This window comes from Micromonospora sp. NPDC004540, from assembly GCF_040610095.1.
Lineage (GTDB): Bacteria > Actinomycetota > Actinomycetes > Mycobacteriales > Micromonosporaceae > Micromonospora.
The window spans coordinates 1-51,276 of record NZ_JBEXLR010000038.1 but is presented as its reverse complement, the minus strand read 5'-3'; the positions used below and the strand labels follow the sequence as shown (position 1 = coordinate 51,276).

Below are 51,276 nucleotides of genomic sequence, written 5' to 3'. Positions count from 1 at the left end.
GCGCCGGACCCGGCACAGCTGATCCACCAACCGGCTGGGTGACGCCGACGGCGTCACCCAGCCGGTGACGGCTCCAGTTCGCTGCGCGGCTGGAGCCGTCGTTCGTTTCCACCGCACCACCCACCCCTCGTCGAACTGAGAGCAGGTTCCTCGTGAGTCGGATCCGGCGTTCGTCCTTCCCGGCGGCTCGACGGGGGGTGACGTCGTCCGGGGTCGCGCGCCCCGCGGGCGGAGCGGCCCGGGCGGTCACCCGCACGCTCAGCGACGACCCGCTGGGCGGCACCGTCCGCCGTACCGTGCTCCCCAGCGGCCTGCGCGTGCTCACCGAGGCGATCCCGGCGATGCGCAGCGTCTCGTTCGGCATCTGGGTGGCGGTCGGGTCGCGCGACGAGACCGGGCCGCAGGCCGGTGCCGCGCACTTCCTGGAGCACCTGCTCTTCAAGGGCACCAACAAGCGCGGCGCGCTGGAGATCTCCTCGGAGATCGAGGCGGTGGGCGGCGAGACCAACGCCTTCACCACCAAGGAATACACCTGCTACTACGCGCGGGTGCTGGACGAGGACCTGCCGCTGGCCATCGACGTCATGTGCGACCTCGTCGCCGACTCGGTGCTGGCCGCCGCCGACGTGGAGACCGAGCGCGGGGTCATCCTCGAAGAGATCGCCATGCACGACGACGAGCCCGGCGACGAGGTGCACGACCTCTTCGCCCGCGCCGTCTACGGCGACCATCCCCTCGGCCGGCTGATCTCCGGCACCGAGGAGACGGTCACCCCGATGACCCGGCGGCAGATCCAGAGCTTCTACCGCCGCCGCTACACGGCGCCGCAGATCGTCATCGCCGCCGCCGGCAACCTCGACCACGCCGCCGTGGTCAAGCTGGTCCGGCAGGCGCTGCGCGGCACCCCGCTGGACACCGACCCGGCCGTGCCGGCCCCGCACCGGCCGGCCACCCCGGCGGTACGCACCAGGCCGGCCGCCACCCTGGTCGAGCCGAAGGAGACCGAGCAGGCGCACGTCATCCTCGGCTGCCCCGGCATCGACCGCACCGACGAGCGGCGCTTCGCCCTCGGCGTGCTCAACAACGTGCTCGGCGGAGGCATGTCCAGCCGGCTGTTCCAGGAGATCCGCGAGCAGCGCGGCCTGGCCTACTCGGTCTACTCCTACGCCAGCCAGTACGCCGACAGCGGCCTGTTCGCCGTCTACGCCGGCTGCGCGCCCGGCAAGGTCGACGAGGTGCTTGACCTGACCCGCGCCGAGCTGGCCCGGGTGGCCGCCACGGGGATCACCGAGGCCGAGCTGGCCCGGGGCAAGGGGATGAGCAAGGGCTCCTTCGTGCTCGGCTTGGAGGACACCGGCTCCCGGATGAGCCGGCTGGCCAAGGGCGAGCTGCTCTACGGCAACCTCATGCCGGTGGACGAGCTGCTGGCCCGGGTCGACGCGGTGACCCTGGACGACGTCAACGGCCTCGCCGCCGAGCTGCTCGGCCGGCCGATGTCCCTCGCCGTCGTGGGCCCGTTCGACGAGTCCGCCTTCGCCGCGAGCTGACCGTCCCGCCCGCCGGTCCGTGGGGGTGCCGCGTCCCGATTGGGATAGGTTGTGCCCCGTGACTGACGAGCAGGAGAAGAACCCGGCCGAGGCGATCCGGGTCGGCGTGCTGGGCGCCCGCGGCCGGATGGGCATGGAGGTCTGCAAGGCCGTCGACGCGGCCGGCGATCTCGACCTGGTGGCGACGGTCGACCAGGGCGACGGCCTCTCCGCCGTCTCCGCCGCCGAGGTGGTCGTCGACTTCACCATCCCCGACGTCGTCATGGACAACCTGCGCTGGTGCATCGACCAGGGCATCCACGCGGTCGTCGGCACCACCGGCTTCACCGAGCAGCGCCTCGACCAGGTGCGTGGCTGGCTGGCCGGCAGGCCCGGCGTCGGCGTGGTGATCGCCCCCAACTTCGGCATCGGCGCGGTGCTGATGATGCAGTTCGCCGCCCGCGCGGCCCGGCACTTCGAGTCGGTCGAGGTCATCGAGCAGCACCACCCGCGCAAGCTCGACGCGCCCAGCGGCACCGCCACCCACACGGCCCGGCTCGTCGCGCAGGCCCGTGCCGAGGCCGGCCTCGGCCCCACGCCGGACGCCACCAGGGACGAGGTGCCCGGCGCCCGCGGCGCCGACATCGACGGGGTACGCGTACACGCGGTCCGCGCCACCGGCCTGGTCGCCCACCAGGAGGTGCTCTTCGGCACCACCGGCGAGACGCTGACCATCCGGCACGACTCGTACGACCGGGCGTCGTTCATGCCCGGCGTGCTGCTGGCGGTGCGCGAGGTGCGCCGCCGGCCGGGCCTCACCGTCGGCCTGGACGCCCTGCTCGACTGACTCCCGCCCCGACGGCCGTACCTGACGGCGGCCGGCGGCGCGCAGGTGCGCAACGGCGATCAAGCGGCGCGGTGTTCGGCGGGTGCAGGCTGTGCACATGACCCAGACGGACGGACTCACCGGCCTCCTCGACTGGCTCCAGGTCGCGCTGGACGATCCGGAGGCCAGCCCGGCCGGTCTGGCCGCCCGGGCCCACCTGTCCCGGTTCCACTTCGACCGGCTCGTCGCCGCGGCAACCGGGGAACCGCCGGGCGCGCTGCGCCGCCGGCTGCTCCTGGAACGCGCGGCGCACCGGCTCCTCACCAGCGACCGGACCGTCCTCGACATCGCCGTCGAGGCCGGATACGGCTCGCACGAGGCGTTCACCCGCGCCTTCCAGCGGTCGTACGGCGTCGCCCCGACCGCGGTCCGGCGGAGCCCGCCGCTGACCTTCCGCGAACTGGAGCTGCCCTGCCCCAGCGGCGTCCACTTCCAACCGCCCGGTGGCCTGCGGCTGCCGGCCGCACGTCAGGAGACTCCGATGAACGTTCTCCAACATCTGGTCGACCACCACGTCGAGACCCTCACCGCGATCATCGACCGCGCGGGCACCCTCGACGAGCAGGTGCTCGACCGGCCCGTCACCGTGTCCGTCGAGACCATCGACGACCAGCCGACGCTCCGCTCGTTGATCAACGCCATGGTCACCCAGGAGGAGCACTGGCTCTCGGCGCTGCGCGGCGGCGAGTGGCCCGACGAGAGCGACCGGTCGGTGTCCGGGCTGGCCGCCCGGCACGCGGTGGCCGGCCGCGACTGGCGGGCCTTCGTGGCCCGGACGCTGGCCGCCGGCACCCTGGCGGACACCTTCGTCGACACCACCTGCACGCCGCCGACCACCCACACCCTGGGCGGCACCATCGGCCACGTGATCACCTTCGCCGCCGTGCGCCGCACCCTGGCCATCGGCGCCCTGCACAGCGCCGGGATCACCGACCTCGGCGCCGGCGACCCGCGGCCCTACCTGGACGCCGCTGCGACCACCTCCGCCGGCTGACGACCACGGCCGGCGCTGATCCACTCCAGCTCGCGGACGTGGCGGTGTCCGGCTCCTGCCGATGCCGCCACGTCGGGGAGCTGGAGCCGATCATGGTGATGTCGGCCGCGGCCGGCCGCGGTGTCGGCCACCCGGCGGGTCGCCGCCGGTGGCGTGGCGACCCGCCGGGGTCTCGGCGGCAGGTGTGTGGTCGCGGCTCCGGCTCCGGCTCCGGCGAAAGCGATGGCCGGGTGGGCGGGCCGGCCCTAGGCTGACCGCCATGATCGATTCCGGGCAGCGTGACCGCGCCGGCCGCCGGGTGACCCTGCGGCCGGTGGACGACGACAACTGGCGGGCGGTGGCCGACGTCGCGCCCCGCGACGACCAGCGCGCCTTCGTGCCGGCGCTGGCTGCCCGCTACCTGGTGCTGACCATGCGCTCGGACGTCTGGACCTCGCTCGCCGTCTGCGCGGACGAGACGGTGGTCGGGCACGTCATGTGGGGCGTGGACGACGACGGCTCCCGCTGGATCGGCGGCATGGTGATCGACGCCGCCGAACAGGACCGCGGCATCGGCCGTGCCGCCGTCCGGACCCTCACCGACTGGCTGGCCGAGGCAGGACAACCCATCCGACTCAGCTACCGCCCCGACAACACCCCCGCCGCCACCCTCTACGGCTCCCTGGGCTTCCACCCCACCGGCGTGATGGAAGACGACGAACTGATCGCCGAACTAACCCCCACCCCGCCCCGTTGACCATGAGGTTGGCGGCAGTCGAGGAGATCAACTTCGCCGCCAACCTCATGATCGACGCGGGAGGGGGGGGTCAGGTGGGGGAGTGGGTGGGGGTGGTCGGGCGGCGGGGGGTCGGAATGGTCAGGGTCGTGGGGAGGCCGGTGAGGGTCGGGTGGCCGGTGTTGTCGACCGTCACCGTGACCGGGGTGCCGGCGATTCGCAGGCCCTCTGCCGTGAGGGCGCCCAGCTCCGGGCCGGCCAGGGGGCGGAGGTCGACCCGGCCGGCGGGCACGTCGGGGTAGACGCCGAGGCCGGCCTGGAGGAGCAGCACGGCGGCCGCGGCTGACCAGGCCTGCGGGTGGCACGCCGCCGGGTACGGCACCGGCCGGCCGAGCACTGCCCGGTCGTCCCCGCCGAACAGCTCGGGGAGGCGGTAGTCGAACGCCTCGGCGGCCGCCAGCAGGCCGTCGGCCAGCCGGAGCGCCGCCTCGCGGTGACCGGCCCGGGCCAGCCCGCCGAGCACGATGGCGGTGTCGTGCGCCCAGATCGACCCGCAGTGGTAGGACAGCGGGCTGAATCCGGTGTCGTCGGTGGACATGGTGCGCAGCCCGAAGCCGCCCGCCAGGGCCTCGGTCGAGAGCAATGCGGCGACCTGCGCCGACTCGGCGTCCGAGAGCAGGCCGGTGCCGAGCAGGTGGCCGATGTTGCTGGTCAACGAGTCCACGGGACGCTTGTCCCCGTCGAGCGCCAGGGCCGGCTGGGGGCCGTGGCGGCCGTCGACCCAGAACGCGGCGCGGAACCGCTCGGCGAGCCGGTCGGCGTACCCGCGCCAGCGGTCGGCGCCGGGGCGGCCGAAGGCGTCGAGCAGGTCGGCCCCGTTCACCGCGGCCTGGTACGCGTACCCCTGCACCTCGGCCAGCACGATGGGCGGCTCGGCCAGCCGGCCGTCCCGGAAGCGCACCGCGTCGCCGGAGTCCTTCCAGCCCTGGTTGGCGAGGCCGTGGCCGGTGGTGTCGACGTACTCGACGAAGCCGTCGCCGTCGGCGTCGGCGTGCTCGCCGAGCCACCCGAGCGCCGCCTCGAGGTGGGGCAGCAGCGGCTCGATCTGGTCGGCGGCGAGCCCCCAGCGCCAGGCGTCGTGCAGCAGCCCGACCCAGAGCATGGTGGCGTCGACCGTGCCGTAGTAGGCGGGCGGCAGCCGCAGCCCCTCGTCCAGGGTGAACTCGTGCCGGCGCAGCTCGTGCAGGATCTTGCCGGGCGCCTCGCCGGTGGCCGGGTCGACCCGGGCGCCCTGCCGGCGGGCCAGCACCCGCAGCGTGCCGGCGGCCAGGTCGGTGCCGAGCGGCAGCATCATCCGGGCGGCCCAGAGGCTGTCCCGACCGAAGAGGGTGAGGAACCAGGGCACGCCGGCGCCGAGGAAGACGTCCTCCGGGTGGGCCGGCTCGGCCAGCCGCAGCCCGCGCAGGTCGGCCAGGGAGCGGTCGAGGAGCCGGACGAGGCGGCGGTCGTCGGCGCGTACCACCGGCTGGGGCCAGCCGGGGCCGGGCGGGGCGGCGGTCACCACGGCCTTCGGGTCGGTGACGGCGAGCCGCCAGCGCAGCGTGGCGGCCTCGCCGGGGGCGAGCGTGACCGGCCAGCTCAGCCGGGGCGCCGTGGCGCGGTCGCCGGTGGCGTCCACGGTGGCCGCCTCGCCGGTCACGGTCACGGTGAGCCCCTCGGCGGCCCACTGGACCCGGCCCGGCTCGCCGGCCTTCGCCTCGAGCGGCGCGCCGCTCCCGCCGGACTTGACCAGTTCGATCGGGGCGAGGTCGCAGCCGAGGTCGACGCTGACCGTGGTGTGGACCGGGCCGGCGGCGGTGGACGAGACGACCAGTTCCTCGGTGAGGCCGTGCGGGCCGGCCTGCCGGGTGCGGTCGACCCGCACGGTCGGGTCGGGGGTGGGGTCGCCGAGCCAGCGGGCCAGGGCGACGAAGCGGGCGCCGTGCGGCCCGGCCGAGCCGCGGGCCAGCGCCTCGGGCTCCCGGTCGTCGAGGCGCAGTTCGGCGCGGGAGAGCACCCGGGCGTCGGCGTGGAAGACGCCCTGGACGCCGTGCGCCCGGATCTGGCCCGCCGCGTCGCCCAGCGCGCTGGTGGGGGCGTGCACCACGCCGACCAGGTCGTGCAGCAGCGGTTGCAGGTGGCGTTCGGACAAGGGGAACCCCCGGTGCTGATCGATGGGCCGGCGCCGTCTTGACAGATGGCTCCGGCCGGTGCAAAGTGCGAAACATTCCAGAAACTTTGAACGATCTAATCCTGCCGCATCGGAGTTGGATCGTTCAAGGCGGCGAGAGGGATTTCGTGGCTGAAAAGGTGACCATCGCGACGGTGGCCCGGCATGCCCAGGTGAGCCGGCAGACGGTCTCCAACGTGCTCAACGCGCCGCACATCGTCCGCGAGGAGACCCGGCGGCGGGTGCAGGAGGCGATCACCGCCCTCGGCTACCGCGCCAACCAGGCCGCACGGCAGATGCGGACCGGGCGGTCCCGGCTCATCGCGGTCCGCATCGAGCCCACCCGGGACGGGATCAACGGCTCGGTGCTCGACCGGTTCCTGCACGGCCTCACCGAGACCGCCGAGGCCGCCGGCTACCGGGTCATGCTCTACACGGCCCGCGACGACGACCAGGAGATCACCAGCTACGACGACCTGCTCGGCGCCTACGACCTGGACGCGTTCGTGCTCACCGGCACCAAGCACGGCGACCCGCGCACCGCGTGGCTGGCCGAGCGCGAGGTGCCCTTCGTGACCTTCGGTCGCCCCTGGGACGCCCTCGACGGGCACCCCTGGGTCGACGTGGACGGCGCCGCCGGCACCGCGCAGGTCACCCGGCACCTGCTCGACACCGGCCACCGCCGGATCGCCTTCCTCGGCTGGCCGACCGGCTCCGGCGTCGGCGACGACCGGTGCGCCGGCTGGCGTACCACGATGACGGCGGCTGGCCACGACGTGGCCGGCCTGCGCCGGGCGACCGAGGACGGCATCGCCGAGGGTGCGCGGGAGTTGCGCGACCTGCTCGCCGGCGACGCGCCGCCGACCGCCGTGGTCTGCGCCAGCGACTCGCTCGCCCTCGGCGCGCTCCAGGCCGCACGCGACGCGGCGGCGCCCGTCGCCGTCGTCGGCTTCGACGACACCCCGGTGGCCGCCGCGGTCGGGCTGAGCAGCGTCAGCCAGCCGCTCGCCGCGGCCGCCGCCCGCTGCGTCGACCTGCTCACCGGCCTGCTCGACGGCCAGCCCACCGACCCCCACGTGCTGCTCACACCCACGCTGGTGCTCCGGCACACGGCGTGACCACATCCCCCATCAGGAGAGTCAGATGACACCTCGCACCCTCACCCGGGCGGCGGTGGCCGGCTTCGCCGCCGTCGCCCTGTTCGGCTCCGCCGCGTGCGGCAGCGGCTTCGACGACTCCGCGAGCGACACCAAGCAGTCCAGCGGCCCGGCCAGCCTGCAGATCCTGATCGGCTCGTCCGGCGAGGCCGAGACCAAGGCGGTGCAGGACGCGGCCGCCAAGTGGGCCTCGACCAGCGGCAACACGGCCACCGTCACCCCGGCCCAGGACCTCACCCAGCAGCTCGGCCAGGCCCTCGCCGGCGGCACCCCGCCGGACGTCTTCTACGTCGACGCGAGCCGCTTCGCCGACTACGCCAGCGTCGGCGCGCTGGAGCCGTACGGGGACAAGGTCAGCAACAAGGACGACTTCTACGAGAGCCTGCGCACCACCTTCACCTACGACGGCAAGCTCTACTGCGCGCCGAAGGACTTCTCCACCCTCGCGCTGGAGATCAACACCGACCTCTGGGCGAAGGCCGGCCTGACCGACGCCGACGTGCCGACCACCTGGGACCAGCTCACCGCCGTCAGCCAGAAGATCAAGGCGAAGAAGATGGTGGCGCTCGCCCTCGGCGACACCCGGGACCGGATCGGCGCCTTCATGGTGCAGAACGGCGGCTGGCTCATGAGCAAGGACGGCAAGCAGCCCACCGCCGACACCCCGGAGAACCTCCAGGCCCTCCAGTACGTGAAGTCGCTGCTCACCAACGGCTACGCGAAGTTCCCGAAGCAGCTCGACTCCGGCTGGTCCGGGGAGGCGTTCGGCAAGGGCAAGGCCGTCATGACCATCGAGGGCAACTGGATCAAGGGCGCCCTGCAGAACGACTTCCCGAACGTGAAGTACAAGGTCGTGCCGCTCCCGGCCGGCCCGAAGGGGCAGGGCACCCTCTCCTTCACCCAGTGCTGGGGCATCGCCGCCAAGTCGAAGTACAAGGACCAGGCGATCAAGTTCGTCGAGGCGATGACGGCGGGCGACCAGCAGGTGACCTTCGCCAAGGCGTTCGGCGTGATGCCGTCCCGGCAGTCCGTCCGCGACCAGTACACCGGCGCCTTCCCGGCGGACAAGCCGTTCATCGAGGGCGCCGCGTACGCGCAGGGCCCGGTGAACGCCCCGAAGATGGACAGCGTCCTGCGCGACCTGGAGGCCGGCCTGCAGGGGCTGAGCACCGGTGACCCGAAGACGGTCCTGGCCAACTTCGACAAGAACGCCAAGGCGGCGCTCGGCGGCTGAGCGGTGGCGGAGGGGCCCGGACCGGGCCCCTCCGCGCCGGCTCACACGGACAAGGAGGGAGGGGAGAGATGGCAACCGAAGCGCTGCGCGCCCCGGCGACCACGCCGGTGAAGCCGCCACGCCGCCGCGGCGGCGGCGTCCGCGGCAACGAGAACATCGCCGGCTGGCTCTTCGTCGCGCCCGTGATCGTGATCCTCGGGCTCTTCCTGCTGCTGCCGATCCTGATGGCGCTCTGGGTGAGCCTCACCGACTGGAACGGCCAGGGCAGCCCGTTCACCGGCGACGTGCCGTTCGTGGGCGGCGAGAACTACACCCGGCTGTTCACCGAGGACGGGCTGGACCGCCGGGACTTCATGACCAGCATCCGCAACAACATGTACTACGTGGGCATCGTCGTGCCGGTGCAGACCGCGCTCGCCCTCGGCCTCGCCCTGGTGGTCAACAACCGGATGCTCAAGGGGAAGGGCTTCTTCCGCAGCGCCTTCTACTTCCCGTCGGTCACCAGCTCCGTGGCGATCAGCGTGGTGTTCCTGTTCCTGTTCGCCAACTCCGGTGCGGTCAACAAGCTCCTCGGCCTCCTCGGCGTCAACGGGCCGGAGTGGTTCGCCGACTCCCGCGGCGTGCTGCACCTGCTGCTCGGCTCGGTCGGGGTGGACACCCCGCCCGGCGCGCTCACCTCCGGTGGGCCGTTCGGCCTCACCTGGTGGGACTGGTTCGCCGGCCCGAGCGTGGCCCTGGTGTCGATCATCTGCCTGGTCATCTGGACCACCTCGGGCACCTTCATGCTGATGTTCCTGGCCGCGTTGCAGAACGTCCCGGTGGCGCTGGACGAGGCCAGCACCCTCGACGGCGCGACCCGCTGGCAGCGGTTCCGCCACGTCACCCTGCCGCTGATCAAGCCGACCACCTTCCTGGTGCTCACCCTCGGCCTGATCGGCTCCTGGCAGGTCTTCGACCAGGTGTACGTGATGAGCCAGGGCGACCCGGCCAAGACCACGCTCACCCCGGCGTACCTGTCGTACCGGACCGCGTTCCGGGACTTCGACTACGGCTCCGGCGCGGCCATCTCGTTCGTGCTGTTCCTGATCATCATCCTGCTGACCCTGCTCCAACGCCGGGTGATGGCCGACCGGGACGAGCCCCGGCGGGCCCGGTGGTGGCGGCGACGCGTACCGGAGGGGTCCTGACATGGCCGTGCTCACCGACCGGCCGGCGGCGCCCGTCGCGCGCCGCGCCGACCGCGGGCCGCGCGCCCAGGTCAACCGCATCCTCGGGTACGCGGTCCTGATCGCCTTCGGGCTGGTCTTCCTCTACCCGTTCGTCATCCAGCTCGGCAACTCGTTCAAGACCGAGCCGGACGCGGCGGCGAACCCACTGTCGCCGGTGCCCGACCCGCTGACCCTGGCCGGCTTCGAGCGGATCTTCGCGGGCACCAACTTCCCGCTCTGGCTCGGCAACTCGCTGCTGGTCACCGTGCTGGTCACCCTGGGCCGGGTCTTCTTCGACTCGCTCGCCGGCTACGCGCTGGCGCGGCTGCGCTTCCGGGGCCGGGCCGGGCTGTTCGCCGCGATCATCGCGGTGATGGCGGTGCCCGGCGTGGTGCTGCTCATCCCGAAGTTCCTGGTGCTCAAGCAGATCGGCCTCTACGACAGCTACGCGGGCCTGGTGGTGCCGCTGCTCGCCGACGCCGCCGGGGTCTTCATCATGAAGCAGTTCTTCGAGTCGGTGCCGGTCAGCGTCGAAGAGGCGGCCCGGATCGACGGCGCGGGCGTGTTCCGCACCTTCTGGTCGGTGGTGCTGCCGATGGCGCGGCCGGCCCTGATCACGCTGACCATCCTGTCGTTCCAGGGCTCCTGGAACGAGTTCCCGCACAGCCTGGTCTCGGTGCAGAACCCGGACCTGTTCACCCTGCCCCGGGGGCTGGCCGACCTGGTCAGCGGGTCGCTCGGCAAGGGCACCCAGTATCCGCTCAAGCTGGGCGCGGCGCTGCTCGCCACCATTCCGGTGGCGGTGCTGTTCGTGATCTTCCAGCGCTACTTCGTCCGCGGCGCGAACGAGGGCGCCGACAAGGGCTGACCGGCGGCCGGCGGTCCCGCCCCGTGCCGGGACCGCCGACCCCGGCTCAGCTCTCCTGGAGCACCGACAGCACGTTGCCGGCCGGGTCGGTGAACCAGGCGATCGACGGGCCGTTGCCCCGCATGACCCCCTTGTCGTCCTGCGGCATGCCCTCGTAGCGCTCGAGCCGCACCCCGCGCGAGACCAGCTCGTCCACCGCGCGGTCGATGTCCGGGACGGGGAAGTTGAGCACCGTGTAGGTGGCCGGGTGGTGGTCGGGCTTCGGGTAGACCAGCACCGGCCGGTCCCCGGCCAGGTGCAGGGTCAGCAGGCCGCCCATCGCGTCGTCCCGGGACACCCGCAACCCGAGGACGTCGGTGTAGAACCGCTCCGCGCGGTCCGCGTCGTCCACCGAGAACCCGCTGAACGCCTTCGTGTCCCTGAACATGACCCGCTCCTCACTCCGCCGGTGCGCCGCCTCCGTCGTGCCTACCAGGGGTGGACGGCGCGCGGGGCGGAAACTCATCGGCGGGTCACGGATCGAGCCGGGTCGGCAGCCCGAAGCGCGGGAAGAGTCGGGGCTCCAGGAAGTGGGTGAGCCGGGCGATCCGCCCCTCGGCGCACTCCAGCAGGGTGATCGAGAAGGCCCGGTGGCCGCCGGCCGGGTCGACCCGGTATTGAGCCACCGCCCGGGCGCCGTTCGCGGCCACCCGCACCAGCCGGGAGCCCCGGCAGCCGGCACCCGGCCCGCCCAGCCAGCGGCCGATGTCGACCGCGCCGCGCAGCCACATCCGGTAGGGCGGCATGCTCTGCACGGCGTCCGCGCGCAGCAGCGCCACCAGGGCGTCGACGTCGTAGCGGTGGAAGGCGTCCACGTAGCGGTCGAGCAGGTCGCGGTCGACCGGGTCGAGATCCGGCCCGACGCGCCGCTCGGCGCGCACCCCCGCCAGGGTGGCCCGGGCCCGCTGGAGCGCGCTGTTGACCGCCGGCACGGTGGCGTCGAGCAGGTCGGCGACCTCGTCGGCGCGCCAGCGCAGCACGTCCCGCAGGATCAGCACGGCGCGCTGCCGGGGCGGCAGGTGCTGGAGCGCGGCCACGAACGCCAGCCGCACCGACTCCCGGGCCACCGCCAGCTCCGCCGGGTCGGCCGGGAGCACCGCCGCGTCGGGCACCGGCTCGACCCAGTCGCCGGCCGGGTTGCCGAGCGACGCGGCCACCGGCGCGGCCGGGCCCCCCAGGTCGACCGGCAGGGCCCGCCGGCCGCGCCCGCGCAGCAGGTCGAGGCAGACGTTGGTGGTGATCCGGTAGAGCCAGGTGCGCAGGCTGGACCGGCCGTCGAAGCCGTCCCGGCCGCGCCAGGCCCGCAGCAGGGTCTCCTGCACCGCGTCCTCGGCGTCGAACACCGAGCCGAGCATCCGGTAGGCGTAGCCGGTCAACTCGACCCGGAACGGCTCCAGGTCGCTGGACGCGGGCGCCGGTGCGGTCGTCATTCCGCCACGGTAGGCGCTACCCCCGACAGCGACTACTCAGGAAGCGGCCGGCTCGGCGGGGACGCCGACGTGCAGGCGGACCTGGGGGACCAGCATGTCCTCCACGTCCAGCGCGCGGGCCGCGCCGTCCGGCTCCCAGCCGGTCGAGGTGAGGAACTTCCGGGTCGCCGCGTCCGCGTCGAACGCCCAGGCCACCGCCCGGGTGAAGCCGTCTTCCCGCCAGTGGTCGACCATGGCGGCGAGCAGCCGGCTGCCGTGCCCGCGCCGACCCCAGCGCGGCTCGACCAGCAGGTCGGTCACCGCCGCCACGCCGTCGGCGAGCGCCTCGGCCGGCTCGCCCGGCGCGAGCGCCTCGGCGTCGGCCGGACCCGAGGCGGCGAACCCCACCAGATACGATTGCTCGGCCTGTTCGACGGCGACCAGCACGCGGTGCGCGCCCGAGGGCGGCTCCTGCACCGCGGCGCTCCACCGCCGGGCGAGGTACGCCTCGTCCAGGTTGTCGAGCACGTGCCTGGGCAGGATCCGGCGGTACGCGACCCGCCAGGTGGCGAGCTGGAGGCGTGCGATCTCGCCGGCGTCCTCCGGACGCGCGGGGCGGACGTACCCGAGAGCCATGGCACGTGAGCCTACGCAGGGCGAGGAGGGCGACGGTGGCGCAGGGTGCCAGGCGGACGATCGCGCAGGTCGTCGCCGTGGTGGCGCTCGCCGTCGCGGTGACGGCCTTCCTCTCGGTGGCGGCCGTGCGGCACGGCTTCTTCGACCTCAAGGTCTACTACGGCGCGCTGACCTTCTGGGTGCACGACGGCGGGGAGATCTACGACTTCCTCAAGGCCGGCACCCAGTACGGCTTCACCTACCCGCCGTTCGCCGCGCTGGTCATGCTGCCGATGGCGTACCTGCCGTGGCCGGCGGCGATCACGGTGAGCGTGGCCGCCACCGTGGTGGTCAGCGCGGTGGTCATCTGGTGGCTGCTCGACCCGGTCGCCCGCCGCGCCGGCTGGACCCGCTGGTTCGTCCTCGCCGTGGCGCTCTGCCTGGCCGCCGCCTACGAGCCGATGCGTGAGACGGTGAACTTCGGCCAGGTCAACATGCTGCTGCTGTTCCTGGTGGCGGTCGACCTGCTCCGGCTGCTGCCGGCGCACAGCCGGTGGGCCGGGGTGGGCATCGGGCTGGCCACCGCGATCAAGCTGACCCCGGGCATCTTCATCGTCTACCTGCTGGTCACCGGCCGCTGGCGGGCCGCGTTCACCGCCATCGGCGCGGCGGCCGCGGCGACCCTGGCGGCCGCCGCGCTCTTCCCGGACGCATCCCGGGAGTTCTGGACCGAGGCGCTGTGGAACACCGACCGGGTCGGCGAGTTGGCCTTCGTCTCCAACCAGTCGCTGCGCGGGGTGGTGGCCCGGCTCGACCCGGAACACCCGAGCAGCGTCGCCTGGCTGGCGCTGGTCCTCGCCACCCTGGTGGTCTGGGGCTGGCGCTCCCGGGCCGCGGTGGCCGCCGGCGACGAGGCCACCGGCCTCGCCCTCACCGGCGCCACCATGTGCCTGGTCAGCCCGGTGACCTGGGTGCACCACCTGGTCTGGCTGCTCCCGGGCCTCATCCTGCTGGTCGACAACGGCATGGCGGCGCCCGCCCGCAGCCGCCGGCGCCGCCTGCTGCTGGCCGCCGCGCTCGTCGGGTACGCCTTCCTGACCAGCCGGATCGTCTGGGCCTGGGAGAAGGACTTCACCGGCGTGGACGGCGTCCTGGGCAGCAACACCTACGTCTGGATCAGCCTGGCGCTGCTGCTCGCGCTGCCGATCCGCCACTGGGCCACGCCGACCGCCGGCGGCCCCGCCGAGCGGGGCGGGCCGGCCGGGTCAGCCGTCGAGCCGGGCGGTGTAGCGCAGTTCGAGGAGCCGGACCGGGTCCCGCCCGCCGTGCAGCGGGACCGGGTAGGTGGACTCCTCCCCGTCCGGTGACAGCCCGGCCCGCTCGTAGAAGCGGCGGGCCCGGGCGTTGTCGGCGAGCACCCAGAGCCGATACTCCGTCCACGCCCGCTCGGCCAGCCCGGCCCGGGCCGCCGCGTGCAGCGCCCGCCCGGTCCCGGTGCTCCAGTACGCCGGCTCCAGGTAGAGCGCCAGGACCTCGCCGTACCGCGGGTCCAGATCGCCCCGGTCCTGGTTGTTCCGGTACGGCCCGAACGTGGTGAACCCGACGACCACCCCGTCGACCTCGGCGACCAGCGTGGTGAACGGGTGCTCCGGGTCGGCCGTGCCGAGGTCCCGGCGGCGCTGCGCCCAGGCGGCCGGGTTCAGCCGGTTCAGCACCTCGTCCGGCATGATCCCGGCGTACCCGGCCTGCCAGCCGCGGATGTGCACCCGGGCGATCGCCTCGGCGTCGTCCGGTTCCTCCCGGCGGATGGTGCGCACCCGTCCGTTCTATGCCGAGCCGGGCGGTCGGTCCAGCCGCCGCACCCGTGTCAGACCGGTGGAATAGGGTCCCCGACGATGGCCGCACCGGAATCGCTCTCCCTCGCCCAGGCCCGGCGGATCGCCCTGGCCGCCCAGGGCTTCGCCGACCCGGCGCCCACCGGGGTGCCCACCCGCCGGCACCTGCGCCGGGTGCTCGACCGGGTCGGGCTGATCCAGATGGACTCGGTCAACGTCCTGCAACGCGCGCACTACCTGCCGCTCTACAGCCGGCTCGGGCCCTACCCGACCGGCCTGCTCGACACCGCCGCCTACCGGCGCCCCCGGGAGCTGTTCGAATACTGGGCGCACGAGGCGTCGCTGGTCCCGGTGGGGCTGCACCCGGCGCTGCGCTGGCGGATGGCCAAGGCCCACGACGAGGCCTGGGGCGGCATGCGCCGGATCGCCCAGGAGCAGCCCGAGCTGGTCGCCTGGGTGCGCGACGAGGTGGCCGCCCGGGGCCCGCTCACCGCCGCCGAGATCGAGCACGACGCGCCCCGGGAGACCGGCAACTGGGGATGGAACTGGTCCACGGTCAAGCGGGCGCTGGAGTTCCTGTTCTGGGCCGGCGAGGTGACCGCCGCCGACCGCACCACCTCGTTCGCCCGCCGCTACGACCTGCCCGAGCGGGTGCTGCCGGCCGCCGTGCTGGACGCGCCCACCCCGAGCGTCGCCGATGCTCACCGCGCGCTGGTGGCGCTCGCCGCCCGGTCGCTGGGCGTGGCCGCCGAGCCGGAGCTGCGCGACTACTTCCGCCTTCCGGTGGCCGGCGCCCGGCAGGCGATCGCCGAGCTGGTCGAGGCCGGCGAGCTGGCCCCGGTCACCGTGTCGGGCTGGCGGCAGCCGGCCTACCTGCACGCCCAGGCGCGGCTGCCCCGCTGGGTGCGCGCCAACACGCTGGTCAGCCCGTTCGATCCGCTGGTCTGGGAGCGGGCCCGCGCCGAGCGGCTCTTCGACTTCACCTACCGGATCGAGATCTACGTGCCCGCGCCGCAGCGGGTCCACGGCTACTACGTGCTCCCCTTCCTCCAGGGTGAGCGGTTCACCGCCCGGGTCGACCTCAAGGCCGACCGGAAGGCGGGGGCCCTGCTGGTGCCGGCGGCCTGGGTCGAGCCGGGCGCCGACCCGGGGGAGACCGCGGTGGCGCTCGCCGCCGAGCTCTACCGGCTCGCCGGCTGGCTCGGCCTGGACGCGGTCGCCCCGCCCGCCGCCGGCGACCTGGCCGCCCCGCTGGCCGCCGCCCTGGTGGGCGTGGCCGGTGTACGGTGAGCGCGTGACGAGCGTTGACCGGCCGGCCGCCGCGCCCGACCCGCACCCGGCCCCGCCCGCCGGTCCCCCCGGACCGGCCCCGGCCGGGCCGCCCACCACCGTCACCGGGCCGCACGCCGTCGCCACCGGGCCGCATGCGGAGCACGCCGGGCACGCCGCAGGGCCGCACGCCCATGACGGGGCGCACGCCGCGGGGCCGGAGGCCTGGCCCGCCGGGGTGGCCTACCCGGCGGTCGAGCCGGACCGGTTCACCCGCCTGGTGCTGCGGCTGCACGCCCGCGCCCCGCGCTGGGCGGTGCCCCTCGCGGCGCTCGGCTGCGTGGGCCTCGGCATGGCGTACGCCCTGCTCAGCGACCCCACCCAGAGCGACCCGGACGCCCGGCCGACCTGCCTGCTCAAGCTCACCACCGGGCTGGACTGCCCGGGCTGCGGCGGCACCCGTGCCCTCTGGTACGTGCTGCACGCCGACCTTCCCGCCGCCGCCCGGCACCACTTCCTCTTCGTCTTCTCGCTGCCCTTCCTGGCCTGGCTCTTCGTGAGCTGGGCGGGGAACCGGGCGTTCGGCTGGCGGCTCCCGGAGCTGCGGATCAGCCCCAGGGTGATCGGCGGCTTCCTGGCCCTCTGGCTCGCCTTCTCGGTGGCCCGCAACCTGCCCTGGGCCCCCTTCACCTCGCTCTACGTCTGACCGGCCCCAGGCCTGGTGCGCTGGTTCACGTCCGCGCGCCCAAGTTTCGCGGGAGGCCCACGGGCCACTACAGTCGCAGGAATGCCGGAGATGGTGCAGCCCCAGGTCAAGCTGATCGCGTGGACCCAGTTCCAGGCCCCGGACGACGTGCCGTGGTCGACCGACGCGGAGGGTGGTCAGGCGCTCGCCGAGTTCGCCGGCCGGGCCTGCTACCAGAGCTGGAAGAAGCCGAACCCGGCCACCGCGACCAACGCCGGCTACCTGGCGCACATCCTGGACGTGGGGCACCTCTCGGTGCTGGAGCACGGCTCGGTGAGCTTCTACTTCAGCGGGGTGTCGCGGTCCTTCACCCACGAGCTGATCCGGCACCGGCACTTCTCCTACTCCCAGCTCTCCCAGCGTTACGTCCCCGAGCGTGACGCCGCCATGGTGGAGCCGGCGGTGATCGCCGAGGACCCGGAGCTGCACAAGAAGTTCGTCGAGGCCAGCGAGGCGGCGGTGCGGGCGTACACCGAGTTGCTGGAGGGGCTGGAGGCCCGCTTCACCGACGAGCCCAACCCGACGTTGCGTCGCAAGCAGGCCCGGCAGGCGGCCCGCGCGGTGCTGCCCAACGCCACCGAGACCCGGATCGTGGTGACCGGCAACTACCGGGCCTGGCGGCACTTCATCAAGATGCGCGCCACCGAGCACGCCGACGTGGAGATCCGCGAGCTGGCCGTGGAGTGCCTGCGGCAGCTCCAGGGGGTCGCGCCGAACGTCTTCGCCGACTTCGTGATCTCCACGCTCCCCGACGGCACCGAGGTGGCGGCCTCTCCGCACGCCGAGTGAGTCGTCGCCCTTCGCCACCGGGGCCCCGGTGGTCGTCCGCTAGGTTGTGAACATGACGCACGACCTCCCTGCCGCCCCGGAACGGGGCGCGTCGCGCCCGTTCGGGCGACTGATCACGGCCATGGTGACCCCGTTCACCGCCGACGGGTCGCTCGACCTCGACGGCGCCGTACGGCTCGCCAGCCACCTCGTCGACGAGCAGGGCAACGACGCGCTGGTGCTCAACGGCACCACGGGCGAGTCGCCGACCACCACCGACGCGGAGCAGGAGGCCCTGATCCGCGTCGTCGCGGAGGCGGTCGGCGACCGCGCCCGGATCGTCGCCGGGGTGGGCACCAACGACACCCGGCACACCATCGAGCTGGCCGCGCAGGCGGAGAAGGCCGGCGCGCACGGCCTGCTGGTGGTGACGCCGTACTACAACAAGCCGCCGCAGGCGGGGCTGCTGCGCCACTTCACCGCCGTGGCCGACGCCAGCGGGCTGCCGATCATGCTGTACGACATCCCGCACCGGGCCGGCACGGAGATCGCCACCGACACCCTGGTGAAGCTGGCCGAGCACGGCCGAATCGTCGCGGTCAAGGACGCCAAGGGCGATCTCACCGCCACCTCCTGGGTGCTGGCCCGCAGCGACCTGGCCTTCTACAGCGGCGAGGACGCGCTGACCCTGCCCGCCCTCGCGGTCGGCGCGGTCGGCGTGGTCGGCACCTCCACGCACTTCACCGGCGTGCAGACCAAGCAGATGATCGAGGCGTACGAGGCGGGCGACACCAACACCGCGCTCGCCCTGCACCGGCGACTGCTGCCGCTGTACACCGGAATCTTCCGTACCCAGGGCGTGATCCTGGTGAAGGCGGGCCTGGCGGCCAAGGGCCTGCCGGCCGGCCCGGTGCGCCCCCCGCTGGTGGACGCCACCGGCGACGAACTGGCCCAGCTGCGCGCCGACTGCGCCGCGGCGGGCCTGTCCCTACCCGAATGATCGAACGACACGACGGACGCCGCGCGACGGCGTCGCAGAATGAGGTGACGCGTGACCGAGGCGCACATCGAGGGTGAGCTGCCCCCGCCGCTGCCGGAGGGCGGCCTGCGGATCATCCCGCTCGGCGGACTCGGCGCCATCGGCCGGAACATGACGGTCTTCGAGTACGACGGCAAGCTGCTGATCGTCGACTGCGGGGTGCTCTTCCCCGACGTCGAGCAGCCGGGCGTGGATCTGATCCTGCCCGACTTCGGCCCGATCCTGGACCGGCTCGGCGACGTGCAGGCGATCGTGCTCACCCACGGCCACGAGGACCACATCGGCGCGGTGCCGTACCTGCTCGCCCACAAGCCGGACATCCCGCTGGTCGGCTCGCAGTTCACCCTGGCCCTGGTCGAGGCGAAGCTGGCCGAGCGGCGGATCCAGCCGTACACGCTGACCGTCGCCGAGGGGCGGCGCGAGCGGCTCGGCCCGTTCGAGTGCGAGTTCTTCGCGGTGAACCACTCGATCCCCGACGCGCTCGCGGTGGCCATCCGCACCGGCGCGGGCCTGGTGCTGCACACCGGCGACTTCAAGATGGACCAGCTTCCGCTGGACGGCCGGATCACCGACCTGGCCGGCTTCGCCCGGCTCGGCGCCGAGGGCGTGGACCTGCTGCTCTCCGACTCGACCAACGCGGAGATCCCCGGCTTCGTCACCCCGGAGCGGGAGATCGGGCCGGTGCTCGACTCGATCTTCGCCAAGGCGCGCGGCCGGATCATCGTCGCCTCGTTCGCCTCGCACGTGCACCGGGTGCAGCAGGTCTTCGACTCGGCGATCGAGCACGGCCGCAAGGTGGCGCTGATCGGCCGGTCCATGGTGCGCAACATGGGCATCGCCCGCGACCTGGGCCTGCTCAACATCCCGCCGGGCCTGGTGGTCGGGCTTGAGGAGGCCACCACGCTGCCGCCCGAGCAGATCGTGCTGATGTCCACCGGCTCGCAGGGCGAACCGATGAGCGCCCTGGGCCGGATGGCCAGCGGCGACCACCGGCACATCACCATCGCCCCCGGCGACACCGTCGTGCTCGCGTCCTCGCTGGTGCCGGGCAACGAGACCTCGGTCTACCGGGTGATCAACCGGCTGGCCCGGGCCGGCGCGACCGTGATCCACAAGGACGTGGCCAAGGTGCACGTCTCCGGTCACGCACCCGCCGGCGAGCTGCTCTACCTGCTCAACGTCACCCGCCCGAGCAACCTCATGCCGGTGCACGGCGAGTGGCGGCACCTGCGGGCGCACGCCCGGCTCGGCATCGAGTCCGGCGTCGCGCCGGACCGGGTGGTGCTCTGCGAGGACGGCGACGTGGTCGACCTGGTCGACGGGCGCGCCAGCCTGGTCGGCCACGTGAAGAGCCGCTACGTCTACGTCGACGGCCTCGCTGTCGGCGACGTCAGCGAGTCACTGCTCACCGAGCGCCGGATCCTCGGCGACGGCGGCTTCATCGCCACCACCGTGGTGGTCGACTCGGTCACCGGCAAGGTGGTCGGCGGGCCGACCGTCTCGGCGAAGGGCTTCTCCGAAGACCCGGAGGCGTTCAACCCGGTGATCCCGCTGGTCACCGAGGCGCTGAACCGGGCCGCCGCGGACGGCATCACCGACCCGCACCAGCTCCAGCAGATCGTCCGGCGCACCGTCGGGCGCTGGGTCAACGACGCGTACCGCCGCCGGCCGATGATCGTGCCGACGGTCGTCGAGGTCTGACCGCCGGAAGCGCCGCACGCCGGTCCACCGTCCACGGTGGGCCGGCGTCGCCGTTCCCGGGTACGCCCCGGAGCGGCCCCGCCACGCTCCGCCGATCCTGACCCGTCGCGTTCAACCGATCGGCGTCCGTCTTCGTACTCCGCTCCGGCAGGCGTACCCCGCGCCGGCCGGGAGGAGCGTGGCGGATGGACCGCAGACGGATGACAGCCATCGGCGTACTGGTGGCGGCGGCGGGCACGGCGGCGGCGGTGACCCTGCCGTCGTTCGCCGGCGAGAACCCGACGGCCCGGCGGACCGCCCCGGTGGCGTCCGACGGCGTCGCGCCCGAGGTGCTGGACGCGCTGAGCCGCGACCTCTCGCTCACCCGCGACCAGGCGGCCCGGCGGCTGAAGACCGAGCGGTGGGCGTCGGGCACGGTCACGAAACTCCGTGGCGAGCTGGGCGCCGACTACGGCGGCAGCTGGCTCGCCGCCGACGGCACGACGCTCAACGTGGCGGTGGCCGATCCCGCGCGGGCGGCCCGGGTGACCGCCGCCGGCGCGGTGCCGAAGCCGGTCGACCGCGGGGTCGCCGAACTGGATTCGGTGAAGACCCGCCTCGACGCGGCCGGCGGCGACGCCAGCCCGGACGTCGCCGGCTGGTACGTCGACGTGCCCAGCAACTCGGTCGTGGTGGTCGCCCGGCCCGGAGCCGAGGCGGCCGGCCGCCGGTTCGCCGAGGCCAGCGGGGTGCCCGCGGGCTCGGTGCGGGTGCGGACCGCCGACGAGGCGCCCCGCCCGCTGTTCGACGTGCGGGGTGGCGACGCGTACTTCATCAACGACGCCGGCCGCTGCTCGGTCGGCTTCTCGGTGGTCGGTGGCTTCGTCACGGCCGGCCACTGCGGCCGGCCGGGGGACCGGACCACCGGCGCGAACCGGGTCGCCCAGGGCACGTTCGCCGCCTCGTCGTTCCCCGGCGACGACTGGGCCGTCGTCGAGGTCAACGGCCAGTGGACGCCGCAGGGGGTGGTGAACGACTTCAACGGCGGCACGGTGCCGGTGAACGGCTCCACCGAGGCCCCGGTCGGCGCCTCGGTGTGCCGCTCGGGCTCGACCACCGGCACCCGCTGCGGGGTGATCCAGGCCAGGAACGCCACGGTGAACTATCCGGAGGGGACGGTCACCGGCCTGACCCGCACGAACGTCTGCGCCGAGCCGGGCGACTCGGGCGGCGCGTGGCTCTCCGGCGACCAGGCGCAGGGGGTCACCTCCGGCGGTTCCGGCGACTGCACCCGGGGCGGGGTGACCTTCTTCCAGCCGGTCAACGAGATCCTCCAGCGCAACAACCTGACCCTGGTCACCGCGAACGACCAGGCCGCGCCCTCCGCGCCGCCGGCCGGGGGCGGGTCCACCGCGCCGCCGGCCAGCACCGCGCCGGCCACCCCGCCGGCCGGCGACGAGACCGCCTGCACCGGCCAGGTGAGCCGGACCGGCCGGATCGCCGCCGGGCGGGCACAGGTCCAGCCGGACGGCCGCTTCTTCCGGGTGTCCGGCGGCGCCCAGGAGGCGTGCGTCGCCGCACCGGCGGACGCCCGAGTGGTGCTGGAGCTGCAGCGCTTCACCGGCACCGCGTTCCGCACCGTGGCCCGCGCCGACAGCGACGGCGGGCTGGCCCGGCTGACCGCCGACACCCCGGCCGGCGCCTACCGCTACCGGGTGGTCGGGCTGGCCGGCGCCGGCGAGTACACCCTGGCGTTCTCCGCCCGCTGAGCCGCCGCCGGGTCGACCCCGGCGGCACCGGACCGCGGCCCCCGTCCACCACCGCCCGGTGGCCGGGGGCCGCGCCACGTCGGGCTCAGGGCAGCGCGGCGACCGCCTCGGCGAACGCGGCCCCGGTGCTGACCGCCGCGGTGACCAGCACGACGAGCTGCGCCGGCGCCACCCCGTACGCCAGGTCGGTGGTGATGTCGGCGGCCAGCAGCAGCGTCCCGTCGCCCGGGTCGTGCACGTACGCCGCCGGCAGCAGCCGGTCGTGGTTCCAGGCGTTGCAGAACGCGTACGCCTCGGCGCGGCGGTCGGCCGGCAGCCGGCGCAGGGCCACGGCCCGGGCGTGCAGCACCTCGCCCTGCTCACCGAGCCGGCGGAACTGGACCACGGCCTCGCCCCAGCGGCCCGCCACGGTGCCGTCCGGCTCCAGCAGGTACGCGTCGCCGCGCGCGTCGAGGGCGGCGGTGAGCAGCCGCAGGCTCAGCGGGGCGACCTCCTCCTCGCCGGGCGGCCCGGGCTCGGCCGGGGAGTCGCCGGGCTCCGCGTCGTCTTCGTCCGGCAGCGGCACCGGCTCGGCGAGCGGCCGCTCGGCCAGCCAGGAGGCGATCCGGCCGGACTGGTGGCCGGTGCCGTTGCGGGCGTCGAAGCTGCCGGCCAGTGCGGTGGCGAGGGCCTGGAGCTGGCCGCCGAGCGTCGCCACGTCCACCTCGGCGGCCGGCCGGGCCCCGTGCCCGGGGCGGTGGATCCGCCGTCCGCCGAGACCGGCCTCGACGGCCAGCCCGCAGAGCAGCGCCCCGGCCGCGGCGAACTCCATCGCGGACAGGTCGTCGGCCGGGTGGTCCAGCCGCGGCAGCTGCTCGGCCAGCACGTCCAGCCCGTGGGCCAGGTGCCCGCCCAGCGCGCAGAACCGCAGGTGCGCGGCGAGCTGCGGGAACGCCGCCCGCTCCCGGCGGTGCCGGCGGTACGCCCGCACGTGCGCCCGGGCGGCGCGCGCCGCCTCGCCGGTGCGCAGCCAGGGCAGCAGCCCCGCGGCGAGGGCCCGCTCCGGCTGGTCGGTGCAGCCCGGCTCACCGTCGAGCGCCGGCCCCAGTTCGGCCAGCGCGGCCGCCGGCTCGCCCCAGCCGGCCAGCAGCTCGGCCCGGCGGGCCGGGGCACAGCCGGCGCAGCCGGCCACCGGGTCGGACGGGTCGCCGGCGGACCAGCGGTCGTACTCGCGGCGGGCGGTCGGCTCGTCGCCGAGGTGGTCGGCGAGCCGGCAGCGCAGCTCGGCCACCGGCCCGGCCGCCGGGCCCAGCCGGTCGGCGAGGTCGTCCAACAGGGAGCGGGCCTGGTCCAGGGCCACCCGGGGGGTGCCGAAGAGCGCCTCCACGGCCTGCCGCTGGTGCCGCCGGAGCCGCTCGGCCCCGCCGGCCCCGTCGAGCAGCCCCGGCTGCCGGTCCACGGTGGCCACACACCGGCGTACCGGCTCCACCATCCGCCACCGCTCGCCCAGGTGCAGGTACGCCTCGATCAGCGCCAACCGCGCCGCCAGCCCGGTACGCGGGTCGCCGGTGGCGTCGGCCCGGGCGGCGATCCGTTCCAGCTCGGCGCAGCGGGCCTCGCCGTCGGGCAGGTCCCGGGCGTCGGCGAGCGCGTCGGCCAGCCCCCGGTCCCGGAAGGCGGTCACTGAACCGTCCCGCCGGGCAGGTCCGCCACGGCGGCGGCGAGCTGGCAGCCGGTGGTGACACCGCAGTCGACGAGCTGGTCGAGCTGGTGCGGGGTGACCCCGCGTTCCAGGTCGGTGGTCACCTCGCCGCACACCTGGGCCAGCCCGTCGTCGGCGACGTGCACGAACGCCTTGGGCCAGAGCCGGTCGTGGTTCCAGGTGTTGCAGAAGGCGTGCAGGTCGGGCACCTGCTCGATGTCGAACCGGTGTGCCGCGACGGTGCGTACCTGGAGCAGCTCCCCGGCGGCGCCCCGGCGGAAGAACCAGATGAGGCTCTCGCCCCAGCGGCCCACCAGGTCGCCGTCGGCGTCCGCGGCGATCGCGTACCCCCGGTTGGCCAGCACGGCGGCGATCAGCTCGCCGGTCAGCGGTCGCAGCGCCTGCGGGTGTCCGGCCAGGGGGCCGTCCGGACCGTCCTCGATCTCCGGCGACGCCATCAGGGCATCCCTTCTGAGGCGAATAACACAACGGGCGGCGGATCCGTGCCGCGACGCGCGGACACGACCCGGAAAAGCGGCGATCTGCCGGGTCCCGCCGTTACGGTGACTGTATGGCGGGCCGTACCTCTCAGGCGAGCCGGCGGCGCGGCGCGTCGCCGCGCGGGACCACGAACAGCCGTGCCCGCCAGCCGGCCAAGAAGACCACCCGGGCCAAGGCCCGGCGGCGCCCCGCGCCCGGGCCGAGCCCGGCGGCGTTCGCCGGTCGCGCGCTGGGTGCCCTGTGGATGGGGCTGGCGCACGGCGTGGGCTGGGCGTTCCGGGCCGCCGGCCGGCAGGCCGCGACCACCCGTGAGCTGGACCCGGAGCACCGTCGCGACGGCGCCGGGCTGCTCCTGTTCGGCCTGGCCATCCTCAGCGCGGTGGGCATCTGGTCCGGTGGCGCGGGGCCGGTGGGCCGGCACCTCGCGGACACCGCGCGTCTCTTCGTCGGCGCCATCGCCATCGTGCTGCCGGTGCTGCTGATGGTGGGCGCCTGGCGGCTGATGCGCACCCCGGCCGATCCCGCGCACCGCGGCCGCGGCCTGGTCGGCTGGGGCTCCATGCTGCTCGCCACGGCGGCCATGCTGCACATCGGACAGGACCCGGTCGACGAGGTCCAGCGCGACTACGCGGGTGGCCTGCTCGGCGCCGGTGTGGGCGACCTGCTCAAGTCCGCGGTCACCGCCTGGGTGGCCCTGCCGCTGCTGCTCCTGCTGCTGGTCTTCGGCCTGCTGGTGGTCACCGCGACCCCGATCAACAAGATCCCGGAGCGGCTCGGGCTGCGCGCGGCCCCGGTCCCGCCGCCCGACGCCGAGGAGGCCGAGGCCGAGGCGGCGGCGAAGCCCGCCCGCAAGCGGGCCGCCAAGCGCCTCCCGCCGCCGGTGGACCCGCTCGACCCGGACGACGACCTGGACGGCGTCGACCTCCAGGACACCCTGGTGCTGCCGCGCAAGAGGGTGCCGGCCAGCCGCAAGCCGGTCGAGCCGCCGGAGCACTCGCCGCTGCCCACCCGGGCCGAGCAGCTCGCGCTCACCGGGTTGGCCGGCGACTACACCCTGCCACCGGCCAACATGCTGGGCAGCGGGGCCGCGCCGAAGACCCGGAGCAAGGCCAACGACGAGGTGATCGCCGCGCTGACCGGCGTCTTCGAGCAGTTCGACGTGGACGCCGCGGTCACCGGCTTCACCCGGGGCCCGACGGTCACCCGCTACGAGGTCGAACTGGGGCCGGGCGTCAAGGTCGAGCGGATCACCCAGCTCTCCCGCAACATCGCCTACGCCGTGAAGTCGCCGGACGTGCGGATCCTCAGCCCGATCCCGGGCAAGAGCGCCGTCGGCGTGGAGATCCCGAACACCGACCCGGAGAACGTGTCCCTCGGCGACGTGCTCCGCTCGCGGGCCGCCACCAGCGACCACCACCCGATGGTGGTGGCGCTCGGCAAGGACATCGAGGGCGGCTACGTGGTGGCCAACCTGGCCAAGATGCCGCACATCCTGATCGCCGGCGCCACCGGCGCGGGCAAGTCGTCCTGCCTGAACTCGCTGCTGGTGTCGATCCTCACCCGGGCCACCCCGGACGAGGTGCGGCTGCTGCTCATCGACCCGAAGCGGGTCGAGATGACCGGCTACGAGGGCATCCCGCACCTGGTCACCCCGATCGTGACCAACCCCAAGAAGGCGGCCGACTCGCTGGAGTGGGTCGTCCGCGAGATGGACATGCGCTACGACGACCTCGCCGCCAACGGGGTTCGGCACATCGACGACTTCAACCGCAAGGTGCGCAACGGCGAGATCAAGGCCCCGCCGGGCAGCGAGCGCGAGATGCGGCCCTATCCCTACCTGCTGGTCATCGTGGACGAGCTGGCCGACCTCATGATGGTCGCGCCGCGCGACGTGGAGGACTCGGTCGTCCGGATCACCCAGCTCGCCCGGGCCGCCGGCATCCACCTGGTGCTGGCCACCCAGCGTCCCTCGGTGGACGTGGTCACCGGCCTGATCAAGGCGAACGTGCCGTCCCGGCTCGCCTTCGCCACCTCCTCGCTGGCCGACTCCCGGGTCATCCTCGACCAGCCCGGCGCGGAGAAGCTGCTCGGCCGCGGCGACGGGCTGTTCCTGCCGATGGGCGCGTCGAAGCCGGTCCGGATCCAGGGCGCCTGGGTGACCGAGCGCGAGATCCACGACGTGGTCAAGTTCTGCAAGGACCAGCGCGAGCCGGACTTCCGCCCGGACGTGCTGACCGTCGCGCAGGACAGCAAGAAGAAGATCGACGAGGACATCGGCGACGACCTGGACCTGCTCGTGCAGGCGGTGGAGCTGGTGGTCACCTCGCAGTTCGGCTCGACCTCGATGCTCCAGCGCAAGCTGCGGGTCGGCTTCGCCAAGGCGGGCCGGCTCATGGACCTCATGGAGACCCGGGGCGTGGTCGGCCCGTCCGAGGGGTCCAAGGCGCGCGACGTGCTGGTCAAGCCGGACGAGCTGGAGGAGGTCCTGGTCGGCCTCCGCGGCGCCGAGGACTGACCACCCGACAACGTCGAGGGCCCGCCGGTGCGTCCGGCGGGCCCTCGCACGTACGGGGGTCAGGAGTTGTAGATGGCGTAGCTGATGATCATGCCGATGACGGCGCCGACGACGCTGGCGGCGGCGGCGTACCAGCCGAGCGGCTTGTCGCCGAGCACCGCGCCGACGATGCCGAGCACCAGGCCGACCAGGCCGAACAGCGGCGGCAGGAAGAAGATCGCGATGACCGCGAAGACGAACGCGAGAATCGTGCAGACGCGCGCCGCGCTGCTGCGCGGGCGGGCGGTGGCGTGGATGTCGGCCATGATGTCCTCCGTAACGGTTCTCCTCGGGTGGGGCGAGGGAGAACTACCCGGATCGGCCCGCCGTCCAAACCGGACGTGCGGGCAGGTCGGAGGATCAGTGGAAGACCTTGAGGCCGACCACGCCGGCGACAACCAGCAGCAGGCAGGCGATCCGGGGCAGGTTGGTCGACTCGCCCAGCGCCACCATGCCGACCAGCGCGGTGCCGACCGCCCCGATGCCGACCCAGACCGCGTAGCCGGTGCCGACCGGGATGTCGCGCAGCGCGTACGCCAGGCCGGCCATGCTGGCGACCAGCGACACGACGAAGACCAGGGAGGGGAGCGGGCGGGTGAAGCCGGCGCTGCGGTCGAGGGCGATCGCCCACGCGGTCTCCAACAGTCCGGAGAGCACCAGCACGAGCCAGGCCATGGGTCACCTCTGACAGGACGGGCCCGGCCACCGGGGCCGGGACGGGCGGTCACGCGGGGCGTCTTGGCCTGACCGGGTACGCCCACCACTCGTCCGGGGCGGCGCGGGGCCGCCGAAGCCGACGCTAGCACCGCCGGGGCCGGCGGGCCGGCGCGGTGACGAACCCCACCATCGCTGGAGTTCACGCGAACTTCAGGTTGCACCATGGTCGGCATGACCGTGCTCTTCTCCGACGAGGACGTCGCCGCCGCCGTGGACGCCCCGCTCACCGTCGCCGCCATGCGGGACGCGCTGCTGGCCGCGTACGAGGGCCGGCTCATCGCCCCGCCCCGGGCGTCCGCCCCGCTCGGCGGCGGCCGGATGGTGCTCACTGCCGGGCACCTCACCGGCGAGTGGTACGGCTTTCGCTCGTACGACACCTTCGGGCGCCCGGAGAGCGGCCAGCTCGTGGTGCTGCACGACGCGACCACCGGGGCGGTACGCGCCATCGCCGTCGGCGAGGAGCTGGGCTCGCGGCGCACCGGGGGACTGGGCGGGGTTGCCGTGGCCGCGCTGGCCCGCCCCGACGCGGCCACCCTCGGCGTGGTCGGCTCCGGCCGCCAGGCGTGGACCCAGGTCTGGGCCGCCGCCGCGGTCCGCCCGCTGCGCGAGGTGACGGTGCACAGCCGCTCGGCGGCCCGCCGGGAGGCCTTCGCCGCCCGGGTCCGGGCCGAGTTGGGCGTGCCGGCCCGCGCCGTCGACTCGGCCGCCGCGGCGGTGCGCGACCGGGACCTGGTGGTGCTCGCCACCACCAGCACCACCCCGGTGCTGGCCGCCGCCGACCTCGCCCCGGGCACCCACGTCAACACCGTCGGCTTCAAGCAGGTCGACCGGCACGAGTTCGGGCCCGACCTGCTGGACGCCGCCGACCTGCTGGTCACCGACTCGCCCGCGCAGGCGGCCGCGTACGCCCCGCCGATGCTCGCCGCCGTCGAGCCGTACGCGAACCGGCTGCGCGACCTGGGCGCGGTGCTGGCCGGGGCGGTCCCCGGCCGGACCGGCGCGGACCAGATCTCGGTCTTCTGCTCCACCGGCCTGGCCGGCACGGAGGTCTTCCTGCTCGACCGCCTGGCCCGGGTCGGCGCGGCCGCCCGCTGAGCGGCCGGGCGGCGGTGTGAGCCGGCCGATGCCCCCGGCCCGCCGCCGTGGGGTTCCCGGCGCGGCCCGGTACCCTCGGATGGTGTCTGCCACCTCCCCTTCCTCCGACGACTCCGCCTCGGCGCGTCCGGCGCCGCGCCGCGACCTGGAGCCGTCGACCGACGGTCGTCGCGTCGCCCTGCTGACCCTGGGCTGCGCCCGTAACGAGGTCGACTCGGAGGAGTTGGCCGCCCGGCTGCACGCCGACGGCTGGCAGGTGACCACCGACGGCGAGGGCGCCGACGTGGTGGTCGTGAACACCTGCGGTTTCGTGGAGAAGGCCAAGCAGGACTCGATCCAGACGCTGCTGGCCGCCGCCGACACCGGCGCCAAGGTGGTCGCCGCCGGCTGCATGGCCGAGCGGTACGGCCGCGAGCTGGCCGACAGCCTCCCCGAGGCGCAGGCCGTGCTCAGCTTCGACGACTACCCGGACATCGCGGCCCGGCTGGGCGCGGTGGTGGCCGGCGAGGCGCTGGGCGCGCACACCCCGCGCGACCGGCGCGAGCTGCTGCCCCTCACCCCGGTGAAGCGCCGGGAGGCGGCGGTGTCGCTGCCCGGCCACGGCACCCCGACCCGGGTCGCCGCCGAGGCCGACGAGCACACCCCGGCGCACCTGCGGCAAGTGCTGCGGCACCGCCTCGACACGGGGCCGGTGGCCTCGCTCAAGCTGGCCAGCGGCTGCGACCGGCGCTGCGCGTTCTGCGCCATCCCGGCGTTCCGCGGGGCGTTCGTCTCGCGCACGCCGGACGAGCTGCTCGCCGAGGCGGAGTGGCTGGCCAAGACCGGCGTCCGCGAGCTGGTGCTGGTCAGCGAGAACTCCACCTCCTACGGCAAGGACCTGGGCGACCCCCGGGCGCTGGAGAAGCTGTTGCCGCAGCTCGCCGCGATCGACGGCATCGTGCGGGTGCGGGCCAGCTACCTCCAGCCGGCCGAGACCCGGCCCGGCCTGGTCGAGGTGATCGCCACCACGCCGGGCGTGGCCGCCTACTTCGACCTGTCGTTCCAGCACTCCAGCGAGCCGGTGCTGCGCCGGATGCGCCGGTTCGGCTCCACCGACCGGTTCCTGGAGCTGCTCGCCTCGGCCCGGGAGCTGGCCCCGGCGGCGGGCGCGCGGAGCAACTTCATCGTCGGCTTCCCCGGCGAGACCCGGCAGGACGTGGCCGAGCTGACCCGCTTCCTGACCGAGGCGCGCCTCGACGCGATCGGGGTGTTCGACTACAGCGACGAGGACGGCACCGAGGCCGCCGGCCTGCCCGGCAAGGTCTCCGCCGCGACGATCAAGCGGCGCTACGACAGGCTCGCCGCGCTCGCCGACGAGCTCTGCTCGCAGCGGGCCGAGGAGCGGCTCGGCTCGACGGTCGAGGTGCTGGTCGACTCGGTCGCCGACGGCGTGGTCGAGGGGCGGGCCGCCCACCAGGCGCCCGAGGTCGACGGCTCGACCACCCTGGTCGCCCCGCGGGGCGGCGGGGTGGACCTGACCGCGCTGCGCCCCGGCGACCTGGTCCGGGCCACGGTCACCGCGACCGAGGGTGTCGACCTGGTCGCCGTACCGGATGAGATGATCTCGGCGGCGCCCGGCGCGGCACGGTGACGACGGGCCCGGACAGAACGGGGAGGCCACGTGGGGCGGTGCCGGACATGACCGGAGCGGAGTCGACGGTGGCGGCCCCGGTGCCCCTGCTCAACGCGGCCAACGTGCTGACCGCGGTGCGGCTGGTGCTGGTCCCGGTCTTCGCGGTCACCGTGGTCGCCTCCGCGATGAGTCACGCCGGCTGGCGGATGGCGGCCTGCCTGATCTTCGTGGTCGCCTCGGCCACCGACCTGGTGGACGGCTGGATCGCCCGCCGGTTCGGGCTGGTCACGTCGCTCGGCAAGGTGGCCGACCCGATCGCCGACAAGGCGCTCACCGGCGCCGCCTTGGTGCTGCTCTCCTGGTACGACCGGCTGCCCTGGTGGGTGACCGTGGTCATCCTCGCCCGGGAACTGGGCATCACCGCGCTGCGGTTCTGGGTAATCCGGCAGGGCGTGATCGCGGCCAGCCGCGGCGGCAAGATCAAGACGGCGCTCCAGATCCTGGCGATCACCTGGTACCTCTGGCCGATGCCCGACGCGCTGGCCCCGGTGGGCCCCTGGATCATGGGCGCGGCCGTGGTGGTCACCGTGGTCACCGGCTTCGACTACATCGCCCAGGCCCTCCGCCTGCGTCGATCCACCCGTTGACCACGGCCGGCGCGGTGCCGCGCCGGGGATAGCCTCATGATCGGCGAATCCGTTCGCAGGATGAGTAGGTGGCGGCGGTGCGGGAAGAGAGGGCCGGCATGGAAACGGACGCGAAGCACGAGCGGCCTGCCGGCAGTCCGGCGGCCTCGGTGGTGCACAGCCTGCACGAGCGCAAGGAGACCCTGGCAACCGTCGAGTCGCTGACCGGCGGGCTGCTCTCCGCCGCGATCGTGGAGATCGCCGGGGTGAGCGGGATCTTCCGGGGCGGCCTGGTGGTCTACGCCACCGAGCTGAAGTCGGAGCTGGCCGGCGTGCCGGAGGACCTGCTGGCCGAGCGCGGGCCGGTCGATCCGGACGTGGCCGCCGCCCTCGCCGAGGGCGGGCGGCGGCGCTGCGGCGCCGACTGGGGGCTGGCCACCACCGGCGTGGCCGGGCCGGAGCCGCAGGACGGCAAGCCGGTCGGCCTGGTCTACGTCGCCGCGACCGGCCCCGGCGGCACCGAGGTGCGCGAGCTGCGCCTCGACGGTGGCCGGGACCACATCCGCTCGGCCGCGGTGATCGAGGCGCTGCGCCTGCTCGCCGAGCAGGTCCACGCCGCCGCCCAGGCCGACGAGGCGGAATCCGCGGACGAGGTGGAGGACGCCGACCGGGCGGGGGCCGGCCAGCGGTGAGCCGGCCCGCGACACGCCCGACCGCGGGCCTGCCGGCCGAGGGGCGCCGACCGGCCAGCGCGGCCGGTTCCGCAGGATTGGAGAGGCGGGGTGGGATGTCGTCGGAGCGGCCAACGGGTACGGTTGCGGGAAGGCTCCGGCGGACGACGCCGGCGCCGGGGCGGTCCGCCGCGCCCGGCGCCGCACGCCCGGCCGGAGATGGTGGTCCCGTATCAGGGGGAGGTGCGATGGTTCTGCTACGCCGGGTGATCGGTGACGCACTGCGGGCGCGCCGGCAGGGGCAGCACCGCACCCTCCGCGAGGTCTCCTCCGCCGCCAACGTGAGCCTCGGTTACCTCTCCGAGATCGAGCGCGGCCAGAAGGAACCCTCCAGCGAGCTGCTGGCCGCGATCTGCGACGCGCTCGGCGCCCGCCTCTCCGAGCTGCTCCGCGAGGTCAGCGACACCGTCGCGCTGGCCGAGCAGATGCCCGGGGTGCTGGTCCCGATGACCGAGGAGCCGGTCGAGCCGACGCCGGTGGCGCCGGCGGCCGTGCGCAAGGCGACCAACCGGGGGGTCCGTCAGGTCACCTCCGACGGCTCGGTGGCCGTCCAGGTCCGCCAGGACTCGCCGCTCAAGGCGACGCTGCGCAGCACCCGGGTCCGCCCCGCGGACCGCGACGTCGTCTGCGCCGCCTGATCCCGCCCGTCGCGTCATGGTCGCCGGTGGCGGCCGCGTCGTAGTGTTGATCAGGGTCGTACGGGTGCCGGGTTGGCGTCCGACTGGGACGATGGAGGCACACCGCGCGGCCCGCCGGTCGACCCCGGTCGAGGCGACGCGACGCTACTGAGGGGACAAGGCGGAGATGGCGAACCCGTTCGTCAAGGGTTGGAAATACCTGATGGCGCTCTTCGGCGCGAAGATCGACGAGCACGCCGACCCGAAGGTGCAGATCCAGCAGGCCATCGAGGAGGCCCAGCGGCAGCACCAGGCGCTGGTCCAGCAGGCGGCCGCGGTGATCGGCAACCAGCGCCAGCTGGAGATGAAGCTCTCCCGGCAGATGACCGAGGTCGAGCAGCTCCAGGCCAACGCCCGGCAGGCCCTGGTCCTGGCCGACCAGGCCCGGGGCCGCGGCGAGGAGACCGAGGCGGGGCGCTACGAGCAGTCCGCGCAGCTGCTCGCCAGCCAGCTGGTCTCCGCCGAGCAGGCCATGGAGGACCTCAAGACCCTGCACGACCAGGCGCTCGGCGCGGCCGCGCAGGCCCGCAAGGCGGTCGAGAACAACTCGATGATCCTCCAGCAGAAGCTGGCCGAGCGCACCAAGCTGCTGAGCCAGCTCGAGCAGGCCAAGATGCAGGAGACGGTGGCCCGCTCGCTGGAGTCGATGTCGGCGCTCACCGCGCCCGGCACCACCCCGTCGCTCAACGAGGTCCGGGACCGGATCGAGCGCCGCTACGCCGACGCGATGGGCCGGGCCGAACTGGCCGGCAACTCGGTCGAGGGCCGGATGCTGGAGATCCAGAAGGCGACCCTCGACTCGGCCGGATCGGCGAGACTGGAGCAGATCCGGTCGAGCATGGCCGGCGAGCAGCTCGGCGGCCGGCAGGAACGCCCCGGGGTGGAGCAGCCCGCCGACCCGGCGGCCGCCGCCCGGCTCGACGAGATCCGGGCCACCATGAGCCGGGAGCGCGGCACCGGGGAGAGCACCACGAGCTAGGGGACGGGGGAGACCGATGGTCGACGAGCGGGCGCGGCACTTCCGCCGGCTGCGCAGGTTGCGCCGGTCCGCGCGGCGCTGGAGCGTCCTGGCCGGCGGGCTGGGTGGCGCCGCCGCCGTGCTGACCCCGTACGCCGGGCTGGGCCTGCCCGACGCGGCCTGGGCCGGCGCCGCGGGCAGCGCGATCGCCGTCGCCGCCTGGCGCTGGGTCGACCTGCGCGTCCTCGCGGCCGTGCCGGCCCCGCCGGCCCTCGACCCGGCCGAGGCCGCCGCCCGCTCCCGGGCCCGGCTGGTCGCCGCCGTCGAGCGACTGCCCGTGGGCCCCGGCGTCCTGGCCGAGGTACGCCGGGTCCGCTCCCGCCTCGCGCTGCGCGGCACCACCGCCGCCGAGGCGTGGGCCCGCCTGGACCGGGCCGCGCTGACCCTGGCCGGGCTGGCCGGGCGGCTCACCGGGCTGGCCGAGCCGGCCGTCCGCGAGGCGGCCGAGGCCGACCGCTCCCTGCGCGACCTCGCCAACCGGGTGGCCGGCGTGGAACGCGCCCTCAAGCTCGCCCCGGCCGAGGCGCGCGGTTCGCTCGCCGAGGCGCACGCCACCCTGGTCGGGCAGCTGGAGAGCGGGGTGGCCGCCTACGAGCGGCTGGTGGTGGCCGCCGCCGGCTACGTGGCCGAGGACGCCCACCCGAGCAACCAGGACCCCTCGGCCACCCGCCTCACCGAGGCCACCGACCTGCTGCACGGCGTCGCCTCCGCCCTCGCCGAACTCCGCACCGCCCACACCCCCCTCCGCACCCCCTGACCCCTGCGCTCCTTCCCGGTCAGGCCGGGGTGGTGACCTGGGTGGGGGTGGTCCAGGGGGAGGTGCCGACGACGTTGGTCGAGCGGATCCGGTAGTGGTAGGTGACGCCCCGGGCGAGCCCGGTGTTGGTGAAGCCCCGGCCGGTGACGCTGAAGGTGGCCAGGTCGTGGGTGAAGGCGGCGTCGGTCGCGCGCTGCACCACGAAGCCGGCGCCCGTCCCGGTCGGCGTGCTGGCCGACCAGCTCAGGATCACCGTGGCGGTGTCCGGGGCGGGCGCGGTGGCCGTGGCCAGCACCCCGGTGGGGAGCCCGGGTCGGGGCGGGGTGGTCACCGTGGCCACCGTCGACCAGGGTGACGCCGCGCCCAGGTAGGTGGTGCGTACCCGGTAGTAGTAGGTGGTGTCCGGCGCGACCGCCGGGTCGAGGTGGGCCGCGCCGACGGCGATCGCGGTGGTGCCCGGCCCGCTGGTGAACGTCGGGTTGGTGGCCCGCTGCACGTCCACCCCGGTGGCGAAGGAGTGGTTGACCCAGCGCAGCGCGATCCGCAGCGGCGCGGCCGGCGGCACCGCGGCGACCAGCTTGCCCGGCGCGGCGAGCTGCACCGAGGCGGGGACGCTGTTCGACCAGGCCGAGCAGCTCACCGCGTTCTCGGCCCGGATCCGGTAGTGGTAGGTGATCCCGGGGGTGACGGTCGCGTCGGTGTACCGGGTGGCGGTGGCGGCCACGGTGATCTCGGTGAGCCCGGCCGTGAAGGCCGCGTCGGTGGCGCGTTGCAGGCGGTGGCTGGTGGCCGGTGGGCGGCTGCCGTTGCCGGTCCAGGCCAGCGCGATGGCCGGCAGCGCGGTGGCCGAGCCGGGCGCCGGGGTGGCGGTCAGCCCGGTCGGCGCCTTGGGCGCCACGCGCAGCACCAGCGGCCGGCTCATGCCCTGGTCGCGCAGCCCCGCAGAGCGGGTCTGCCAGCGGTACTCCCAGCCGAGGTTGACCAGCTGGTTGACCACCACGGCGGGCCGCCCGTCGACCGGGCTGACCGGGCTGGCGTCGAGCCGGGCGCCGGCCGGCCGGGTCGGGTCGAGCAGGCGTACGCTGTCGCCGATCTTGAAGGGCAGGCTGGGCGGGACGGGGCGCAGGGCGACGATCACGTCCTCCCGCGGGTTGACCCGGACGGTGTCCTTCCAACCCAGCTCGCCGGCGTCCGGCCGGCGGACCGTGCCGTCCCAGCCGACCCGGTTGACCAGTTGCACGTCGCAGCCCTCGATGTGCACCGGGTGGGTGCGGGGCGCGTCGCCGACGATCCGCCACAACTGGGTGCCGTCGGCCGGCGCGCCCACCGGCACGGTGGGGTCGGTCGCGTACAGCACCTCGGTGGCCGGGTCGACCGGGCCGAGCGGCAGGGTGGCCGGGGTCCGCGGCCCGGCGTTCGGGTGGCCGACCCCGAGCCGCCCCACCGCCCGGCCGTGCCGCGGCTCGAAGACCTGACCGACCGACTTCACGGCCAGCGGCAGGGTGACCGGGGCGACGGCCCCGGCCGGGGCGAAGGTGACCGAGGTGGCGTGCACCGGCACCAGCGTCTCGCCGGGTGTGCGGGTGCCGAAGGCCGCGTCGTAGGCCGGTTGCGGCACGATCGGCGGCGGCTGGCTCTCCGCGTACGCGCCGGGCAGCCGGTCGGCGAGCCGGTCCCGGTCGTACGGCGCGGCCGGGGTGCCGGTGACCCGGATCTGGAGCAGGGTGCGCGTGTTCGGGCCGTAGCCGGGGCGGGCGGCGGGGAGGCCGCCGGTGGCGGTGCGGTCCGGGGCGTCGGTGTGCTGGTCGTAGCGGGGGTCGAACCGGGGCAGCGGGGCCGGGCAGTCGTTGTAGAGGATCAGCGTGCTGCCCGGCGGGACGGTGGCGAAGTCCACCACCACGTCGGCCCGCTCGCCCGGGGCGAGCAGCAGGGTGTGCCCGTCCACGTTGAGCACCGTCGGATCCTGGCGGTCGTACCGGTAGCCGATCGGGCGGTTGGGCAGCACGACGGGGGCGGGCAGCAGGCCGCCCTCGTTGCCGATCTGGATCAGTTCCGGCCCGGCGGCGGCCGGATCGGGCACGCCGCCCTCGCGCCCGTCGACCGGCCAGTGCGCCGGCCGCCCGGCGGCCCGGGCCGCCTCGACCATCGGCACCTCGCCGGCGCGCGGGTCGCCGGGCGCGCCGCTCTCGGTCCACATCGGCTGGTCGGAGCGGGCCCGGTAGAGCTGGAGGTTGAGCGTCCGGTCCAGGCAGGCGTTGAGGATCCGGAACCGGTACGCCCGCGGCGTCACCTCCAGGTACGGGTAGGCGACCCCGTTGACCAGCGGGGTGTCCCCGTACGCCTCGGGCACGGCCGACGGGTGCGGCACGCCCGGGGCGAGCGGCGGCTCGTCCGGCTCGGCGACCGGGTCGTGGTGCGGATTCGGCACCGGGGCGACCCAGGGGCTGGCCCCGCCGTCCGGGTCGTGCGTCCACGGGCCGTAGTCCCAGCGGCCGGTCGGGTTGCCGCCGGTGCTCCGGTACGGGTTCTGCCGGGGCTGGTAGACGTGCGGGTGCCAGAGGCTGCCCTTGGCGCCCCAGCGGTCCCGGTCCCAAGTGGGGTCCTGGGCGGCGAGCTGGGCGTCGTCCGGGACGAAGGTCTTGTCCTCGATCACCAGGGGGAGCTGGTCGGCGGGGAGCACCCCGTCGTCGACCAGCCGCTCCTCGGCCGGGTCGATGAGCAGGTAGAGCGCGAGCTGCCCGGAGTAGACGGTGAGCCGGGACAGGCCGAGGGTGTTGTCGTGCAGCCACATGAGCCGGCCGCTCTGCTCGTTGGGGAAGTAGAGCGTGGTGGCGCCCGCGCCGGGCGGCGGCATGTCCGGTACCGGGGTCACCCCGACCCCGGTCGGGTACGGGGTGATCTCGCCGGCCGGGGTGACCCACCGCCACGGGTTGCCCGCGCTGATCCACGCGGTCTGCGCCCCGGCCAGGTGCGGTACCGCCCGGTTCCCCGGGTACGGGGCGGGCCCGTCCAGCGGGCCGGTCCCGGCCCCGTCGACCGTCTCGTCGAGCGGCAGGAAGAGCTCGCCGGCCCGGCCGGTGGGAAGCTGGTTGATGAACTTGATCCGGACCGGCCGGCCGCGCCGGGCGACGATCATCGGGCCGAGGTGCCAGGGCCGGTCGGGCGGGCCGACCGTGTTGTGGCCGGCCGCGTCGGTGCCCAGGTTGAGCTGGCGGTAGCCGCGCAGCCGGGTGGCCGGCAGGTCGCGGTGCAGGCGTTGCGCGTACTCCTGGAGGCCGATCTCGTAGTAGTCGCAGCCCGGCCAGGTGATCGTGTCGGGCACCGCGACGGGCAGGCGGGCGCCCAGCCCGGCGGTGGCCAGCGGGCCGGGCACCGGCAGCGGGTCGACGAACTTGCGGATGCCGGTGCCGGGCACGGGCCGGCCGTCCCGGTCGAGCGCGGGCAGCGGGCTGGCGGCGAAGTTCGGCACCGGGCCGAAGCAGCGCGGCACGGCGGCCGGGTCGAGGCTGGCCGGGGTGGGCCCGGTCTCCTCCTCGGCGGCGCGGGCGGCGGGCACCGTCGGGGCGTGGTCCTCTGCGGTCCGGGCGAACCGGTCCGTCCATCCCGGCCGGAGTCTGCGGAACAGCACCATGGCTCTCCCCGGGGTCGGGGCGCGCCCGCCGTCACCCCGACGTGGCGGGCGTACGCGCTGCTGACGATCGGTGAGCACTTCACCGCAGCATGCGACGCCAGAGGTGCGGGAGGGAACTACCCAATCGTCCGTATCTCGGGCGATCTTGGGTGGTTCGTGGAAGTTCCACGCGCCGTCCCAGTCAGCGGTCCGGCTGGCAGGCCGGGCACCAGTAGGTCACCCGCTCGCCCAGCTCCTCCTTGCGGATCGCGGTGCCGCAGCGCCGGCAGGGCTGGGCCCGGCGGCCGTAGACGTAGCTGGTCTGCCCGCGGTGCAGCGAGCCGGTGGTGCTCTGCGTCCAGCGACCCCGGTTGGCGGCGAGCAGCCGCTGGGCGAGGGCGACCGTGCCGGCCAGGTCGGGCACCGCGCCGACCGGCGTCCACGGGGAGACCCCGCGCAGGAACAGCACCTCGCACTTGTAGAGGTTGCCCACCCCGGCCAGGTTGCGCTGGTCCAGCAGCGCCTCGCCGATGGTCTCGTCCGGGCGGGTGGCCAGCCGGCGGACCGCCTCGTCCGGGTCCCAGTCGGGGCCGAGCAGGTCCGGGCCGAGGTGGCCGAGCAGCGAGTCCTCCTCGGCGGTCGGGATCAGCGCCAGCTCGTGCAGGTGGTAGCCGACCGCGACCGCGCCGGGGGAGCGGAGCACCACCCTGATCAGGTGCGCCGGCCGCGCCGCCCACCGCTCGCCCGGGGCGTACGCCCGCCAGGCGCCGTCCATCCGCAGGTGCGAGTGCAGGGTCCAGTCCCGCCCGCCCCCGGCGGTCGCGCCGGCCGGCGGCACGGCGGCGTCGGGCGGCGCGGTGAGCCGGAGCAGCAGGTGCTTGCCCCGGCTGGCCGACTCGCGCACGGTCCAGCCGGTCAGGTCGGTGGTGGCGAGCTGGGGCACGCGGAAGTCGGAGCCGGTGAGCCGGGCGCCGGCCAGGGCGCGCTGGAGGACGCGGGCGGTGTTCCAGACGGTGTCGCCTTCGGGCACCCCTCCATCCTCCCTCGCCCGGCGAGCCCGTGCCGCGCAGCGCTCACTGGCCCGTCACCGTGACCACCTCGCCGGGCCGCACGCCGAGCAGGTCGACCGCGCGGCCGGTGTTGACCGCCAGCGCCACCAGCCCGGCCGAGTCCACGTACGCGACCAGCCCGCCGGCCGGGGCGTCGCCGAAGGTGCGCCCGCGCACCGCCGCCCGGCCGGCCACCCGCACCCGCTCCGGCAGCCCGGCCAGCAGCGCGCCGGGGGCGGCGAGCTGGACGTTGCCGAAGTGGTCGACGGTCAGCACCTCGGCCGTGAAGCCCGTGTCGTCGGCGCGGACCAGCGGCGCCGGCAGCCGGACCAGCGTGGCCGGGTCCACGGCCGGGCCGGCCTCGGCCAGCGGCGCGCCGAGCGCCAACCGCGCGGCGACCGGCGCGAACACGTCCCGCCCGTGGAAGGTGCGGGAGACCGTCGCGGCGAGCCACTCCGGATTGGTCAGCTCGACCGCCCCGGTGATCCCGTCGAGGGCCGCGGCGGCGTCCAGCAGCAGGCCGTTGTCCGGACCGACAAGCAGCCCGCCCGGGGTGGCGAGCGCGACGCCCCGCCGTGCGGTGCCGACGCCCGGGTCGACCACCGCCACGTGCACCCCGACCGGCAGGTACGGCACGGCCTGCGCGAGCACCGCGGCGCCCCGGCGTACGTCGGCCGGCGGCACCAGGTGGGTCACGTCGATCACCCGGGCGGCCGGGGCGAGCCGGGCGAGCACCCCGTGGCAGGCCGCCACGAACCCGTCGGCCAGGCCGTAGTCGGTGGTCAGCGAGATCCAGGGGCCGCCGGTCGGCGCTGCGGCAGGGCCGGTCACGGCCGGGCCGCCGGCGCGGTCAGCCGCCGTTCCAGCCGCAGCTTGTCGTGGAGCGGGATGTCGTCCTCGCCCAGGTACGGGATGCCCGGCTTGACCACCCGCGCCCGGTCCACCGCGCCCGGGTCCACCGCCACGATCCGCAGCCCCCGGCGCTGGTAGAAGCGGAGCGCCCGGAGGTTGTCGTTGGTGGTGACCAGCCAGAGCCGGTCCGCCCCGGCGGCCGTGGCGACCGCCTCGGCGGCGGCCAGCAGGGCGCTGCCGGCGCCGTTGCCGGGGGTCGTGGCGGCCAGGCTGACCACCTCCAGCTCGCCGTCGGCGAGCCGGTGCGCCAGCGCCCCGGCGAACCCGCCCGCCCCGTCCACGGCCACCAGGGTGGGCAGTTCCCGCAGGTCGTAGCGGGTGTCGTGGACCACCACGTACGGGCCGCCCCACTCGCGCTCGTTCAGGGCCGCGAGGTCGGCGTGGTCGCCGGGCCCGGCGGGTCGTACCTGGATCGAGGCCATTCCGTCCCCCTCGTCGTGTGCGGGCACACCTTAGTGCGCCGAACAAGAAGGTTCACGGTGTCGGTGACATGCCGGGGGTCGCCGATGTGCGTGCCGCGGACGTCCTTCAGGCGCCGGTCGTGGCCCGCCAGCCGGCGTGCTCCACGGCCCAGGCCAGGACGTGATCGGCGACCTCCTCCCACCCTTTCTGCGCGGGCAGCAGGTGCGCCATGCCCTCGTATTCCTTGATCTCGGTGATGGCCTTCGGCGACTTGTAGTGCCTGGCGTTGGACCGCTGCACGCTCGGCGGCATGAGGTGGTCCTCGCTGCCGGAGACGAACAGCAGGGGCGCCCGGTTGTCGTTGTGGTAGTCGACGTGGATGTCCTGCGGGCCGGGCTGGAAGTTCGCCAGCACGCTGTCCCAGAGGATCCGCCCGGATGCCGGGACGTGGTACCGCTGGTAGAGATCGAGGGACTCTTCCTCGGTGAAGGTGTTGGCGAACGTGTACTTCCACTGCTCGGGCGTCAGGCCGACGGCCTTGTGCCGGTTCGCGGGGTTCTTCAGCACCGGAAACGTCGACTTGATCTGGGACGGCGGCGTGACGAGCACGCCCTCGGTCGCCGCGGAGTTGATCGCCACGCCCGCGGCGCCGAATCCGTGGTCCAGCAGGACCTGCGTGAACGCGCCGCCCGCGGAGTGGCCGATGATGATCGGCGGCTCCTCGAGAGCGCCGACCACCGACTCCAGGTGCGAGATGATTGCCGGGGCCGTCACCTGCTCGATCGGCGTCGGGTCGGCGTTGAGTGCCTCGACCTCCACCTCGAATCCCGGGTAGGCGGGCGCGATGACGTGGTAGCCGGCCCGCTGGTAGCGGTCGATCCAGTGTTCCCAGCTGCGCGGGGTCACCCAGAAGCCGTGGACGAGAACGATGGTCTTCATGCGGGGGCGGCCCTTCCGGCAAGGTGTTCGATCTGCCTGAGTTACGCCTATTAGACCGAAGTGCTCAGCGAGATGTGACCGGAACGAACGGTCAGCCGCGGAGGCGGAGGCCGCGGGGGGTGGCGCGGAAGCCGGCGGCGGTGAGCGCGTCACGCAGCGGCGAGGAGTGCACCGCCTCGCCGTCGGCGCGTTCCACCGAGATCGCGCCCAGTGCGCCGGAGTGCACCGCGTCGGCGAGCGCCTTGCCGGCCGCGCCCAGCACGTCGGTGTCGTCGGTGAAGGAGAGGATGGTCCGCCCGCCCCGCTCGACGTAGAGCACCAGGTCGCCGCCGACCAGCACGACCAGCGCGCCGGCCTTGCGCCCGGCCCGGTGCCCGGTGGCCGGGGCGGCCCCGTCGCCGGAGTCGACCACCCGGTCGGGCCAGGGCAGGGCCGCGCCGTAGGGGTTGGCCGGGTCGGTGGCCGCGAGCACCACGGTCGGCCCGCCCCGGCCCCGGCTGTCGTCGGCGGGGTCGGCGAGAGCGCGGATCCGGTCGACCGCCCCGGGCACGGCGAACTGGGCCGCGCCCAGCCCCTCGACGAAGTAGCCGCGCCGGGCCGCGCCGCGCTCCTCCAGCGCGGAGAGCACCGGGTAGACCGCCGCGAAGCCGCCGGTCACCTGCTCGGCCATGACCGCGCCCCGGGTCACCACGCCGTGCCGTTCGAGCAGCAGGTCGGCCAGGGCGGCGGCCCGTCTGGTGGGGTCGAGGTCGCGCTCGGGGAGCCGGGACCAGCGGCCGGCCACGGTGGGCGGGCCGCCGCGGCTGGGCAGCGCCACCCGGCCGGGGCGGCGGTAGCGGGTGCGCGGGGCGGTCGGCCGGCTCCGGTGCGCCCCGCCGCCGCCCAGCGCCGCCCGCAGTGGGGCCAGCGTGTCGTTGGTGAGGTGACCGGCCCAGACCAGATCCCAGACGGCCGCCGCCAGGGCGGTGTCGTCGGTGGAGCCGACCCGGTCGGAGAGCGAGCGGAAGAACAGCGCCTGCCCGTCGGCGAGCGCGTCGAGCACGGCCTCGTGCAGCGGGGTGACGGCCAGCGCCTCGTCCGGCGGCGGCAGCAGCAGCGGCGCGACGTCGGCGTACGCCAGGGTGACCCAGCCGTCGCCGCCGGAGATCGCCCCGGACCCGGCCCAGACCACCTCACCGCTGGCGCAGAGCTCGTCGAGCTGGGCGGGGGAGTAGTCGGCGATGCGGGCGGGCAGCACGAGACGCTCCAGCGCGGACGCCGGCACGGCCGCGCCCTGCAACTGCTCGACGGTGGCGGCGACCGCCTCGATGCCCCGGGCCGAGGAGCCGACCTGCTGCCAGCGGGGCAGGAACGCGGCGAGTGCCCGGGGCGGCACCGGCTCGATCTCCCGGCGCAGCGCGGCGAGGGACCGGCGGCGCAGCAGCCGCAGCACCTCGGCGTCGCACCACTGGGTGCCGACGCTGTCCGGGGCGAACTCGCCGGAGACCACCCGCCCTGTGGCGGCGAGCCGGCGCAGCGCCTGCTCGACGACGAACACCCCGAGCCCGAACCGGGCGGCGCAGGTGGCCGCCGCGAACGGGCCGTGGGTGCGGGCGTAGCGGGCGACCAGGTCGCCGAGCGGGTCGGCCACCGGCGCCAGGTAGGCCTCGGCCACCCCGACGGGCAGCGCCACACCGAGCGCGTCGCGTAGCCGGGCGGCGTCCTCGACGACCACCCAGCGGTCCTCCCCGGCGACCCGGACCCGCAGCACCCGCCGGGCCGCCTCCAGGTCGCCCAGCCACCCGACCGGCACGCCCCGTTCGGCCAGCTCGGCTTCGCTCAGGTCGCCGACCACCCGGAGCAGCTCGACCACGTCCTCGGCGTCGCGGGGGCGGCGCTGCTCGGTGCGCCAGCGCAGTTGCCGTTCGGTCTCGGCGAGCACCGCGGGGTCGAGCAGTTCCCGCAGGTCGACCCGGCCGAGCAGCTCGCCGAGGAGCCCCGAGTCGAGGGCCAGCGCGGCGGCCCGCCGCTCGGCCAGCGGCGCGTCGCCCTCGTAGAGGAACGCGCCCACGTAGCCGAAGAGCAGCGAGCGGGCGAACGGCGACGGGCGCTCGGACTCCACCTCGACGAGGCGGACCTTGCGGGCGCCCAGGTCACGCATCAGCTCGGCCAGCGCGGGCTGGTCGAAGACGTCCTGGAGGCACTCCCGGGCGGCCTCCAGGGTGACCGGGAAGTCGGCGTACTCGCGGGCCACGTCGAGGAGCTGGGCGGCGCGCTGCCGCTGCTGCCAGAGCGGCTGCCGGCGGCGCGGGTCGCGGCGGGGCAGCAGCAGGGACCGGGCCGCGCACTCGCGGAACCGGGCGGCGAACAGCGCCGACGTGCCGACGGACTCCTCGACCAGCTGGGCGATCTCGTCGGGGTCGAAGACCACCACGTCGGCGCCGGGCGGCTCCTCGGCGGTGTCGGGCAGCCGGACCACGATGCCGTCGTCGGAGGGCATCACCTGGGCGTCCACCCCGTAGCGCTCGGCGAGCCGGCGGCCGATGGCGAGGGCCCACGGGCCGTTGACCCGCGCGCCGAGCACGGAGTGCACGGCGAGCCGCCAGTCGCCCAGCTCGTCGCGGAACCGCTCGACCACCACGGTGCGGTCGTCGGGCAGCGACCGGGTGGCCTCCTTCTGCTCACGCAGGTAGGTCATCAGGTTGCCGGCGGCCCAGTCGTCCAGCCCACCGGCGCGCAGCGCGGCGACGGCGTCGGTGTCGGACTGGCGCAGCAGCGCCCGGACCCGGGCGCCGATGGCCCGGCCCAGCTCGACCGGGCGGCCGAGCTGGTCGCCCTTCCAGAACGGCATCCGGGCGGCCTGGCCGGGCGCGGGGGAGACCAGCACCCGGTCGGGGGTGATCTCCTCGATCCGCCAGGACGACGAGCCGAGCAGGAAGACGTCACCGACCCGGGACTCGTAGACCATCTCCTCGTCCAGCTCGCCGACCCGGGCGGCCCGCTCGGCGCCGGCCAGGAAGACCCCGAACAGGCCCCGGTCGGGGATGGTGCCGCCGCTGGTCACGGCGAGCCGCTGCGCGCCGGGCCGTCCGGTGAGCACGTCGGCGGCCCGGTCCCAGACCAGCCGGGGCCGCAGCTCGGCGAAGGCGGTCGACGGGTAGCGCCCGGAGAGCATGTCGAGCACCGCGTGCAGCGCCGAGTCAGGCAGCTCGGCGAAGGGGGCGGCGCGGCGGACCAGCACGGCCAGGTCGCCCAGCCGCCACGGCTCCAGGGCCACCATGGCCACGATCTGCTGGGCCAGCACGTCGAGCGGGTTGCGCGGGTAGTGCAGCTCCTCGATCGCGCCCGCGCCCATCCGCTCGGCGACCACGGTGCAGGAGAGCAGGTCGCCGCGGTGCTTCGGGAAGACCACGCCCCGCGAGACCGCGCCGACCTGGTGCCCGGCCCGGCCGACCCGTTGCAGGCCGGCGGCGACGCTCGGCGGGGCCTCGATCTGCACGACCAGGTCGACCGCGCCCATGTCGATGCCCAGCTCGAGGCTGGAGGTGGCGACCACGGCCGGGAGCTGCCCGGACTTGAGCGCTTCCTCGATGTGCTTGCGCTCCTCGCGGGAGACGCTGCCGTGGTGGGCCCGGGCGATCACCGGCGGCGCGCCGGCCGCCGCACCGGACTGCGCCATCACCTCGGCCGGCTGCCGGGGCGCGCGCAGCGGACCCACCGGCCCGCCGAACGCGTCGGTCCCGCGCCGCGCCGGGCCGGGCCCGTCCGCCGGACCGCCGCCGCCGGCCGGCGGCCCGTCCACCCCCGCCAGCAGCTCGGATACGCCCACCGGCTCGCCGCCCCGGGCCACGCGACCGCCGTCCGGGGCGGCCGCCGCCTCCAGCTCCTCGGCGGCCAGCTCGTTGAGCCGGGCACAGAGCCGCTCGGCGCTGCGCCGGGAGTTGGTGAAGACGATGGTCGACCGGTGCGACCGGATCAGCGAGAAGACCCGCTCCTCGACGGCCGGCCAGATCGACGCGCGGCGCGGCCCGATCCCGCCCAGCGCGTCCTCCGGCGGCTCCTGCTCGTCGAGGCGGGTCATGTCCTCCACCGGCACCTGGACGCTGACCTCGATGGTCTTGCTGGCGGGCGGCTGCACCACGTCGACCGGGCGGGCCCCGCCGAGGAAGCGGGCGCAGACGTCGATCGGCCGGACGGTGGCGGAGAGCCCGATCCGCTGCGCCGGCGTCTCCAGCAGCGCGTCGAGGCGCTCCAGGGAGAGCGCCAGGTGGGCGCCCCGCTTCGTGCCGGCGACCGCGTGCACCTCGTCGACGATCACCGTGTCGACCCCGCGCAGCGAGTCGCGGGCGGCGGAGGTGAGCAGCAGGAACAGCGACTCGGGCGTGGTGATGAGGATGTCCGGCGGGGTCCGGGCGAAGGCCCGCCGCTCGTCGGCCGGGGTGTCGCCGGTGCGCATGCCGACGGTGATGTCCGGCGGGGTGAGGCCCAGCCGGGTGGCGGCCTGCCGGATGCCGGTGAGCGGGGCGCGCAGGTTGCGCTCGACGTCGACGGCGAGCGCCTTGAGCGGGCTGACGTAGAGCACCCGGCAGCGCTGCCGCGCCTCGGCCGGCGGCGGCTCCTTGGCCAGCCGGTCCAGCGACCACAGGAACGCCGCGAGGGTCTTGCCGGAGCCGGTCGGGGCGACCACCAGGGCGTTGCGCCCGGCGGCGACCGACCGCCAGGCACCGGCCTGGGCGGCGGTGGGCGCCGCGAAGGCCGCGGTGAACCACTCCCGGGTCGCCGCGCCGAATCCCGCCAGGACCGCCGCGCCCCGGGTCACCTCGTCCGCCACGCCCTCCATCCTGCCCCGCCGGTGTGACAATCAGTCCACGGCGGACGCTGTTATGTCCGGGCACGGGGCCTTAAGCGACGGATGCGGCCTTGAACGCGTTAAGTCTCACTTAACTGCTTGCTTCCACCGCGCAACATAAAGTAACTTCACCCGCAACGCAGCGTGGGGTGGAGGGCTTGGATGACCGTGCAGGGGCAAGGCTCCGGGCCCGGGAGCGACGTGCTCATCCGCAAGGTCGACAGCCACCTCGCCGCGCTTCGCACCGGCCTGCACGGCCCCGAGCTGGAGCTGGCCGAGGATCTGGCCCGCTGCCTGCGCGAGCTGGTCGTCGCCACCGCCCACTCCAGCGCCGCCGACCGGGGCCTCGTCCGCGCCGCGGTGCACTACTTCGTCCTGCGCCGGGAGAGCCGCGGCAAGCTGCTGCCGGTGCGCTCCCTCGCCGCCGCCCAGCGGGTGGTCAACAAGGCGGTCCGCCAGCTCGGCCGCCCCGACCTGCTGGTCGAGACGCCCCGCCGGGACCGCTCCGCCCCGGACCCCGCCCTGCGCTGACCGCGGCTCTGGCACCGGGTGGGTTTCCGGAAAACCGCCTGATTCGGCAGGAATGTGGCGTCTGATCGATCGTGGCCGCAGCGTGCCCCGGTGCGCTGTCACCTCGACCGGGAGTGCGCGTGCTCGTCCTGCTGATCCTGCACCTGGTGGCGGCCCTGTCCGCCCCGCTGCTGGTCCGCCGGTGGGGCCCCCGCGCCTGCCTGCTGCTCGCGCTCGCCCCGGCCGCCACCTTCGGCTGGGCGGTGGCGCACACCGGCGCGGTCCGCGCCGGCGGGGCGGTGGTCGAGACGTACCCGTGGATCGCGCAGCTTCAGCTCGACGTGGCGTTGCGGGTCAGCACCCTGTCCTGGCTGATGCTGCTGCTGGTCGGCGGCGTCGGCGCGCTGGTGCTGGTCTACTCCGCCCGCTACTTCCACGCCGGCTCGGCGGGCCTGGCCCGGTTCGCGGCCGTCATGGTCGCCTTCGCCGGGGCGATGCTCGGCCTGGTCGTCTCCGACGACCTGCTGCTGCTCTACGTCTTCTGGGAGCTGACCACGGTCTTCTCCTACCTGCTGATCGGGCACAGCACCGAGCGGCGGTCCAGCCGGTGGGCGGCCGCGCAGGCGCTGACCGTCACCACCCTCGGCGGGCTGGCCATGCTGGTCGGCTTCCTGCTGCTCGGCCACCACGTCGGCAGCTACCGCTGGTCGGTCATCACCGCCGCGCCGCTGCCCGGTGGCGGCTACCTGGTGGTCGCGGTGCTGCTCGTCCTCACCGGCGCGCTCGCCAAGTCCGCGGTCCTCCCGTTCAGCTCCTGGCTGCCGGTCGCCATGGCGGCACCCACCCCGGTCAGCGCCTACCTGCACGCGGCGGCCATGGTGAAGGCCGGGGTGTTCCTCGTCGGGCTGCTCGGCCCGGCGCTCGCACCGGCCGGGCCGTGGCGGCCCGTCACCGTGGTCGCCGGGCTGGCCACCCTGGTCGCCGGAGGCTGGGCGGCGCTGCGGCAGACCGACCTCAAGCTGCTGCTGGCGTACGGGACGGTCAGCCAGCTCGGCCTGCTCACCGTGGTGCTCGGCGCGGGCACCCCGAAGGCGGCCCTCGCCGGCGTCGCCATGCTGCTGGCGCACGCGCTGTTCAAGGCGGCGCTCTTCCTCGTCGTCGGCATCCTCGACCACAGCGCCGGCAGCCGGGACCTGCGCGACCTGTCCGGGGTGGGGCGGCGCGCCCCCGTGCTCGCCACGGTCGCCGCGTTGGCCGCCGCCTCGATGGCCGGCGTGCCGCCGCTGCTCGGCTTCGTGGCCAAGGAGGCGGTGCTCGGCGCGTTCACCGGGCGGCCGGTGGTGCTCGCCGTGCTGGTCGTGGGGAGCGCGCTGACCGTCGCGTACAGCATCCGGTTCCTCTGGGGCGCGTTCGCGTCGCGGCCGGCCGTCCCGGTCACCGAGGTGGAGCGGCCGCCCGCCGCGATGCTCGTACCCCCGGCCCTGCTCGCCGTCGCCGGGCTCGCCGCCGGCCCGGCCGCCGGCTGGCTGGGCGGCCTGCTCCACCCGTACGCCCAGCTGTTCGGCCCGGTCGAGGAGAAACTCGCGCTCTGGCACGGGCCCACCGCGGCGCTCGGCCTCTCCGCCGTGGTGCTCGCCGGCGGGGTGGTGCTGCACCTGGTCCGCGGCCCGCTCGCCCCCGCGCTGACCCGGCTGCGCGCGCCGGTCGGCGGCAACCAGGGGTACGAGTGGATCACCCACCGGTTCGACCGGTTCGCCATCGAGGTCACCGGCGCCACCCAGCGCGGCGCCCTGCCGCAGTACCTCGGCACCGTACTGGTCGCCCTCGTGCTGGTGCCGGGCAGCGCCATGCTGGTCACCCGGCCCTGGCACACCGAGATCGCCGTCTGGGACAACCCGACCCAGCTCGTGATCTGCGTGGTGATCGCGGTGGCCGCGCTGCTCGCGGTGGGCGCCCGGCGCCGGCTCACCGCCATGCTGCTGGTCGGCGTCACCGGCTACGGCACCGCGATGATGTTCGTCCTCTACGGCGCGCCCGACGTGGCGCTCACCCAGTTCCTGGTGGAGACCGTCACCATCGCCGTCTTCGTGCTGGTGCTGCGCCGGCTGCCGGAGCGCTTCTCGGCCCGCCCGCTGCGCCGCAGCCGCTGGGTGCGTCGCGGCATCGGTGTGGCGGCCGGCGTGGTCATGGCCGGCCTGGCGCTCGCCGCGGCCGGCGCCCGGCGTACCCCGTCGATCTCGGCCGCCTTCCCCGACCTGGCGGTGGCGCAGGGCTACGGCCGCAACGTGGTCAACGTGACCCTGGTCGACATCCGGGCCTGGGACACCATGGGGGAGATCTCGGTGCTGGTGGTGGCCGCGACCGGGGTGGCCAGCCTGATCTTCGAGCGGTCGCGCACCGGGCCCCGGCCGCGCCGCCCCGGGCCGGCCCGGTCACGCCGCGACCCGCGGACGGTCTGGCTCCGCGGCGGGGCCACCCTGCACGAGCGCCGCCGCTCGATCGTCTTCGAGGTGGTCACCCGGCTGATCTTCCACACCGTGCTGCTCTACTCGCTGTTCATCCTCTTCTCCGGGCACAACGCCCCGGGCGGCGGCTTCTCCGGCGGCCTGGTCGCCGGCCTCGCGCTGACCGTCCGCTACCTGGCCGGCGGCCGGTACGAGCTGGCCGAGGCGGCGCCGGTCGGGGCGGGCACGGTGCTCGGCGCGGGCCTGGCCGTCTCGGTCGGCGGCGGCGTGCTCGGGCTGCTCCTCGCCGGGCAGGTGCTGGAGAGCGTGAAGGTGCATCTCTGGCTGCCGCTGGTCGGCGACTTCTACCTGGTCACGTCGCTCTTCTTCGACATCGGCGTCTACCTGATCGTGGTGGGCCTGGTGCTGGACATCCTGCGCAGCCTCGGCGCCGAGGTGGACCGGCACGTCGAGGCGGCGGGCGAGCCGGCCCACGGGCTCGCCGTCCAGCGGGAGGGGGAGAGCTCATGACGCGGGGCGCGGCCGGGCCCACCCTGGTGCTGGTGATCGCCGTCGGGGTGCTCGTCGCCACCGGGGTCATCCTGCTGCTGGAGCGGAGCCTGACCCGGATCCTGCTCGGCATCATCCTGCTCGGCAACGGGGTGAACCTGCTGATCCTGCTCGCCGGGCGGTCCGGGGCCGCGCCGCTGGTGGGCACCGCGCCGACCGCGGCGATGAGCGACGCGCTGCCGCAGGCCATGGTGCTCACCGCCGTGGTGATCACGTTCGGGCTGACCGCGTTCCTGCTCGCGGTCGCCTACCGGAGCTGGTACCTCACCGGCGACGACGAGGTGCAGGACGACCTGGAGGACCGGCAGGTCGTCCGGCTCGCCGAACGCAACGAGGTGTCCACCGCGGACCTCGGCGGCGAGGGGCCGGACAGCGACCCGGAGCAGGTCGACCCGGAGCCGGCGCTGCGCCGCCTGCGCCGGCGCGGGGAGGAGCGGTGAGCGCGCGGTCCCGGACGGAGACGGCCGCATGACGCCCGCCCTGGTGCCGTTGCCGGTGGTGGTGCCGCTGCTCGGCGCGGCGCTCACCCTGATCCTGACCAACCGGCCTCGGTTGCAGCGGTCGGTCAGCGTGATCGGGTTGACCACCACCCTGGCGGTGGCGGTGGTGCTGCTGGTCGAGGCGTACCGGCACGGGCCGGTGGTGGTCCGGGTGGGCGGCTGGCCGGCGCCGGTCGGCATCGTGCTGGTCGCCGACCAGTTGGCGGCGCTGATGCTGGTGGTCTCCTCGGCGGTCACCCTCTGCGTGCTGCTCTACTCGATCGGCCAGGGACGGGGGGAGACCGGTGAGACCGCGCCGGTGAGCATCTACCACCCCACCTATCTGGTGCTGATCGCCGGCGTGACCAACGCCTTCCTCGCCGGGGACCTGTTCAACCTCTTCGTCGGCTTCGAGATCCTGCTGGCCGCGAGCTTCGTGCTGATCACCCTCGGCGGCACGGAGACCCGGATCCGCACCGGCTCGACGTACGTGGTGGTCAGCATCCTCTCCTCGATGATCTTCCTGGCCGCGGTGGGGCTGGTGTACGCGGCCACCGGCACCCTCAACATGGCGCAGCTCGCCGGCCGGCTGGACGCCCTGCCGTCCGGCGTACGCCTGGCGTTGCAGCTCACCCTGCTGCTCGCCTTCGGCATCAAGGCGGCGGTCTTCCCGGTCTCCGCCTGGCTGCCGGACAGCTACCCGACCGCGCCCGCACCGGTGACCGCGGTCTTCGCCGGCCTGCTCACCAAGGTCGGCGTGTACGCGATCATCCGCACCGAGACCCTGCTCTTCCCCGGCGGCCAGGTCTCCGCCCTGCTCATGGTGGTGGCCGGGCTGACCATGGTGGTCGGCATCCTCGGCGCGGCCGCCCAGTCCGACATGAAGCGGCTCTTCTCGTTCACCCTGGTCAGCCACATCGGCTACATGATCTTCGGGGTGGCGCTGAGCAGCGTCGCCGGCCTGGCCGGGGCGATCTTCTACGTGGTGCACCACATCACCATCCAGACCACCCTCTTCCTCGTGGCCGGCCTGGTCGAGGAGCGGGCCGGCAGCACCGACCTGCGCCGGCTCGGCGGGCTGGCCCGGATCGCCCCGCTGCTCGCCGTGCTCTTCTTCGTCCCGGCGATGAACCTGGCCGGCATCCCCCCGTTCTCCGGCTTCCTGGGCAAGCTCGGCCTGCTCCAGGCCGGGGTGGCGGCCGGCGGGACGCTGCCCGCCGTGCTGGTCGGCGCGGGCGCCCTGACCAGCCTGCTCACCCTCTACGCCGCCTCCCGGGTGTGGAACATCGCGTTCTGGCGGGCACCCCGGCTGGCCACCACCGGCCCCGCCGTCCGGCTGCCCCGGCTGATGGTCGGGGCCACCGCCGCCCTGGTGCTGCTCGGCCTGGCGCTCACCCTGGCCGCCGGGCCGCTGTTCCGGGTCACCTCGGACGCCGCCACCGACCTGCGCCAGCGCACCCCGTACGTCCGGGCCGTCCTGCCGGGGGACGTGCCGTGACCGACGACCTGCCCCCGGGGCGGGCGGCCCGGGGGGGGGGCCCGCGCCGCGGCCCGCCGCCGCGCCGGCCCGGCGCCCCGCCGCCGCCCCCCCCCGCCCCC

General features: G+C 74.9%; 42 protein-coding genes and 1 riboswitch. Of the genes, 27 read left to right on the top strand and 15 right to left on the bottom strand.

What is annotated here, in order from left to right; genetic code table 11:
- The first annotated feature begins 197 nt into the window (after window positions 1-197).
- The 4 genes from ABZV78_RS15400 to ABZV78_RS15385 all read left to right on the top strand — a co-directional run bounded on the left by ABZV78_RS15400 (window position 198) and on the right by ABZV78_RS15385 (window position 4,142).
- Window positions 198-1,547 carry a pitrilysin family protein gene (locus ABZV78_RS15400; RefSeq protein WP_355638981.1) on the top strand — a complete coding sequence of 450 codons (1,350 nt, stop codon included), beginning with the start codon at window positions 198-200 and terminating at the stop codon, window positions 1,545-1,547.
- Window positions 1,548-1,605: 58 nt separating this feature from the next.
- Window positions 1,606-2,373 (top strand): 4-hydroxy-tetrahydrodipicolinate reductase, encoded by a 768-nt coding sequence (gene dapB / locus ABZV78_RS15395; protein ID WP_355638979.1) that lies wholly within the window; start codon window positions 1,606-1,608, stop codon window positions 2,371-2,373.
- Window positions 2,374-2,470: 97 nt separating this feature from the next.
- Window positions 2,471-3,406, top strand: coding sequence for an AraC family transcriptional regulator (locus ABZV78_RS15390; protein ID WP_355638977.1), 936 nt, complete (start codon window positions 2,471-2,473; stop codon window positions 3,404-3,406).
- A gap of 259 nt (window positions 3,407-3,665) precedes the next feature.
- The gene (locus ABZV78_RS15385; protein WP_355638975.1) at window positions 3,666-4,142 is read left to right on the top strand and encodes a GNAT family N-acetyltransferase; all 477 of its coding nucleotides are present in this window, start codon (window positions 3,666-3,668) and stop codon (window positions 4,140-4,142) included.
- A gap of 70 nt (window positions 4,143-4,212) precedes the next feature.
- Here the strand turns inward: ABZV78_RS15385 and ABZV78_RS15380 are convergent, their stop codons facing one another.
- A complete protein-coding gene (locus ABZV78_RS15380) occupies window positions 4,213-6,312 on the bottom strand; it encodes a glycogen debranching N-terminal domain-containing protein (protein ID WP_355638973.1) in 2,100 nt (699 codons plus the stop codon).
- Window positions 6,313-6,458: 146 nt separating this feature from the next.
- On the opposite strand from ABZV78_RS15380, the gene ABZV78_RS15375 reads away from it, so the two are divergent.
- The 4 genes from ABZV78_RS15375 to ABZV78_RS15360 all read left to right on the top strand — a co-directional run bounded on the left by ABZV78_RS15375 (window position 6,459) and on the right by ABZV78_RS15360 (window position 10,797).
- On the top strand, window positions 6,459-7,448 hold the full coding sequence (locus ABZV78_RS15375; RefSeq protein ID WP_355638971.1) for a substrate-binding domain-containing protein: 990 nt from the start codon (window positions 6,459-6,461) through the stop codon (window positions 7,446-7,448).
- Window positions 7,449-7,473: 25 nt separating this feature from the next.
- Window positions 7,474-8,721: an extracellular solute-binding protein gene (locus tag ABZV78_RS15370; RefSeq protein ID WP_355638969.1), complete on the top strand. Its 1,248-nt coding sequence runs from the start codon at window positions 7,474-7,476 to the stop codon at window positions 8,719-8,721.
- Window positions 8,722-8,789: 68 nt separating this feature from the next.
- A complete protein-coding gene (locus ABZV78_RS15365; RefSeq protein WP_355638967.1) occupies window positions 8,790-9,908 on the top strand; it encodes a sugar ABC transporter permease in 1,119 nt (372 codons plus the stop codon).
- 1 nt (window position 9,909) lies between these two features.
- Window positions 9,910-10,797: a carbohydrate ABC transporter permease gene (locus ABZV78_RS15360; protein ID WP_355638965.1), complete on the top strand. Its 888-nt coding sequence runs from the start codon at window positions 9,910-9,912 to the stop codon at window positions 10,795-10,797.
- A 46-nt stretch (window positions 10,798-10,843) separates the two neighbouring features.
- On the opposite strand, the gene ABZV78_RS15355 is transcribed toward ABZV78_RS15360, so the two are convergent.
- From ABZV78_RS15355 to ABZV78_RS15345, 3 genes are all read right to left on the bottom strand, one after another.
- On the bottom strand, window positions 10,844-11,224 hold the full coding sequence (locus tag ABZV78_RS15355; RefSeq protein WP_355638963.1) for a VOC family protein: 381 nt from the start codon (window positions 11,222-11,224) through the stop codon (window positions 10,844-10,846).
- An 85-nt stretch (window positions 11,225-11,309) separates the two neighbouring features.
- Window positions 11,310-12,266, bottom strand: coding sequence for a sigma-70 family RNA polymerase sigma factor (locus ABZV78_RS15350; RefSeq protein WP_355638961.1), 957 nt, complete (start codon window positions 12,264-12,266; stop codon window positions 11,310-11,312).
- 36 nt (window positions 12,267-12,302) lie between these two features.
- Window positions 12,303-12,881, bottom strand: coding sequence for a GNAT family N-acetyltransferase (locus ABZV78_RS15345; protein ID WP_355638959.1), 579 nt, complete (start codon window positions 12,879-12,881; stop codon window positions 12,303-12,305).
- 35 nt (window positions 12,882-12,916) lie between these two features.
- Between ABZV78_RS15345 and ABZV78_RS15340 the strand changes: the two genes are divergently transcribed.
- Window positions 12,917-14,227, top strand: coding sequence for a glycosyltransferase family 87 protein (locus tag ABZV78_RS15340; RefSeq protein WP_355638957.1), 1,311 nt, complete (start codon window positions 12,917-12,919; stop codon window positions 14,225-14,227).
- Here ABZV78_RS15340 and ABZV78_RS15335 read toward each other — a convergent pair.
- Complete coding sequence (locus ABZV78_RS15335; protein WP_355638955.1) at window positions 14,126-14,677, bottom strand: GNAT family N-acetyltransferase; 552 nt, start codon at window positions 14,675-14,677, stop codon at window positions 14,126-14,128. The two genes, ABZV78_RS15340 and ABZV78_RS15335, sit on opposite strands and share 102 nt — an antisense overlap.
- A gap of 78 nt (window positions 14,678-14,755) precedes the next feature.
- Here ABZV78_RS15335 and ABZV78_RS15330 point away from each other — a divergent pair, with 78 nt between their 5' ends.
- The 6 genes from ABZV78_RS15330 to ABZV78_RS15305 all read left to right on the top strand — a co-directional run bounded on the left by ABZV78_RS15330 (window position 14,756) and on the right by ABZV78_RS15305 (window position 21,965).
- Window positions 14,756-15,985 (top strand): crosslink repair DNA glycosylase YcaQ family protein, encoded by a 1,230-nt coding sequence (locus ABZV78_RS15330; protein ID WP_355638953.1) that lies wholly within the window; start codon window positions 14,756-14,758, stop codon window positions 15,983-15,985.
- Window positions 15,986-15,989: 4 nt separating this feature from the next.
- Entirely contained in the window at window positions 15,990-16,670 is a 681-nt protein-coding gene (locus ABZV78_RS15325) for a DUF2752 domain-containing protein (RefSeq protein ID WP_355638951.1), read from the top strand.
- A gap of 90 nt (window positions 16,671-16,760) precedes the next feature.
- Window positions 16,761-17,498 carry an FAD-dependent thymidylate synthase gene (gene thyX, locus ABZV78_RS15320; RefSeq protein ID WP_091269003.1) on the top strand — a complete coding sequence of 246 codons (738 nt, stop codon included), beginning with the start codon at window positions 16,761-16,763 and terminating at the stop codon, window positions 17,496-17,498.
- A 52-nt stretch (window positions 17,499-17,550) separates the two neighbouring features.
- Window positions 17,551-18,477: a 4-hydroxy-tetrahydrodipicolinate synthase gene (gene dapA, locus ABZV78_RS15315; RefSeq protein ID WP_355638949.1), complete on the top strand. Its 927-nt coding sequence runs from the start codon at window positions 17,551-17,553 to the stop codon at window positions 18,475-18,477.
- 51 nt (window positions 18,478-18,528) lie between these two features.
- Window positions 18,529-20,217, top strand: a complete 1,689-nt coding sequence (locus tag ABZV78_RS15310; RefSeq protein WP_355638947.1) for a ribonuclease J — start codon at window positions 18,529-18,531, stop codon at window positions 20,215-20,217.
- Between the two features lie 185 nt (window positions 20,218-20,402).
- Window positions 20,403-21,965: a S1 family peptidase gene (locus tag ABZV78_RS15305; RefSeq protein ID WP_355638945.1), complete on the top strand. Its 1,563-nt coding sequence runs from the start codon at window positions 20,403-20,405 to the stop codon at window positions 21,963-21,965.
- Window positions 21,966-22,050: 85 nt separating this feature from the next.
- Here the strand turns inward: ABZV78_RS15305 and ABZV78_RS15300 are convergent, their stop codons facing one another.
- Together ABZV78_RS15300 and ABZV78_RS15295 are read right to left on the bottom strand one after the other, a co-directional pair.
- Complete coding sequence (locus ABZV78_RS15300; RefSeq protein WP_355638943.1) at window positions 22,051-23,628, bottom strand: YbjN domain-containing protein; 1,578 nt, start codon at window positions 23,626-23,628, stop codon at window positions 22,051-22,053.
- Complete coding sequence (locus ABZV78_RS15295) at window positions 23,625-24,104, bottom strand: YbjN domain-containing protein (RefSeq protein WP_355638941.1); 480 nt, start codon at window positions 24,102-24,104, stop codon at window positions 23,625-23,627. Before ABZV78_RS15295 ends, ABZV78_RS15300 begins: the two co-directional genes overlap by 4 nt.
- A 113-nt stretch (window positions 24,105-24,217) precedes the next feature.
- Here ABZV78_RS15295 and ABZV78_RS15290 point away from each other — a divergent pair, with 113 nt between their 5' ends.
- Complete coding sequence (locus ABZV78_RS15290) at window positions 24,218-26,662, top strand: DNA translocase FtsK 4TM domain-containing protein (protein WP_355638939.1); 2,445 nt, start codon at window positions 24,218-24,220, stop codon at window positions 26,660-26,662.
- A gap of 59 nt (window positions 26,663-26,721) precedes the next feature.
- On the opposite strand, the gene ABZV78_RS15285 is transcribed toward ABZV78_RS15290, so the two are convergent.
- A complete protein-coding gene (locus ABZV78_RS15285) occupies window positions 26,722-26,967 on the bottom strand; it encodes a hypothetical protein (protein WP_355343980.1) in 246 nt (81 codons plus the stop codon).
- A 94-nt stretch (window positions 26,968-27,061) separates the two neighbouring features.
- Window positions 27,062-27,376: an SMR family transporter gene (locus ABZV78_RS15280; protein WP_355638937.1), complete on the bottom strand. Its 315-nt coding sequence runs from the start codon at window positions 27,374-27,376 to the stop codon at window positions 27,062-27,064.
- A gap of 53 nt (window positions 27,377-27,429) precedes the next feature.
- A riboswitch (guanidine-III (ykkC-III) riboswitch) is annotated at window positions 27,430-27,493 on the bottom strand.
- A 96-nt stretch (window positions 27,494-27,589) separates the two neighbouring features.
- Between ABZV78_RS15280 and ABZV78_RS15275 the strand changes: the two genes are divergently transcribed.
- The 7 genes from ABZV78_RS15275 to ABZV78_RS15245 all read left to right on the top strand — a co-directional run bounded on the left by ABZV78_RS15275 (window position 27,590) and on the right by ABZV78_RS15245 (window position 33,934).
- Complete coding sequence (locus tag ABZV78_RS15275; protein WP_355638936.1) at window positions 27,590-28,513, top strand: ornithine cyclodeaminase family protein; 924 nt, start codon at window positions 27,590-27,592, stop codon at window positions 28,511-28,513.
- 79 nt (window positions 28,514-28,592) lie between these two features.
- Entirely contained in the window at window positions 28,593-30,143 is a 1,551-nt protein-coding gene (gene rimO, locus ABZV78_RS15270; RefSeq protein ID WP_355638934.1) for a 30S ribosomal protein S12 methylthiotransferase RimO, read from the top strand.
- Between the two features lie 47 nt (window positions 30,144-30,190).
- Window positions 30,191-30,772: a CDP-diacylglycerol--glycerol-3-phosphate 3-phosphatidyltransferase gene (gene pgsA, locus ABZV78_RS15265; protein WP_355638932.1), complete on the top strand. Its 582-nt coding sequence runs from the start codon at window positions 30,191-30,193 to the stop codon at window positions 30,770-30,772.
- Window positions 30,773-30,870: 98 nt separating this feature from the next.
- Window positions 30,871-31,443, top strand: a complete 573-nt coding sequence (locus ABZV78_RS15260; RefSeq protein WP_355638930.1) for a CinA family protein — start codon at window positions 30,871-30,873, stop codon at window positions 31,441-31,443.
- Window positions 31,444-31,670: 227 nt separating this feature from the next.
- Window positions 31,671-32,120: a helix-turn-helix transcriptional regulator gene (locus ABZV78_RS15255; protein WP_355638929.1), complete on the top strand. Its 450-nt coding sequence runs from the start codon at window positions 31,671-31,673 to the stop codon at window positions 32,118-32,120.
- A 166-nt stretch (window positions 32,121-32,286) separates the two neighbouring features.
- On the top strand, window positions 32,287-33,138 hold the full coding sequence (locus ABZV78_RS15250; RefSeq protein ID WP_355638927.1) for a PspA/IM30 family protein: 852 nt from the start codon (window positions 32,287-32,289) through the stop codon (window positions 33,136-33,138).
- A gap of 16 nt (window positions 33,139-33,154) precedes the next feature.
- A complete protein-coding gene (locus ABZV78_RS15245) occupies window positions 33,155-33,934 on the top strand; it encodes a hypothetical protein (RefSeq protein WP_355638925.1) in 780 nt (259 codons plus the stop codon).
- 19 nt (window positions 33,935-33,953) lie between these two features.
- Here the strand turns inward: ABZV78_RS15245 and ABZV78_RS15240 are convergent, their stop codons facing one another.
- From ABZV78_RS15240 to ABZV78_RS15215, 6 genes are all read right to left on the bottom strand, one after another.
- Complete coding sequence (locus ABZV78_RS15240) at window positions 33,954-37,565, bottom strand: multicopper oxidase domain-containing protein (RefSeq protein ID WP_355638923.1); 3,612 nt, start codon at window positions 37,563-37,565, stop codon at window positions 33,954-33,956.
- Between the two features lie 181 nt (window positions 37,566-37,746).
- Window positions 37,747-38,574, bottom strand: coding sequence for a zinc finger domain-containing protein (locus ABZV78_RS15235; protein WP_355638921.1), 828 nt, complete (start codon window positions 38,572-38,574; stop codon window positions 37,747-37,749).
- A gap of 43 nt (window positions 38,575-38,617) precedes the next feature.
- Window positions 38,618-39,424, bottom strand: a complete 807-nt coding sequence (locus ABZV78_RS15230; RefSeq protein WP_355638919.1) for an SAM-dependent chlorinase/fluorinase — start codon at window positions 39,422-39,424, stop codon at window positions 38,618-38,620.
- Complete coding sequence (locus ABZV78_RS15225; protein ID WP_355638917.1) at window positions 39,421-39,927, bottom strand: GNAT family N-acetyltransferase; 507 nt, start codon at window positions 39,925-39,927, stop codon at window positions 39,421-39,423. Before ABZV78_RS15225 ends, ABZV78_RS15230 begins: the two co-directional genes overlap by 4 nt.
- A 106-nt stretch (window positions 39,928-40,033) precedes the next feature.
- A complete protein-coding gene (locus ABZV78_RS15220) occupies window positions 40,034-40,846 on the bottom strand; it encodes an alpha/beta hydrolase (RefSeq protein WP_355638915.1) in 813 nt (270 codons plus the stop codon).
- A gap of 91 nt (window positions 40,847-40,937) precedes the next feature.
- Window positions 40,938-45,656, bottom strand: a complete 4,719-nt coding sequence (locus ABZV78_RS15215; protein ID WP_355638914.1) for a DEAD/DEAH box helicase — start codon at window positions 45,654-45,656, stop codon at window positions 40,938-40,940.
- Window positions 45,657-45,836: 180 nt separating this feature from the next.
- Between ABZV78_RS15215 and ABZV78_RS15210 the strand changes: the two genes are divergently transcribed.
- From ABZV78_RS15210 to ABZV78_RS15195, 4 genes are all read left to right on the top strand, one after another.
- Complete coding sequence (locus ABZV78_RS15210) at window positions 45,837-46,205, top strand: hypothetical protein (protein WP_355638912.1); 369 nt, start codon at window positions 45,837-45,839, stop codon at window positions 46,203-46,205.
- Window positions 46,206-46,324: 119 nt separating this feature from the next.
- On the top strand, window positions 46,325-49,159 hold the full coding sequence (locus tag ABZV78_RS15205; RefSeq protein WP_355638910.1) for a Na+/H+ antiporter subunit A: 2,835 nt from the start codon (window positions 46,325-46,327) through the stop codon (window positions 49,157-49,159).
- The gene (locus ABZV78_RS15200) at window positions 49,156-49,638 is read left to right on the top strand and encodes a Na(+)/H(+) antiporter subunit C (RefSeq protein ID WP_355638908.1); all 483 of its coding nucleotides are present in this window, start codon (window positions 49,156-49,158) and stop codon (window positions 49,636-49,638) included. The genes ABZV78_RS15205 and ABZV78_RS15200 overlap by 4 nt, the downstream gene beginning before the upstream one ends.
- A gap of 28 nt (window positions 49,639-49,666) precedes the next feature.
- A complete protein-coding gene (locus tag ABZV78_RS15195) occupies window positions 49,667-51,175 on the top strand; it encodes a Na+/H+ antiporter subunit D (protein ID WP_355638906.1) in 1,509 nt (502 codons plus the stop codon).
- Window positions 51,176-51,276: the final 101 nt, after the last annotated feature.

Excerpts from the sequence above, each read along its gene's own strand:
- ABZV78_RS15390 (WP_355638977.1), top strand. The coding sequence starts at position 2,471 with ATGACCCAGACGGACGGACTCACCGGCCTCCTCGACTGGCTCCAGGTC.
- ABZV78_RS15385 (WP_355638975.1), top strand. The coding sequence starts at position 3,666 with ATGATCGATTCCGGGCAGCGTGACCGCGCCGGCCGCCGGGTGACCCTG.
- ABZV78_RS15370 (WP_355638969.1), top strand. The coding sequence starts at position 7,474 with ATGACACCTCGCACCCTCACCCGGGCGGCGGTGGCCGGCTTCGCCGCC.
- ABZV78_RS15365 (WP_355638967.1), top strand. The coding sequence starts at position 8,790 with ATGGCAACCGAAGCGCTGCGCGCCCCGGCGACCACGCCGGTGAAGCCG.
- ABZV78_RS15360 (WP_355638965.1), top strand. The coding sequence starts at position 9,910 with ATGGCCGTGCTCACCGACCGGCCGGCGGCGCCCGTCGCGCGCCGCGCC.
- ABZV78_RS15355 (WP_355638963.1), bottom strand. The coding sequence starts at position 11,224 with ATGTTCAGGGACACGAAGGCGTTCAGCGGGTTCTCGGTGGACGACGCG.
- ABZV78_RS15350 (WP_355638961.1), bottom strand. The coding sequence starts at position 12,266 with ATGACGACCGCACCGGCGCCCGCGTCCAGCGACCTGGAGCCGTTCCGG.
- ABZV78_RS15345 (WP_355638959.1), bottom strand. The coding sequence starts at position 12,881 with ATGGCTCTCGGGTACGTCCGCCCCGCGCGTCCGGAGGACGCCGGCGAG.
- ABZV78_RS15330 (WP_355638953.1), top strand. The coding sequence starts at position 14,756 with ATGGCCGCACCGGAATCGCTCTCCCTCGCCCAGGCCCGGCGGATCGCC.
- thyX (WP_091269003.1), top strand. The coding sequence starts at position 16,761 with ATGGTGCAGCCCCAGGTCAAGCTGATCGCGTGGACCCAGTTCCAGGCC.
- dapA (WP_355638949.1), top strand. The coding sequence starts at position 17,551 with ATGACGCACGACCTCCCTGCCGCCCCGGAACGGGGCGCGTCGCGCCCG.
- ABZV78_RS15305 (WP_355638945.1), top strand. The coding sequence starts at position 20,403 with ATGGACCGCAGACGGATGACAGCCATCGGCGTACTGGTGGCGGCGGCG.
- ABZV78_RS15295 (WP_355638941.1), bottom strand. The coding sequence starts at position 24,104 with ATGGCGTCGCCGGAGATCGAGGACGGTCCGGACGGCCCCCTGGCCGGA.
- ABZV78_RS15290 (WP_355638939.1), top strand. The coding sequence starts at position 24,218 with ATGGCGGGCCGTACCTCTCAGGCGAGCCGGCGGCGCGGCGCGTCGCCG.
- ABZV78_RS15285 (WP_355343980.1), bottom strand. The coding sequence starts at position 26,967 with ATGGCCGACATCCACGCCACCGCCCGCCCGCGCAGCAGCGCGGCGCGC.
- ABZV78_RS15280 (WP_355638937.1), bottom strand. The coding sequence starts at position 27,376 with ATGGCCTGGCTCGTGCTGGTGCTCTCCGGACTGTTGGAGACCGCGTGG.
- ABZV78_RS15275 (WP_355638936.1), top strand. The coding sequence starts at position 27,590 with ATGACCGTGCTCTTCTCCGACGAGGACGTCGCCGCCGCCGTGGACGCC.
- rimO (WP_355638934.1), top strand. The coding sequence starts at position 28,593 with ATGGTGTCTGCCACCTCCCCTTCCTCCGACGACTCCGCCTCGGCGCGT.
- pgsA (WP_355638932.1), top strand. The coding sequence starts at position 30,191 with ATGACCGGAGCGGAGTCGACGGTGGCGGCCCCGGTGCCCCTGCTCAAC.
- ABZV78_RS15260 (WP_355638930.1), top strand. The coding sequence starts at position 30,871 with ATGGAAACGGACGCGAAGCACGAGCGGCCTGCCGGCAGTCCGGCGGCC.
- ABZV78_RS15255 (WP_355638929.1), top strand. The coding sequence starts at position 31,671 with ATGGTTCTGCTACGCCGGGTGATCGGTGACGCACTGCGGGCGCGCCGG.
- ABZV78_RS15250 (WP_355638927.1), top strand. The coding sequence starts at position 32,287 with ATGGCGAACCCGTTCGTCAAGGGTTGGAAATACCTGATGGCGCTCTTC.
- ABZV78_RS15245 (WP_355638925.1), top strand. The coding sequence starts at position 33,155 with ATGGTCGACGAGCGGGCGCGGCACTTCCGCCGGCTGCGCAGGTTGCGC.
- ABZV78_RS15240 (WP_355638923.1), bottom strand. The coding sequence starts at position 37,565 with ATGGTGCTGTTCCGCAGACTCCGGCCGGGATGGACGGACCGGTTCGCC.
- ABZV78_RS15225 (WP_355638917.1), bottom strand. The coding sequence starts at position 39,927 with ATGGCCTCGATCCAGGTACGACCCGCCGGGCCCGGCGACCACGCCGAC.
- ABZV78_RS15220 (WP_355638915.1), bottom strand. The coding sequence starts at position 40,846 with ATGAAGACCATCGTTCTCGTCCACGGCTTCTGGGTGACCCCGCGCAGC.
- ABZV78_RS15210 (WP_355638912.1), top strand. The coding sequence starts at position 45,837 with ATGACCGTGCAGGGGCAAGGCTCCGGGCCCGGGAGCGACGTGCTCATC.
- ABZV78_RS15200 (WP_355638908.1), top strand. The coding sequence starts at position 49,156 with ATGACGCGGGGCGCGGCCGGGCCCACCCTGGTGCTGGTGATCGCCGTC.
- ABZV78_RS15195 (WP_355638906.1), top strand. The coding sequence starts at position 49,667 with ATGACGCCCGCCCTGGTGCCGTTGCCGGTGGTGGTGCCGCTGCTCGGC.